This window comes from Niveibacterium sp. COAC-50 (genome assembly GCF_013184235.1).
GTDB lineage: Bacteria > Pseudomonadota > Gammaproteobacteria > Burkholderiales > Rhodocyclaceae > Niveibacterium > Niveibacterium microcysteis.
In genome coordinates this window covers 56886-112875 of record NZ_JABCJM010000006.1, presented here as the reverse complement: position 1 = coordinate 112875, position 55990 = coordinate 56886, and the positions used below count along the sequence as shown (strand labels likewise).

Annotated in this window: 52 protein-coding genes (2 of these 52 only partly in view); 22 read left to right on the top strand and 30 right to left on the bottom strand. The window is 65.0% G+C overall.

Translation table 11 applies throughout. From position 1 onward, the window contains the following. Positions 1-207: the final stretch of a tetratricopeptide repeat protein gene (locus HH302_RS18925; protein WP_172203970.1), read on the top strand. 1653 nt of this gene lie to the left of the window's left edge; 207 of the gene's 1860 nt are visible here — the last part of the coding sequence; its start codon lies beyond the left edge, outside the window; it ends in the stop codon at positions 205-207. A 184-nt stretch (positions 208-391) separates the two neighbouring features. Here HH302_RS18925 and HH302_RS18920 read toward each other — a convergent pair whose 3' ends face one another. From HH302_RS18920 to HH302_RS18910, 3 genes are all read right to left on the bottom strand, one after another. Next, positions 392-763: a hypothetical protein gene (locus tag HH302_RS18920; RefSeq protein ID WP_172203968.1), complete on the bottom strand. Its 372-nt coding sequence runs from the start codon at positions 761-763 to the stop codon at positions 392-394. Between the two features lie 192 nt (positions 764-955). Continuing rightward, entirely contained in the window at positions 956-1561 is a 606-nt protein-coding gene (locus tag HH302_RS18915) for a hypothetical protein (RefSeq protein WP_172203966.1), read from the bottom strand. 88 nt (positions 1562-1649) lie between these two features. Further along, complete coding sequence (locus HH302_RS18910) at positions 1650-1991, bottom strand: hypothetical protein (protein WP_172203964.1); 342 nt, start codon at positions 1989-1991, stop codon at positions 1650-1652. Positions 1992-2157: 166 nt separating this feature from the next. Between HH302_RS18910 and gltS the strand changes: the two genes are divergently transcribed. Together gltS and HH302_RS18900 are read left to right on the top strand one after the other, a co-directional pair. After that, a complete protein-coding gene (gltS, locus tag HH302_RS18905; protein ID WP_172203962.1) occupies positions 2158-3363 on the top strand; it encodes a sodium/glutamate symporter in 1206 nt (401 codons plus the stop codon). 116 nt (positions 3364-3479) lie between these two features. After that, positions 3480-3803 carry a hypothetical protein gene (locus tag HH302_RS18900; RefSeq protein WP_172203960.1) on the top strand — a complete coding sequence of 108 codons (324 nt, stop codon included), beginning with the start codon at positions 3480-3482 and terminating at the stop codon, positions 3801-3803. Positions 3804-3818: 15 nt separating this feature from the next. On the opposite strand, the gene HH302_RS18895 is transcribed toward HH302_RS18900, so the two are convergent. From HH302_RS18895 to HH302_RS18885, 3 genes are all read right to left on the bottom strand, one after another. After that, positions 3819-6881 (bottom strand): CHAT domain-containing protein, encoded by a 3063-nt coding sequence (locus tag HH302_RS18895; protein ID WP_172203958.1) that lies wholly within the window; start codon positions 6879-6881, stop codon positions 3819-3821. A gap of 61 nt (positions 6882-6942) precedes the next feature. Then, the gene (locus HH302_RS18890) at positions 6943-7371 is read right to left on the bottom strand and encodes a hypothetical protein (RefSeq protein WP_172203956.1); all 429 of its coding nucleotides are present in this window, start codon (positions 7369-7371) and stop codon (positions 6943-6945) included. 54 nt (positions 7372-7425) lie between these two features. Then, positions 7426-7839: a hypothetical protein gene (locus HH302_RS18885; RefSeq protein ID WP_172203954.1), complete on the bottom strand. Its 414-nt coding sequence runs from the start codon at positions 7837-7839 to the stop codon at positions 7426-7428. A 223-nt stretch (positions 7840-8062) separates the two neighbouring features. Between HH302_RS18885 and HH302_RS18880 the strand changes: the two genes are divergently transcribed. Continuing rightward, a complete protein-coding gene (locus HH302_RS18880) occupies positions 8063-8584 on the top strand; it encodes a YbjN domain-containing protein (protein WP_172203952.1) in 522 nt (173 codons plus the stop codon). 3 nt (positions 8585-8587) lie between these two features. On the opposite strand, the gene HH302_RS18875 is transcribed toward HH302_RS18880, so the two are convergent. Genes HH302_RS18875 through HH302_RS18865 form a run of 3 tightly spaced genes read right to left on the bottom strand, consistent with a single transcriptional unit; the run spans position 8588 to position 10971 of the window. Beyond that, positions 8588-9730 (bottom strand): alpha/beta hydrolase, encoded by a 1143-nt coding sequence (locus HH302_RS18875; RefSeq protein WP_172203950.1) that lies wholly within the window; start codon positions 9728-9730, stop codon positions 8588-8590. Positions 9731-9772: 42 nt separating this feature from the next. Beyond that, on the bottom strand, positions 9773-10516 hold the full coding sequence (locus HH302_RS18870; RefSeq protein ID WP_172203948.1) for a hypothetical protein: 744 nt from the start codon (positions 10514-10516) through the stop codon (positions 9773-9775). Continuing rightward, positions 10513-10971, bottom strand: a complete 459-nt coding sequence (locus HH302_RS18865) for a hypothetical protein (RefSeq protein ID WP_172203946.1) — start codon at positions 10969-10971, stop codon at positions 10513-10515. The genes HH302_RS18870 and HH302_RS18865 overlap by 4 nt, the downstream gene beginning before the upstream one ends. A gap of 139 nt (positions 10972-11110) precedes the next feature. On the opposite strand from HH302_RS18865, the gene dnaE reads away from it, so the two are divergent. From dnaE to HH302_RS18825, 8 genes are all read left to right on the top strand, one after another. Then, positions 11111-14617, top strand: a complete 3507-nt coding sequence (gene dnaE / locus HH302_RS18860) for a DNA polymerase III subunit alpha (protein ID WP_172203944.1) — start codon at positions 11111-11113, stop codon at positions 14615-14617. 350 nt (positions 14618-14967) lie between these two features. Then, entirely contained in the window at positions 14968-16203 is a 1236-nt protein-coding gene (locus HH302_RS18855; protein WP_172203942.1) for an efflux RND transporter periplasmic adaptor subunit, read from the top strand. Positions 16204-16215: 12 nt separating this feature from the next. After that, a complete protein-coding gene (locus tag HH302_RS18850; protein WP_172203940.1) occupies positions 16216-19359 on the top strand; it encodes an efflux RND transporter permease subunit in 3144 nt (1047 codons plus the stop codon). Beyond that, complete coding sequence (locus HH302_RS18845; protein WP_172203938.1) at positions 19352-20776, top strand: efflux transporter outer membrane subunit; 1425 nt, start codon at positions 19352-19354, stop codon at positions 20774-20776. The genes HH302_RS18850 and HH302_RS18845 overlap by 8 nt, the downstream gene beginning before the upstream one ends. A 103-nt stretch (positions 20777-20879) precedes the next feature. After that, positions 20880-21542, top strand: coding sequence for a hypothetical protein (locus HH302_RS18840; protein ID WP_172203936.1), 663 nt, complete (start codon positions 20880-20882; stop codon positions 21540-21542). Between the two features lie 61 nt (positions 21543-21603). Next, positions 21604-22080, top strand: a complete 477-nt coding sequence (locus tag HH302_RS18835) for a WbuC family cupin fold metalloprotein (protein WP_371814734.1) — start codon at positions 21604-21606, stop codon at positions 22078-22080. Positions 22081-22083: 3 nt separating this feature from the next. Beyond that, complete coding sequence (locus HH302_RS18830; RefSeq protein ID WP_172203934.1) at positions 22084-22548, top strand: tRNA (cytidine(34)-2'-O)-methyltransferase; 465 nt, start codon at positions 22084-22086, stop codon at positions 22546-22548. 65 nt (positions 22549-22613) lie between these two features. Next, complete coding sequence (locus HH302_RS18825) at positions 22614-23681, top strand: calcium:proton antiporter (protein ID WP_172203932.1); 1068 nt, start codon at positions 22614-22616, stop codon at positions 23679-23681. A gap of 6 nt (positions 23682-23687) precedes the next feature. Here the strand turns inward: HH302_RS18825 and chrA are convergent, their stop codons facing one another. The 4 genes from chrA to ptsP form a co-directional block, all read right to left on the bottom strand. Then, positions 23688-25034 (bottom strand): chromate efflux transporter, encoded by a 1347-nt coding sequence (gene chrA / locus HH302_RS18820; protein ID WP_172203930.1) that lies wholly within the window; start codon positions 25032-25034, stop codon positions 23688-23690. Between the two features lie 125 nt (positions 25035-25159). Continuing rightward, a complete protein-coding gene (locus HH302_RS18815; protein ID WP_172203928.1) occupies positions 25160-26899 on the bottom strand; it encodes a PTS fructose-like transporter subunit IIB in 1740 nt (579 codons plus the stop codon). A gap of 45 nt (positions 26900-26944) precedes the next feature. Continuing rightward, positions 26945-27925 carry a 1-phosphofructokinase gene (gene pfkB / locus HH302_RS18810; protein WP_172203926.1) on the bottom strand — a complete coding sequence of 327 codons (981 nt, stop codon included), beginning with the start codon at positions 27923-27925 and terminating at the stop codon, positions 26945-26947. Beyond that, the gene (gene ptsP / locus HH302_RS18805; RefSeq protein ID WP_172203924.1) at positions 27922-30405 is read right to left on the bottom strand and encodes a phosphoenolpyruvate--protein phosphotransferase; all 2484 of its coding nucleotides are present in this window, start codon (positions 30403-30405) and stop codon (positions 27922-27924) included. The genes pfkB and ptsP overlap by 4 nt, the downstream gene beginning before the upstream one ends. A gap of 236 nt (positions 30406-30641) precedes the next feature. On the opposite strand from ptsP, the gene HH302_RS18800 reads away from it, so the two are divergent. Further along, a complete protein-coding gene (locus HH302_RS18800) occupies positions 30642-31640 on the top strand; it encodes a LacI family DNA-binding transcriptional regulator (protein WP_172203922.1) in 999 nt (332 codons plus the stop codon). Between the two features lie 9 nt (positions 31641-31649). On the opposite strand, the gene HH302_RS18795 is transcribed toward HH302_RS18800, so the two are convergent. The 5 genes from HH302_RS18795 to HH302_RS18775 all read right to left on the bottom strand — a co-directional run bounded on the left by HH302_RS18795 (position 31650) and on the right by HH302_RS18775 (position 34385). Further along, entirely contained in the window at positions 31650-32636 is a 987-nt protein-coding gene (locus HH302_RS18795; protein ID WP_172203920.1) for an NAD(P)H-dependent glycerol-3-phosphate dehydrogenase, read from the bottom strand. Positions 32637-32712: 76 nt separating this feature from the next. Further along, the gene (locus tag HH302_RS18790) at positions 32713-33153 is read right to left on the bottom strand and encodes an SH3 domain-containing protein (RefSeq protein WP_172203918.1); all 441 of its coding nucleotides are present in this window, start codon (positions 33151-33153) and stop codon (positions 32713-32715) included. A gap of 6 nt (positions 33154-33159) precedes the next feature. Continuing rightward, positions 33160-33618: a protein-export chaperone SecB gene (gene secB / locus HH302_RS18785; RefSeq protein ID WP_172203916.1), complete on the bottom strand. Its 459-nt coding sequence runs from the start codon at positions 33616-33618 to the stop codon at positions 33160-33162. Between the two features lie 81 nt (positions 33619-33699). After that, positions 33700-33966, bottom strand: coding sequence for a glutaredoxin 3 (grxC, locus tag HH302_RS18780; RefSeq protein ID WP_172203914.1), 267 nt, complete (start codon positions 33964-33966; stop codon positions 33700-33702). An 8-nt stretch (positions 33967-33974) separates the two neighbouring features. Next, entirely contained in the window at positions 33975-34385 is a 411-nt protein-coding gene (locus HH302_RS18775; protein WP_172203912.1) for a rhodanese-like domain-containing protein, read from the bottom strand. 156 nt (positions 34386-34541) lie between these two features. Here HH302_RS18775 and gpmA point away from each other — a divergent pair, with 156 nt between their 5' ends. From gpmA to HH302_RS18750, 5 genes are all read left to right on the top strand, one after another. After that, positions 34542-35288 carry a 2,3-diphosphoglycerate-dependent phosphoglycerate mutase gene (gene gpmA / locus HH302_RS18770; protein WP_172203910.1) on the top strand — a complete coding sequence of 249 codons (747 nt, stop codon included), beginning with the start codon at positions 34542-34544 and terminating at the stop codon, positions 35286-35288. Positions 35289-35337: 49 nt separating this feature from the next. Then, positions 35338-36615: a murein hydrolase activator EnvC gene (locus tag HH302_RS18765; protein WP_172203908.1), complete on the top strand. Its 1278-nt coding sequence runs from the start codon at positions 35338-35340 to the stop codon at positions 36613-36615. Between the two features lie 55 nt (positions 36616-36670). Continuing rightward, positions 36671-38071 carry a S41 family peptidase gene (locus HH302_RS18760; RefSeq protein WP_172204157.1) on the top strand — a complete coding sequence of 467 codons (1401 nt, stop codon included), beginning with the start codon at positions 36671-36673 and terminating at the stop codon, positions 38069-38071. Between the two features lie 85 nt (positions 38072-38156). After that, positions 38157-38618 carry a hypothetical protein gene (locus HH302_RS18755; protein ID WP_246479815.1) on the top strand — a complete coding sequence of 154 codons (462 nt, stop codon included), beginning with the start codon at positions 38157-38159 and terminating at the stop codon, positions 38616-38618. Between the two features lie 72 nt (positions 38619-38690). Further along, positions 38691-39443: a molybdopterin-synthase adenylyltransferase MoeB gene (locus tag HH302_RS18750; protein ID WP_172203906.1), complete on the top strand. Its 753-nt coding sequence runs from the start codon at positions 38691-38693 to the stop codon at positions 39441-39443. A gap of 25 nt (positions 39444-39468) precedes the next feature. Here HH302_RS18750 and HH302_RS18745 read toward each other — a convergent pair whose 3' ends face one another. The 5 genes from HH302_RS18745 to HH302_RS18725 form a co-directional block, all read right to left on the bottom strand. Continuing rightward, positions 39469-39816 (bottom strand): hypothetical protein, encoded by a 348-nt coding sequence (locus HH302_RS18745; RefSeq protein WP_172203904.1) that lies wholly within the window; start codon positions 39814-39816, stop codon positions 39469-39471. Positions 39817-39920: 104 nt separating this feature from the next. Then, positions 39921-41018, bottom strand: a complete 1098-nt coding sequence (gene ribD, locus HH302_RS18740; protein WP_371814733.1) for a bifunctional diaminohydroxyphosphoribosylaminopyrimidine deaminase/5-amino-6-(5-phosphoribosylamino)uracil reductase RibD — start codon at positions 41016-41018, stop codon at positions 39921-39923. Beyond that, the gene (gene nrdR / locus HH302_RS18735) at positions 41015-41491 is read right to left on the bottom strand and encodes a transcriptional regulator NrdR (protein WP_172203902.1); all 477 of its coding nucleotides are present in this window, start codon (positions 41489-41491) and stop codon (positions 41015-41017) included. Before nrdR ends, ribD begins: the two co-directional genes overlap by 4 nt. A gap of 90 nt (positions 41492-41581) precedes the next feature. After that, complete coding sequence (gene glyA, locus HH302_RS18730; protein WP_172203899.1) at positions 41582-42832, bottom strand: serine hydroxymethyltransferase; 1251 nt, start codon at positions 42830-42832, stop codon at positions 41582-41584. Between the two features lie 98 nt (positions 42833-42930). Then, positions 42931-43563 (bottom strand): histidine phosphatase family protein, encoded by a 633-nt coding sequence (locus HH302_RS18725; RefSeq protein ID WP_172203897.1) that lies wholly within the window; start codon positions 43561-43563, stop codon positions 42931-42933. Positions 43564-43692: 129 nt separating this feature from the next. Between HH302_RS18725 and HH302_RS18720 the strand changes: the two genes are divergently transcribed. Then, entirely contained in the window at positions 43693-44295 is a 603-nt protein-coding gene (locus HH302_RS18720; RefSeq protein WP_172203895.1) for a TRAP transporter small permease subunit, read from the top strand. Then, a complete protein-coding gene (locus HH302_RS18715) occupies positions 44295-45977 on the top strand; it encodes a TRAP transporter large permease subunit (RefSeq protein ID WP_172203893.1) in 1683 nt (560 codons plus the stop codon). The genes HH302_RS18720 and HH302_RS18715 overlap by 1 nt, the downstream gene beginning before the upstream one ends. A gap of 43 nt (positions 45978-46020) precedes the next feature. On the opposite strand, the gene HH302_RS18710 is transcribed toward HH302_RS18715, so the two are convergent. From HH302_RS18710 to pmbA, 4 genes are all read right to left on the bottom strand, one after another. Next, positions 46021-46989, bottom strand: a complete 969-nt coding sequence (locus HH302_RS18710; protein ID WP_172203891.1) for a TerC family protein — start codon at positions 46987-46989, stop codon at positions 46021-46023. Positions 46990-47282: 293 nt separating this feature from the next. Beyond that, positions 47283-48080, bottom strand: coding sequence for a type I methionyl aminopeptidase (gene map, locus HH302_RS18705; RefSeq protein ID WP_172203889.1), 798 nt, complete (start codon positions 48078-48080; stop codon positions 47283-47285). Positions 48081-48392: 312 nt separating this feature from the next. Then, the gene (locus HH302_RS18700; protein WP_172203887.1) at positions 48393-49493 is read right to left on the bottom strand and encodes a TRAP transporter substrate-binding protein; all 1101 of its coding nucleotides are present in this window, start codon (positions 49491-49493) and stop codon (positions 48393-48395) included. A gap of 181 nt (positions 49494-49674) precedes the next feature. Further along, the gene (gene pmbA, locus HH302_RS18695) at positions 49675-51018 is read right to left on the bottom strand and encodes a metalloprotease PmbA (protein ID WP_172203885.1); all 1344 of its coding nucleotides are present in this window, start codon (positions 51016-51018) and stop codon (positions 49675-49677) included. Positions 51019-51087: 69 nt separating this feature from the next. Here pmbA and yjgA point away from each other — a divergent pair, with 69 nt between their 5' ends. Together yjgA and mog are read left to right on the top strand one after the other, a co-directional pair. Then, a complete protein-coding gene (gene yjgA, locus HH302_RS18690; RefSeq protein ID WP_172203883.1) occupies positions 51088-51663 on the top strand; it encodes a ribosome biogenesis factor YjgA in 576 nt (191 codons plus the stop codon). Beyond that, positions 51660-52259 (top strand): molybdopterin adenylyltransferase, encoded by a 600-nt coding sequence (gene mog / locus HH302_RS18685; RefSeq protein ID WP_172203881.1) that lies wholly within the window; start codon positions 51660-51662, stop codon positions 52257-52259. The genes yjgA and mog overlap by 4 nt, the downstream gene beginning before the upstream one ends. Here the strand turns inward: mog and HH302_RS18680 are convergent. The 3 genes from HH302_RS18680 to HH302_RS18670 form a co-directional block, all read right to left on the bottom strand. Further along, the gene (locus HH302_RS18680; RefSeq protein ID WP_172203878.1) at positions 52256-54157 is read right to left on the bottom strand and encodes an ATP-binding protein; all 1902 of its coding nucleotides are present in this window, start codon (positions 54155-54157) and stop codon (positions 52256-52258) included. The two genes, mog and HH302_RS18680, sit on opposite strands and share 4 nt — an antisense overlap. Further along, positions 54154-54669, bottom strand: coding sequence for a YfiR family protein (locus HH302_RS18675; protein ID WP_172203876.1), 516 nt, complete (start codon positions 54667-54669; stop codon positions 54154-54156). The genes HH302_RS18680 and HH302_RS18675 overlap by 4 nt, the downstream gene beginning before the upstream one ends. 74 nt (positions 54670-54743) lie before the next feature. Next, positions 54744-55990 carry the 3' portion of a TonB-dependent siderophore receptor gene (locus HH302_RS18670; protein WP_172203874.1) on the bottom strand. The gene runs 943 nt beyond the window's last position, so only the last 1247 of its 2190 coding nucleotides appear in the window; the start codon falls outside the window, past its right edge; its stop codon occupies positions 54744-54746.

Sequence of the window (55990 nt, the reverse complement as noted above, 5' to 3'; positions counted from 1 at the left end):
ACGCTCGCACCATCAGTCGGACGCGGCGGCCTCAAGGTGCTCATGCTCTTGGTGAGCCTTATCGGCGCCTGGGGCGTCTGGCGCAGCACCGCAGACCTGGAGTGGGATGAAGCCAAACGCGCCTTCCTCGCCGTGCTCGCGCTGATCCCCGGCATCGGTTTCATTGTCTGCATTGCAGTGCTGCTGCGCGTGGTGAGGGGAGAGTAGCCCGGTAGGTCGGGTCCGCCGCAGGCGTAGCCGCGCGGAGAAAACCGCTGCAGATTCGTGACCCGTTAAATTGCGGGTTACGCCTCTGGCTAACCCGCACTACGCTGGCCGAGCAGGCGAGCAATTAGGCTTCATTGCATTCAAGCCAAGCGACGGGCTGCGGTGCTTTCAGCCAAACGGGCCTTCAGTCAGCGAGGTGCTTGAGGGACCAAGCCATCGCCGCTTCGCGTGTTTCGAAGATCTCAAAGGGCATCACACCAGCGTAGATGCCTCGCCATATCGGCGCCGAGATGGCGGCACCCTTCACATCGGGTGCGATGACATAGGCGGTGCAGATGCGGCCTTGTGCAGCAAATGCATGAACACCCTGACGAATCGCCTCCAGCGCATCGAGGGGACAGATCGCTTCACCGCGGATCTCGATGATCGCCGCCCACGCCCCTTGGGCCGCGAGTTCGCAAGCTATTTTCGTTGCGCGTTCGCGGTAGTGTTCGATCAGTTCGAGATTCCAGGGGCCGTCGATCTCGGAATACAGAATCTGGTCGTGGCGATGCATGGCGATGGATCCATGTATTCGAAAGCCCTTCATACGGTCGATCTTCCTCTCATTGGGTTGCCGGTTTCAGGCCCATTCTGCTGCCGTGGCGGGGCGTGTCAATGCGCGCAGGCAATTGCGTGCGTAACACGCCATCGGCATCCAATCGCACGGCGCCGCTGGCGCAGTCGGCGGTGCAAGGCGGTTTGCGCCTCAGTGCTCGGCACGAGGGTGATCCGCCGGCACCAGATGCGCCAGCACGAAAGCCACTGAGGTCGGCAGCGCCGAGTACCAGCGGAAGGTCGGTGCGAACCAGGGGTGGTTTTCCGGCAGCATGAAATGCCGAAGGGTCTCGCGCGTCATCACTGCGGCAAATGCTGTGTGGCCGCGAACCGGATCAGAGATGCAACGCAGGCGCCCGGAGCGGTGCAGCGCTTCCAGGTCGAGGCGGCCGATGCAGATTGGCGCCAGCGCGTAGTGCATGCCGTGCACGTCCAGCGCGAGCAGCCTTACCTCGAGCTCGCCAGCGGCGTGAAAGTCGCTGCGGTCGCCGGCGATGCGTCGGGCGAACTCGCGCTTCATGGCAATTGCGTCGTCCACGGCGCGCAGCGATGGTCCGCCTTTCCAAAGGCGCGTGATGCTGCTGCGCGGCGCAAGGCGGGTGCGAAGCTGTGTGAGGCTGGCGTCGTCCCAAGACAGGTATCGCCAAGCGGCCGCGAGATCCCGCGCGACGAGCGTCTGCCTGCACGCGATGGCTGCGCCAAGCACGGCGGCGATCAGCAGGGCCAGCAGACCCAGGGTCAGCGCTAAGTTAGGCATCGGGCTGGTGGAGGCTTAAAGGCGCCACTATATCGCCCGCGCTCGGCTGGCGATGGCGTTGCACGGTGGCGCCGAGGGTGCGTAACCGTCAGCGAATCGCCCAGGCGCCGCCACGCGGCAGCATGCCCGGCACCACCGCGCGCACCAGCGGCGGCAACGGGTCGACCAGGGCGGCGAAGGCGCTGCGCCACTCGTCGTCGCCGACATCGACCGCGGGTGTCGTCGGCGCCGCAATCGCGAGATTGGCGACCAGCACATCCACCGGGCCCGCGGCGGCGACGACTTCACTTGCGGCATCGCGTGCCGCGAGCGCCGGTTCGCTGGCGACAACGATGGCGCCCTGCGCGGTGAGCGCATCACACAACGCCGGCCCCATGAAGTCGCCAGCCTGGGTGACGAGAATGCGCTTGCCTTCGAGCATACGGGACATGGTTTGGCCTCCCTGTCAGTCGTGGGCACTTTAGCGCAGGCTCGTGGCGCAGGGCGGCCGTGCCTGCGACGCATACCGCTTGCGAAGCAGGCTATCCAGCGGCGGCGTGCAGCCGTTACGATCACGCCGCTTCTATGACCACCACACCGCCCGGCGAGGATCACGCATGGTGCAGCTCGATATCTACGGAACCCTGGTCGCGGCCTCGCTGGTCTTGCTCACCGGCCGCCTGTTGGTGGGCAGGATCGCCGTACTCAAGACCTACACGATTCCCGAGCCGGTGGCGGGCGGCCTGCTGGTGGCGCTGGCATTGCTCGCGGCACACGCCACCACCGGTTTCCAGATGCGATTCGATACAGGGCTTCAGGCGCCGATGATGCTGACCTTCTTTGCCTGCATCGGGCTCAACGCCGATCTGGCGAGCCTGCGCCACGGCGGCCGCCGGCTCTTGATGCTGCTCGGTGTGGTGCTCGGCTTGCTGGCGCTGCAGAACCTGCTCGGGATGGGGCTGGCAAAGGTGCTGGGGCTCGATCCGCTGATCGGGCTGCTGGCAGGGTCGATCACCCTTTCGGGCGGTCACGGCACCGGGGCGGCATGGGGCGCGGTGTTTGCCGAACGCTACGGCTTGGCTTCGATGACCGAACTGGCGATGGCCTGCGCCACCTTCGGGCTGGTGCTGGGCGGTTTGCTGGGCGGGCCGGTTGCGCGCTACCTGACTGCGGGTCTTCGCTTGCCCGGCCAGCGCGGGGCGGGGGACGCTTCGCCGACCGCGTTCGAAGCGCCGGATACGGTACGTTTGATCACCGCGCCGGCGATGATCGAAACGCTGGCCCTGATCGCCTGCTGCCTGATGGGCGGGCATGCGATTGCCGGCGCGCTCAAGGGCACGGCGTTCGAGTTGCCGGTGTTCGTGTGCACCCTGTTTGTCGGCGTGATCCTGCGCAACGGCCTGGCGGCACTCGGGCTCTACCAGGTCTTCGAGCGCGCGGTGTCGGTGCTGGGCAACGTTGCGCTGGCGCTGTTCCTGGCCATGGCGCTGATGTCGCTGCGCCTGTGGGAGCTCTCTGCGCTGGCCTTGCCGATGCTGGTGATCCTGCTCAGCCAGGCGGCGCTGATGGCGGCCTACGCGATCTTCGTCACCTTCCGGATCATGGGGCGCAATTACGACGCGGCCGTGGTCGCGGCAGGGCATTGCGGCTTCGGCCTGGGCGCGACCCCGACCGCGATTGCCAACATGCAGGCGGTGACCGATCGCTTCGGCCCTTCGCAGGTGGCGTTTCTGATCGTGCCAATGGTGGGCGCCTTCTTCATCGACATCGCCAACGCGCTGGTGATCAAGGGCTTTCTGCTGGTCGTGGATCTGATCCGCTGACACGCCTTGGGCGCCGGCCGCGTCGCCCTAGGGCAGCGCGGACGCGTGCCAACCTGACATCGCCGGCGGCGCTGCGTCCAAGCGGTATTCCAACACCAGCAAGGAATGCCGCGCCCATGTGCCACCCGCCCGTTCGCATCATTTCCGCCATCCTGCTGCTTGCGGCGAGTGCCGCGCAGGCTGACAACTTCGATTACTGCTACGACGCCAAGCGCGGGCTCGACGAGGCGTGTTATGCCCGCAAGGAATACGAGACCCGCCGCTACCGCGCCGAGGCCGATCGGCTGGAACGGCGCGAGGCCCGGCGTCGCGCGTACGACTACACACCGCCGGCCTGCAACAGCTGGTACTGGGATCCGGTGACGTGGCAGAACCGCTGTGCCTGGGTGCCGGTACCGATTCCACCGCGGCCGGTGTATGTGTTGCCGGGTATGCCCTGAGCGGTGTGTGCTGGGTCAGCGCGTGCCGGCGAGCGCCAGGGGCACGCCGTACTGCACGAAGGCGGCCCAGATGCGCGGGTCGCGATTGCGCTCGCCGTGCGTGCCGGCAGCGAATTCTCGCTTGGTCACGTTGAGCGCGGCGACGAGGTCCAGCCCCTCACGCGCGTGCTTCATGAACGTGGGCATGAACAGCGCGGCGCCGGCGTCATCTACCGGCCATAGCGACATCACGGTGTTGGTGTTGCCGGCCAGCATGAAGGCGTAGGGCAGGCCCATCACGCCCTCGCCGGACTGTCTACGGCCGAGCCCGGTGTCGCAGGCTGAGAGCAGCACCAGATCGGACTTCAGCCGCAGCGTGGTGATGTCACTGTCGAGCAGGTAGGCCTGCTGCATGCCTTGCTGGGTGGATAGCACCAGTGCGCTGCGCTGGTTGTCGGCAAAGCCGTGCGTGGCGAAGTGCAGCACGCGGAAGTCGCGGATCTCGCCCTTTGCATCCATGCCGAGGAAGCGCTTGCGCGAGGCATCGCTGCCGCGCAATGTTCGCGATGTGCTGAACAGCGGCGCCAGGGCGTCGGCTTCGCGCCGCGTGCCCGGCAGTGGATTCCAGCGCAGCGCGGCCATCCAGGCCGGCAGGGCGCCTTCATCGCCCACCGGGCGCGCGTAGTCGGGGTCGGCAACCGACAGTAGCGCCGGCTGGGTGGCGCGCGATTGCGCCGCGCGGCGGCTCAGTTCTGCGTGCACCGCAAGCGATTGCACATAGGCGACGTCGATCATCTCGAGCACCTGTCGATCGCCAGCCCACAGGGTTTCGAAGGGCAGGAAGGCGAGCGGGCCGTCGGGGCTGATCGTCAGGCGTTTCGCGCCCCCCCATTCGGCCTGCATCGGCGCCAGCAACAGCGCATACAGCGCTTGCCCGATCTCCTTCAACGACTGTGCGCGCACGCCGCCGGCCGGCGCCGTCGTTTGCGCGACGTAGCTGCCGTCTGCCATGCGCCAGACCGGCATGCCCTTCAAACGCAGGCCGTCGCCTGCATCGGGCAGCGCGTCGGCCCGGCGTGCGCCGCGGCTGGTGGCGTTGCCCGCCATCAGCAGTTCGCGGTACAGCGCCACGGTGGCTTCCTGCGTTGCGCTCAGCGGCACAAAGCGGCTTTGCAGGCTGTGCGTTTGCGGGCTGTACTGTGTGTCCGCCTTGGCGAAAGCGAGGCTTGCGACATACCCGCCTGGGACCTGCAGCCAGCTCAGGTAGGCCTCGTCCGCGCCGAGCGAGTCGGTTTCTGTTTTGAGAAACGGATTCTGCGTGGAGGCGTCCAGCGTGTTGAGGGCGCCGATACCGAGCGAGCCGAGCCAGGCCTTCTCCTTGTCGTTGCCGTAGAGCTTGCGTGTCGCGAGCGTTTCGAGGCGCCGCACGTCGGCCAGCGACACCAGTTGCTCGCACCACGGCGCGGCCAGCCGCAGCACGGTGTAACGCCAGTCTGCCTCCAGCGGCCGGCCAAGCGAGGCCATCGTGTTGCGGCACAGCTGCGCCTGCTCAAGCTGCGCAGCGTAGTCGGCATCGGCCTGTGCATCGTGTACGCCGCTGAGCTGGCGCGAGAGACTCTCCAGCCGCAGGCGGCGCAGCAGCGTCTGTGCGCGCAGGCCTTCCACGTGTGAGATCGGCAACGCGATGCCCAGCTCGGTCGATACTCGGGCGACGGTACGGTGCAGGGCGTCGAAGCGGTTGTAGTTGGCCTGTGTGGTGACGGAGGCTTGGCGGTCGGCGCCAGCGGCGATCAGCAAGCGCTGCTGCAGGGCACTGAGCAGCGTGAAGCCCTGCGATTTGAGCGTCGGGGTGCGGATCAATGTCATCGCGGTGGCCCAGGCCATCTGCAGATCGGGCTCCAGCATCGTGTGTTCCGGCTGGTCGAAGCGCTGCTGCTGCGCTTGGCCAACGGCGGCGATACCGCCCGCATCCTTGCCGGTGAGCGCAAGCAGCTGCCGCAGTTGTCCAAGGCGATGGCGCAAGCACTGGCCGGAGGCGTCGCAGCCTCCGATGCCGAGCGTGAGCGTCTGGCGCAGCGCGGCGAGCGCGGCATCGTCCGGCGCGGGGGCTTGCAGACTGTCACTCGCGAATTCGAACAGCGCTTGCGTGTAGGGGCAGTTGTCGGCGATCAGCGCGCGCAGCCGTTTGTTCGTGTCGGCGGCGTTGCCGCCCTCCGCATGCAGGCGGGCGATATCGATGCGCAGCAGTTCGCTGCGGGCCGGGCAACTGTTCTGCGCTGGCTGCGCGGCGATCATTGCGTCCCATGCACGGCCAGCGTCGCCATCATTCAAACGCCACGACAAGCGCGCCATGTAGCTCGCGGCGACCAGCGGGAAGGGCGCGTCGGGCGTCTTCATGGTCGCGACGATCGCGCTGAGCCAGCCGTCGCGGGCGCCGTCCAGCGCCGAGGTGGCTTCGAAGTAGCGCGCCGACATCCAGGCGGGCAGTTCGGGCAGATCCACTAGGGTGGATGCCGAGGGCTTCTCGCCGCGGCTTTGCAGCCAGCCGAGATACTGGGTGCGTTGGCCCTGATAGCGGTTGTAGTAGTGCGCGAAGGGCGCATCGCGCCCGAGCTGGGCCCACAGTGCCGCAGCATGGTGCGCGCGCTGCGACAGTCCGCAGACTGCAAAGCTGCTATCGGGCGGACTTTGCATGCACAGATCGGAGATCGCGCTCTGCGTTGCCGCGCCGACCAGCGAATAGGCGGCGTCACCGGCTTCGCGCAGCGCGCGGTCCATCGCCTTGATCTGAGCGGCGAGCAGCGGGCCGCAGGCGTCGCGCTGGGCGGCGCAGGCGATTTCAAAGGCGTGCACCCGCTCGCTCCAGTAGTGCGGTACGAGCTCGTTCTTGCTGTTGGCTTCGAGCCAGCGCATCGAATGTGCATCCGGCAGCACGGTTTCGTAATCGGTCAGCGCGTCGCGCAGCAACCGCGGCAAATCGCCCTGGGCCTGCGTGGCCGACGCGAGCGGAATGTGCGGCAAGGCGTCACTTGCGAGCACCGCTTGGGCCAGCGTGAGCGCGCCGACACATAGCGCATGGAGCAGGGGGCGTGACTTCATCGTGTTGGGCCGGTGCGTGACGACGCGAGTATGCCCGCAGCCCGCCGCTTGCGGCAGGGCGTCAGTGGCGAGGGCACAGCTTGGCGCGCCAGCGGCGAAGCACTGCGCGTGCGCCGGTCAGCTTTTGCCAGTCGAACAGGTCGCGGCGCGCGTGGAGCGCCGCCGCCGAGGCGGGATCGATCCATGCGAGTTGGAGCGTGAATGGCGCGGAGAACTGGATCGCCTGGCCGAACTTCTCGATCGTGCGATGGGCGTGGCACTGGTAGGTGGCGCTGCGCCGGCCGCTTGCGATGAAGTGCAGGAGTTCGCCGCCGATATGCGCCTCGGCGCGGGTGTCGAGGGCGGCGATCGCGACGCGGACCTCCAGTTGTGCAGGTTCGCGCAGCAGGCCTTCGGTGACGCAGGTGGCGTTCTGCGTCAGCCGGAACGCGATACGGCCGGTGGCGAGTGCGGCTCGCCAGTCGTCGGGTTGGAAGCGGGGTGTCGGCATCGGGTGTCCATCGCTCAGTGGGCTTGGCGATGGGACGATGGCCGGCGCCGGATGTCAGGCGGTGTCGGACGCCCGCGCGCGGGCTTTCTCGGCGGCAGCGAGGATCAGGCGCACGAGCACGAAGGCGTTGGCCAGCATGCCGAAACTGGTGACCGCGAGCTGCGTCGCACTTCGCATACGCCCGCCGCCGAGCCCGAGGCCGCCCAGTGTGAGATGGCCGAAGACCAGCATCCAGGCCGCACACAGCAGCATGATCAGCCAGCCGCGAGCGTTCGGATTGGCCAGCGTGCCGGGAGCGAGGAAGAGGCCGATCTGTGTGGCCAGCGCGAAGGCGATGACGAGCGCGATTTGCGTGGCGCCAATCGGATGCGCCTCGACGGCGGTGCCGAACTGGAGCAGTGCAAAGGCAATTGCCGCGGCCAGGATAAGCCCACTCAAGCAGGCGAAGGCGGTGAACGGGCGGAACATGGCGTTCATTGGGGGCAGGGGTATGACGCTCAGATTCTGCCCGAGCGCGAGGCCAGATCGCCGGATGTGGGGCAGGCGGCCAGCGCGATTCTGCCTGGCAAGCGTGAAATCCGTCCTCGTGGGCCGCTTGTCGTGCGACGGGCGGCCCTGATCTTTTCGCGGGAAAATGCGTCCAACCCGTTATGGACCGCTGCGGCGGTCATTGCGAATGGGAGGCGGCAGAATGTTCAAACTCTTCGACGTGCTCAAGCGCGGCCTTGGTGGCGCGGCGGCTGGGCCAACGCCGGCCGCCCCGGTGCCCGCTGTGTCCTTGCCCGCTGCCCCGTGGAACACCGAGAGCGACTTCATCCATGAAGATCAGTTCGAGCTCGGCACGCTGATCGCGCTGTTCCGCCGCGTGATGCTGAGCTTCGAGATCGATGCCGACTCGCTTGTGGTGGAAACCGAATCCGCGCATGTGCGGGTGATGATCGACACCGATCGCAAGATTCTCGTGATGCGCACGCTGTACCGCTTCCGCGATTCCAGCGACTACGAGGCGCGCCTGCGCCTTGCCAATCGCCTGAACGCCTCGCTGATCCTGGTGCGCTTTTCGGTGGTGGACGACGACATGCTCTACGCCGATTACTGCCTGCTCTATCAGCGCGGGCTGCCCGCCTTTCACATCGTCAACAGCCTGCGCCGCTTCGCGCTGGTTGCTCGCAACGGCCTGCGCGAGTGCGACAGTGAAGACTTGATCGCCTGATCGCTACTGCGCCGGCGCCGGGTGCACCACCGGCTTGAAGCGGAAGAACCGCCCCACCTCGCTGCGCCGAGGCTCCAGCCAGGTGCGTTGTTCCGCCGGGCCCTTGTCGGCGATCACTTCCACCAGGTCCGCAACAACCGAGTCGCCATCGGCGTAGTAGGAATGGCCCAGCAGGTCGGTCGCGACGTCGCTGGCGTCGATCGAATCCATGCCGGGCATCAGCACCAGCGGGTCGGCCGCGCCCAGCCGCGCAGCCTGGTGCACCGCCTTCGACGCTTTCAGCGCAATGTCGTTGGACGAGGCGTAGAGCGTGAGGCGGTTGTCCGGCTGCACAAGCGCGGGCGCGATCTGCGTGCGGAAGACCTCGGCATCGATGTCCGGCGCCATCAGCATGATCTGGCGGAAGCGGCTGCGCAGTTCGGGCTTTTCGGTGAACAGCTCGGCCAGGGCGCCCGCGGTGGCGCGGGTGCCCATGCTGTGGGCCAGCACATAGATGGTCTCGGCGTCGAGGCGCTCGGCCAGGTCGCGGAAGAAGTCGCGCATCAGCGGCTGGCTCTTCGCCACCGAGCGCTCGTCCTCGCCATAGCCGAGCAGCGAATTCTGCGAGGGCCAGCTGTAGAACAGCGGTACGCCCTGGAAGCCAATGTCGTAGCTGATCTGCGCGGTACGGCGGGCGGCGTCTTCAAAGCCGGTGTTGTAGCCGTGCACGAACACCAGCGCGTGGCGTGAGCCGGCTTCGTCGATCTCGCTTGCGATCTCGTCGAGGAAGCGCTTGCGGTCCATCGGTTTCACCGACAGCAGCACGACGTGCTTTTCCGGGTCCTGGCGGAATTCCAGCAGCCAGGGGTTGGGGCCTTCCAGCTCGCCCATGCGATGGTCGCGCGGGATACTGACTTCGGCGCTACCGTAGCTGACCGTGTCCGAGTAGGTGGTGCCGAAGGCCTGCGCCGGCGTGCTGCCATCGCCCGCAGCCCGGTTGGTGCCGAAGTGCACCTGCACCCGCTTGTAGTTGGGTTCCTTGCCGCGCATCACCTGCGTGTCGTCGGGTGTTGGCGGCTGGACCTGGGTGGTTTCACAAGCTGCCAGCAAGGTCAGGCCGGCCAGGGCAAGGGTCTGGAGCAGGGTGCGGGCGTAGGTCTGCGGCATCGGGCTTCAGTGTGTGTCGAGATCAATCGGAGGCGGCGGCGCTCAGCCGCCCGCCACGTCTTTCAAGCCGGTTGCGATCGAGGCGAGTGTGGTGCCGGCAGCCATCGCGGCGGCCATCAGCTTTTGCAGCGCTTCGACCTGGCCGTGCAGGCGTTCCGGATTCAGGTTGCCGCTGCTGATCACCCCCGCGGCCTTGATCAGCATCGCATGCTGGCGCAGCTCACTGCGTTTGAGGGTGCCGCGCTGGCGGCCGATGATCATGCCGGTCGCGAAGCTCATCGTGATGCTGGTGGCGTACTGTAGGAATTCCTGCCATTCGCGCCAGTTGGCCGGCAGCACCGGTGTGTGGTCGATCAGCGCGATCACCGCGCTCATCAGCAGCACTGCGAGCAGCGCCATCGCAGCCGCACCGGCCAAAACCGGGCCGAAGCGGCGCTTGCTGTCACGCAGCGCGAAGTAGCCGAACGGCAGCGGGATGAACAGCGACGCTACGCGTAGCCAGAGCGTGGGCAGGTCGAGCCACACCGTAATCGTGAAATGGGCGACCAGCAGGAGCACCAGCGGCGTGATCCAGGGCCACCAGCCGCCGGTTTCGCTCGCGACCGCGTCGTCCGGTGCGTCTGCTGTGGGCGCCAGCGCATCAAGGCGCAGCTGCTGTTCGGCCACTGCAGCCTCCAGCGCGCCAATGCGTTCGAGCAATGGCTTGAAGAGGTAGAGGTCGCGGGTGCAGTGCGGGCAGGCGAGCGCAGCAGCGTCGATTTCGCTGACGCAGTAGGGGCACTTCATTTCGCGATATCCAGCTTCAGCAGGGTTTCGGTTTCGCGGCCTTCGTTGTCCGACACGCGCAGCCGGATCGGGTGCAGGCCGGGCGGCATGCGTACATCGGCGAGTTCGATGCCTTCGGCGCTCAGGCCGGCGCGTGCGCGCGGCAGCAGATCCACCGGCGGCGTGCTGAGGTAGGTCATCTCCACCGTCTTCGGATCGATCTTTGCGCCGCCGCGGGCTTTGAACGCAATCTTCAGGTTCAGCGGTGTCGACAGCGCCTTTGCATCCGGTGCGGGCGAGACTTGCGTAACGCTCGGGCCACGCGTGATGCCGCGCATCGTCGGGATCTCGGCAGGCGGGCGGGCCGCTTCTTCGGGCGTGATCAGATCGAGCGCGCGGGCCTCTGCGGCGGCGACAAAGGCGGCGGTCAGGACGAGGCAGCGCAGGGCGTGGCGGCGTGTCGGGGCGGTCGTCATGTCGGGTTCCTGTTCTTTTCGGCCGGGGCTGGCGCTTGGACGAAGCCGAGAATGTAACGTAAGGGTGGTGCGCGCGGCAGCGCTACACGCATGGCGGGAATGTGAAGGATTGATTCGCCGGCACAGGTAAAATCGCGGGATGACTTCTGCCGCACCCGCCCCGCACCAGCCCGCCTTTGTTCACCTGCGCATGCATACCGAGTTCTCGATCGAGGACGGTATCGTGCGCATCGACGACGCCATCAAGGCCGCCGCGGCCGATGGCATGCCCGCGCTGGGTATTTCAGACCTTGCCAATCTCTTCGGCATGGTCAAGCACTACAAGGGCTGTCGCAGCGCCGGCATCAAGCCGGTGGCGGCGGTGGATGCGTGGATCACCAACGACGCGGATCGCGAAAAGCCCTTCCGCGTGATGCTGATCTGCAAGCACCGCGCCGGCTACGGCCAGTTGTGCGAACTGGTGACCAAGGCTTTTCTCGATAACCAGCACCGCGGCCGCGCCGAGATGCGCAAGGAATGGTTCGAGAACGGCGCGGCGTCGGGCCTGATTTGCCTCTCCGGGGCAATGCTGGGTGATGTGGGGGCAGCGATTGCCGCCGGCAACATCGAGTCTGCCCGCCGCCTGCTGGGCGACTGGTCGCGGCTGTTCCCGGACAGCTTCTACGTAGAGGTGCAGCGCGCCGGCCACCCGGGCACCGAGAGCTACATCCGGCAGGCGGTCGCGCTGGCCGCCGAGCTGGACTTGCCGGTGGTTGCAACGCACCCGATCCAGTTCCTCAAGCGGGAAGACTTCAAGGCGCACGAGGCGCGCGTGTGCATCGCGCAAGGCTATGTGCTGGCCGATACCCGCCGTCCGAAGAACTTCACCGAGGAACAGTATTTCAAGACACAGGCCGAGATGGCCGAGCTCTTCGCGGACATGCCCGAGGCGCTTGAAAACTCGGTCGAGATTGCGCGCCGCTGTTCGCTGACGATCACGCTGGGCAAGAACTTCCTGCCGCAATTCCCGACGCCCGAGGGCATGACGCTCGACGACTTCCTCGTCGCGGAAGCCAAGAAGGGCCTCGAAGACCGTCTGCGCGAGCTCTACCCGAACGAAGAGGACCGCGAACGCGAGCGCCCGCGCTACGAGGCGCGGCTCAAGTTCGAGACCGACACCATCATCCAGATGGGTTTCCCCGGTTACTTCCTGATCGTTGCGGACTTCATCCAGTGGGGCAAGAACAACGGCGTGCCGGTGGGGCCGGGGCGGGGTTCCGGTGCCGGCTCGCTGGTCGCGTATTCGCTGAAGATCACCGACATCGACCCGACGGCGTACGCGCTGCTGTTCGAGCGCTTCCTCAACCCCGAGCGGGTGTCGATGCCCGACTTCGACATCGACTTCTGCCAGGACAACCGCTACCGCGTGATCGAGTATGTGCGCGAGCGCTACGGCAAGGATGCCGTGAGCCAGATCGCCACCTTCGGCACGATGGCGTCGAAGGCGGTGGTACGCGACGTCGGTCGCGTGCTCGATCTGCCGTATGGCTTGTGCGACCGGCTGTCGAAGGCGATTCCGGTGGTGCAGAACAAGCCGGTGTCGCTCGAAGAAGCGCTGGAGCAGGAACCCTCGATCCGCGAGATGATGGACGACCCGGGCGACGGCGAATCCATCCGCGAGCTGTGGGAACTTGCACTGCCGCTCGAAGGCATGACGCGCGGTGTGGGCATGCACGCCGGGGGCGTGCTGATCGCGCCGGGCAAGCTCACCGACTTCTGCCCGCTCTACATCGCCGACGGTGAAGACGCCACGCCGGTGTCGCAGTACGACAAGGACGACGTCGAGCAGGTCGGCCTGGTGAAGTTCGACTTCCTCGGCCTGCGAAACCTCACCATCATCAAGCTCGCGCTCGAATACGTCGAGCGCCTGACGGGCGAGAAGATCGACCTGATGTCGCTGGGTTTCACCGACCCGGCGGCCTACCAGATCCTGAAAGACGCGAACACTACCGCGATCTTCCAGGTGGAATCGGACGGCATGAAGAAGCTTCTGAAGAAGCTCGGGCCGGACCGTTTCGAAGACATCATCGCTGTGCTCGCGCTCTATCGCCCGGGCCCGCTGGGCTCCGGCATGGTGGACGACTTCATCCTGCGGAAAAAAGGCCAGCAGGCGATCGACTACTACCACCCGGCCCTTGAAGGCTGTCTGTCGCCGACCTACGGCGTGATCGTGTATCAGGAACAGGTGATGCAGATCTCGCAGATCATCGGGGGATACACCCTCGGTGGTGCGGACATGCTGCGCCGGGCAATGGGCAAGAAGAAGCCCGAGGAAATGGCCAAGCACCGCGAGACTATCGCGGAGGGCGCGAAGAAACAGGGCTACGACCCGGAGCTGGCCGAGCGCCTGTTCGACCTGATGACCAAGTTCGCGGAGTACGGCTTCAACAAGTCGCACACCGCCGCGTATGCAGTCGTCACCTACCACACGGCATGGCTCAAGGCCCACCACTGCGCGGCCTTCATGGCCGCCACCATGTCGGCGGATATGGACAACACCGACACGGTGAAGATCTTCTTCGAAGACACCGTGGCCAACGGCATCAAGGTGCTGCCGCCCGACGTGAATGCCTCGAACTACCGCTTCGAGCCGACCGACGCGAAGACGATTCGCTACGGTCTGGGGGGCGTGAAGGGCGTCGGTGAGCCGGCGGTGAACGCAATCCTCGCGGCACGCAAAGAAGGCGGCCCGTTCAAGGATCTGTTCGACTTCTGCAAGCGGGTGGACCGCCGTGCAGTGAATCGTCGCGTGGTCGAAGCGCTGATCCGTGCTGGCGCTTTCGATACCCTGGATACCCACCGTGCGCGCCTGATCGCGTCGGTCGGCATCGCCATGGAAGCCGCCGAGCAGGCGGCTGCGAACGCGGCCCAGGTGGGGCTGTTCGATGCGCCGGAGCATGCCGAATCGCAGGCGATCCAGTATGTCGAGGCGCGCCCCTGGAAGGAGCGCGAACAGTTGATGGAGGAGAAGACCGCGATCGGCTTCTTCCTTTCCGGCCACCCCTACAACGCCTTCAAGGCTGAAGTTGCGCGCTTCATCCGCAAACCGCTGGCGCGGCTGGAGCCGCAGAAGGAGCCGCAGGTCTTTGCCGGTGTGGTGTCCGGCCAGCGCATCAAGATCGGCAACCGCGGCAAGATGTGCTTCGTTCAGCTTGATGACGGCACCGCGCAGCTTGAAGTGTCAGTGTTTGCCGAAGTGCTGGAGGCCAACAAGGGCCGCATCGTGCAGGACGAAGTGCTGATCGTCGAAGCCAAGGTCAGCCACGACGACTTCACCGGCGGCCTGCGCATCATCGCTGACAAGCTGATGACGCTGGGGGAGGCGCGCGCGCGCTTCGCCCGCACGCTGAAGCTGTCGATCAACGGCGAGGTGGCGGCGAGCGGCGGCCCGCGCGCCGCGGCTGAGCGGCTCGAAACCCTGCTGGCCCAGTACCGCGCGCAGGGCGAGGGCGTGACCGGTTGCCCGATTCGCCTGCGCTACCGCAACACGGCGGCGGAGGCCGATCTGCCCTTTGGCCAGGGCTGGCGGGTGCGGCTTGAGGAGCCGCTGCTCGAAAATCTGCGCGACTGGCTGAGCCCGGAAGCGGTCGAGATCATCTACAACTAGACGCGCCAATTCGACCACCTCGGCCGCCGCGGCTTTGGCGCCGCACAGCCGCCGCGCCTCGCGCCCCGCAGGCATGAACCCGCTCAACCGCTTGCCAGCCTGTTCTCTGGCGACGAAAACCACTTTTCTGCAGTGGATTTGACGCAAGCGCGCCTGTCGAGGTTGCGCGGCGGGTTTGACCTGGATTAGCGTTTCAACCTGCGACGCCCGAGGGGGCTTTTCATGCCCCGGGGCAAGCCAATCCAGTCCGGCTGCGCACTGCGGCAGCCCAGCATGACCCATCCGTCTGATCCGGATTCGGGCTTCGAAGCAATGGGGGCTCGTTCCGTTTGCGTGAATGAGGACCTTCCATGTCACCGCAGTCTGTTCGCTCCGCTGGTGCATCGCTTCGCACCCTCCGCTCCCCGCTGACCTCCACGCTGATGTGCGCGCTGCTTCTGGCGCTCGCGGGATGCGGAAAGGGTAACCAGGCACCACAGGCCGGCTCGGCGCCTGAGGTCACAGTGCAGCCGGTGGTGGTGCAGGATGTGCCGATCGTGCCCGAGTTCGTCGGCCAGACGGAAAGCTCACGACAGGTAGAGATTCGCGCGCGGGTGAGCGGCTTCCTTGAGAAGCGGCTATATCGCGAAGGGGCAATGGTGAAGGAGGGGCAGCCGCTCTTCCAGCTTGACCGCAAGCCCTTCGAGGCGCAGTTGCAGGTGGCGAAAGCCCAGCTGGCGCAGGAAGAGGCGCGTTTGGTGACGGCGGAGGCCAACCGCAAACGCATCGAACCGCTGGCCGAGAAGAACGCGGTGAGCCAGAAGGACCGCGACGACGCGATCGGCAACTACCGCGCCGCGGCGGCCGGCGTCGAGGCCGCCAAGGCAGCCGTGATCACGGCGGAGTTGAATCTTTCCTATACCGGCATTCACTCGCCGGTGTCCGGGCTGGCGAGCTTCGCCAAAGTCGCGGAGGGCACTTACCTCGATCCGCAAAACAGCCTGCTGACGTATGTCGCGGCCCTGTCGCCGATGCGGGTGAACTTCAGCATCTCCGAGAATCAGCAGTTGAGTTTCGGTGACATGGTGAAGAAGGGGGTGGTGCGGGCGCCGAAAGAGGGGGACTTCCGCGTTGAAGTGGTGTTGGCCGACGGCTCGCGCTTCGAGGAAACCGGCCGGCTCACCTTTACCGATGCGTCCTTCAGTCAGGAGACGGGTACCTTCCTGGCGCGTGCCGAGTTGCCGAATACGAAGGGCACGCTGCGCCCCGGGCAGTTCGTCAGGGTGCGCCTCCACGGCGCCTATCGCCTCAACGGCATCGTTGTGCCGCAGCGCGCGGTGTTGCAGACGGCGCAGGGCAACCTTGCTTTCGTGGTCGATGCGGCGGGCAAGGCGCAGGTGCGACCGCTGCAGCTGGCGTCCATGCAGGGTGACAACTGGGTCGTCTCCGCCGGCCTCAAGGCGGGCGACAACCTGGTGGTGGACGGCGGCATGAAGCTTCGGCCGGATGTGCCGGTGAAGGTCGTAAAAACGCTTGAACCCTTCAAGGCGGACGTCGACCCGGTGCTGATGCCGCAAACCGAGCAATCTGCGGCGGCTGCGAAGTAAGGGAGCGCGAAAATGATCTCCCACCTCTGTATCCGGCGGCCGATTCTCGCCTCGGTGCTCTCGATCGTCGTGACGATCGCGGGCCTCGCGGCGATGTTCGCATTGCCGATCGCGCAGTATCCCGACATCTCGCCGGTTCAGGTCACGATATCCACCGCCTACCCGGGCGCCGATGCCAAGACGATCGAGGATTCCGTGGCTGCGCCGCTGGAAGCGCAGATCAATGGCGTCGACAACATGATGTACATGCAGTCGACCAGCTCGGCCGCAGGTCAGTATTCACTGACGGTGTACTTCAAGGTCGGCACCGATCCGGACATCGCGCAGGTGCAGGTGCAGAACCGCATCAGCCTCGCGATGACCCAACTGCCGGACATCGTGCAGAAGGCGGGTGTTAGCGTCGCGAAGCGCTCCAACAGCTTCCTGATGCTGCTGGGCCTGTATTCGCCCGATGGGCGCTTCGACGACAAGACGATTGCGAACTACGCGAACGTGTATGTGCTCGACGCGATCAAGCGTGTTCCGGGCGCCAACCAGGCCTCCATCATGGGCGTGCCGGACCTGGCGATGCGCATCTGGCTCAAGCCGGACCGCATGGCGGCGCTGGGCATCACGCCGACAGACATCCAGCGTGCCGTTTCGGCCCAGAACCAGCAGTTCGGTATCGGCCGCGTCGGTGCTTCACCGACGGATCGGCCGGTCGAGCTGACCTTCCCGGTTGTCGCGGGTGGGCGTTTCTCGGATCCGTCTGAATTCGAACGGATCATTTTGCGCACCGACGCCAAAGGTGCCGCGATCGTGCGGCTCGGGGACGTCGGGCGTGCCGAGGTCGGGCAAAAGGACTACCTCGTCCGCGCAACGATGAACGGCAAGCCGACGACGCTGATTGCCGTCTATCAGCAAGCCGGGTCGAACGCGCTACAGGTCGCAAAGGATGTGCGCGCGATGATGGCGGAGATGAAGAAGACCTTCCCCGAGGGGATGGACTATCTCGTCTCGCTCGATACCACTACCTTCGTGCAGGATTCGATCAACGAAGTGGTGCATACGCTCTTTGAGGCAGTGGTGCTGGTCGTGCTGGTGGTTTACCTGTTCCTGCAGAACCTCCGTGCGACGGTGATTCCGACCGTCGCGGTGGTGGTGTCACTGGTGGGTACCTTCATCGGCATGACGCTGCTGGGGTTCTCGATCAACATGCTGACGCTGTTCGGCCTGGTACTCGCGATCGGTATCGTGGTGGACGATGCGATCGTGGTGATCGAGAACGTCGAGCGCAACATGCACGAGTTCAAGCTTTCGCCGCGTGACGCGGCGTTCAAGGCGATGGACGAAGTGACCGGGCCGGTGATCGCGATCGTGCTGGTGCTCTCCGCCGTATTCATTCCGGTCGCCTTCATCAGCGGCACCACGGGCCTCCTGTACAAGCAGTTCGCCATCACCATCGTGATCTCGGTGGCGCTCTCCGGCTTCGTGGCGCTGACACTCACGCCAGCGATGGCGGCCCTGATGCTGAAGCCCCAACACGGCGAGCCGAACCGCTTCTTCCGCTGGTTCAACCGCGTGTTCGACCGGATGACGACGAGCTACGCGGCAGGGGTGCAGTTGACCATCAAGCGCGTCGCCGTGGCGATGCTGGTGTTTGCCGTGATGGTCGCGGCCATCCTTGGCCTCTTCAAGCACATTCCAGGCTCCTTCGTGCCGATGGAAGACCAGGGCTACGTGCTGGCCGCCACGATCTTGCCGGACGCGGCGAGTCTGGATCGCACGCAGAAGACGACCGAGCGGGTTGCGCAGGACTTCGCCAAGTTGCCCTCGGTGCGCAACACGTCTTCCATCCCCGGTTTCAGCATGATCGACAACCAGATGAAGTCGAGCGCCGGCATCGTGTTCGTCGAGATGAAGCCCTTCGAGGAGCGTGGCGGCGGCCTGCGGGCGTCGGCCAAAGCGGCGGTGTTCCAGGCGCGTAAGGCGAGTGCCACGATTCAGGATGGGGTGGTGGTGCCGCTGATGCCGCCGCCGATTCCGGGGTTGGGCAGTTCAGGCGGCTTCGAGTTCTGGATCCAGAGCAAGGGCGGCGCGAACTACGCCGAAGTTGACCGGGTGACCAAGGCGTTTGTGGCAGAGGCGAAGAAGCGGCCCGAGCTGGCCGACATGACCACGCTGGTGAACGCGGCATCGCGCCAGTTGAAGGTGGAGGTCGACCGCAACCGTGCCGAGACGCTCGGTGTGCCGGTGCAGGATGTGTACGCCGCGATGCAGACGCTGTTTGGCTCGCTGTACGTGAGTCAGTACAACGCCTTCTCGCGCGTCTTCCAGGTGATCTTGCAAGCCGAACCGAAGTACCGCGAATCGCCTGACGACCTGCAGAACATCTATGTTCGCCAGTCTGGCGGAAAGATGCTGCCCTTGTCCGCTGTCACCACGACGCACTTCACCACCGGCGCCGAGCTGATCAGCCGTTTCAACGGTTTCTCGGCGGCCAAGGTCACCGGCAACGCGGCTGCCGGCTACAGCTCGGGGCAGGCGATCCAGGCGATGGAGGAAGTGGCGGCGGAGACGCTGCCAGAAGGGTTCTCGTTCGCATGGTCCGGCCTCGCTTACGAGGAGAAACAGGCAGGCGGTACCACTGCTGTCGTGTTCGCCTTCGGCATCATCATGGTGTTCCTGATCCTGGCGGCGCAGTACGAGTCCTGGGGCCTGCCGTTCTCGGTGATTACCGCGGTGCCCTTCGGCATCTTCGGTGCGCTGGTGGCCATCTTCCTGCGTGGTCTGGAGAACGACATCTACTTCCAGGTCGGTCTCGTTACGCTGGTCGGCCTGGCCGCGAAGAACGCAATCCTGATCGTCGAGTTCGCGGTGCTGAAACGTCAGGAAGGGCTGCCGATCGTCGAGGCTGCGGTTGAAGCGGCGCGATTGCGGCTGAGACCGATCGTGATGACGTCGATGGCCTTCATCGCAGGCGCCGTACCGTTGGCGATCGCGACCGGGGCGGGCGCGAACTCGCGGCACTCGATTGGTACCGGGCTGATCGGCGGCATGATCGGCGCGACCACGCTGGCGCTGTTCTTCGTACCCCTGTTCTTCGTGATGGTGCAGACGTTAGGCGAGAAGCTGGGCGGGAAGAAGGCCGCTAGCGGGGAGGCGCATCATGAGTAAGAAGCTTCAGCGCTCTGTGTTGAGCCTCACCCTTGCGTCGATGCTGGGCGGCTGCGCGCTGTTCCATAGCGAGACGAAGCCAGCACTTCAGCCGTACGAACGGTGGCGCAGCGAAAATCCCGCGCCGTCCGCATCCGACGTGGATGCCGAACTGGCGCACGATTTCTGGACCGCGTTTGACGATCCGACGCTCAACCAGTTGATGGATCTGGCGTTTGTGGCCAATCCGGATGTGCGCATTGCCGCAGCCAACGTTGAAAACTATCGTGCCCGCGTGACGGCTACCGGGGCTGACCGCTTTCCGCAATTGGGGCTTGGTGCGCAGGCCGCGCGCGGCAAGGGAGGCGACTTCCCGCCCAAACCTGCCAACGCCTTCTCGGTGGGCCTCAACCTGACTTGGGAAATCGACTTGTGGGGCAGGCTTGCGCGCGCGACCGACGCCGCTCGGGCCGACCTGCTGGCCCAGCGCGAAGTGCAGCGCGGCGTATGGTTGTCGCTCGCGTCTTCCGTTGCCCAAGGCTACTTCACGCTGCGCCAGCTCGATAGCCAGCTGGAGATTTCGCGCAGCACGCTGGCTTTGCGCAAGACCAGTCTCGATCTGTTTCAGCTGCGTTTTGACGGCGGCGTGATCTCAGAAGTCGAGCTCGCACAGGTGCGTTCGGAATACGAACAGGCGGTCTCAGCCGTACCGCAGATCGAGGCTGCGATCGGAAAAGCGGAAAACGCCTTGTCGGTGCTGTTGGGGCGCAACCCGGGGCCGATCGAGCGCGGCAAGGCACTTGCCGATCTGCGCGATCCGGATGTGCCTGCTGGGCTGCCTTCACAACTGCTGACTCGCCGGCCCGACATCCGCTCCGCCGAAGCGCAGCTTGCGGCGGCAGATGCCCGCGTCGATGCGGCGCGCCTCGCATGGTTCCCGAGCATCAGCCTGACCGGGCTCTTTGGTGTGGCGAGCGGCGATCTTTCTGCGCTCTTCAATGATGGCAACCAGGTCTGGAGCGGTGTCGCAGGACTGACTCAGCCCATCTTCGACGCCGGGCGAATCGGCGCCAGTGTCGACAGCGCCCGTGCCACGCGCGAAGCCTTGGTCGCTCAGTACCAGAAGACGGTGCAGAACGCTTTCCGCGAAGTTGATGATGCGTTGGTGTCGCGCGTGAAGCTGCGCGAACAGCTCGCAGCCTCGACACGCCAGGTTGAAGCGCTCACGCGGTATGCCGAGCTCGCGAAGCTTCGCTACGAGAATGGCTACACCAGCTATCTCGAAGTGATCGACGCCGATCGTGCGTTGTTCTCGGCTGATCTGAACCGCATCGCAACACAGAGCGCGGTGCTGGGAGCGTCGCTGGAACTCTATCGCGCGCTCGGTGGGGCGTGGATGGACAAGCGGATCGAAGCGCAGGCCAAACCTGCGGGGTAAGACCTGCTGACGTTGTGCATCTGCGACGCAAAGTTTTGTAAGGCTTTGCGTCCGCGGGTTGCGCGCGGATAATCGCGCCACATCGATTTGGAGGGATTTCCGCATGAGAGCACTTCGCATTGCCGTAGCCGTTGCCGCCGTTGCCGCTGCCAGCCAGGCACACGCCGTGGGTGTTGGCGTACGCGCGGGCACAACCGGTATTGGTGCCGACGTTGGCTTCAGCGTTGCACCGACGCTGCTCGCACGGGTTGGTTACTCCTACCTGAACTACAGCAACACCGTCGAAGTGACCGACGTCAAATACGACGGCAAGCTCAAGCTGTCGAACGGAAGCTTGCTGCTCGACTGGAGCCCGCTGGGCCCGTTCCGCATCACCGGCGGCCTGATCCTCAACGACAACAAAGTCGACGTCACCGGCACGCCGACGGGCAGCACCTACACGATCAACGGCAATACCTACCCGGCCGCCGCAGTCGGCACGCTGAATGGCACCGTCAAGGTGGGCAACAAGGCGGCGCCTTACCTGGGCATTGGCTACGGCAACGTCGCCACCGCAGGCGTGAACTTCTACTTCGACCTCGGTGTGGTATTCCAGGGGACGCCGAAGGCGGAGCTGACCGCCAACTGCGGCAGCGCAATCGTCGGCACGCCGGCCTGTTCGCAACTGCAGAGTGACGTTGCGGCTGAGCAGGCCAAGCTTGCTGATGACCTGAAGAAGTTCCAGTACTACCCAGTTGCCAACATCGGCATCACGATTGGTTTCTGATCGCCTCGTTGCGGTCTTGGCGGGCGCCTGCGGGCGCCCGTCGTCGTTTCAGGAGTTGCATGTGACCCGCTCGCTTTTGCTTGACTCGTCGCTGTTGGCGCCGGCGCTGGATGCGGCGAAGGATGCGCCACGCCGACGCAAGAACCTCAACCTGCATACCTCGACCGACGCTCCGGCGCAGCGTTTCTTCAACGCGATGGAGCCGGACAGCTATGTGCGTCCGCACCGGCATCTGGACGCCGGCAAAGAGGAGACTTTGCTGGTGGTTCGCGGCAGCGTCGGCGTATTTGAATTCGATGACGACGGTGCGGTGATCCGCGCTGCGCGCTTGTCAGCTGGCAGCGATGCCTTCGGTCTTCATGTGCCGCTTGGCGTCTGGCATTCGCTCGTCGCACTTGAGTCGGGTACGGTGTTCCTCGAGGTGAAGGGCGGGCCGTATGTGCCTTTTTCGCCCGAAGACTTTGCGTCCTGGGCACCCGCCGAGGGCGACGCCGCGGCGGCGGACTTCATCGCTGCGCTGCGCCGCAAGCTGGACTGAACCATGCTGGACATCGTGCTCGTTCACCCCGAGATCCCGCCCAACACCGGCAACGCGATCCGGCTGAGTGCCAACGTTGGCGCCCGGCTGCATCTGGTGGAGCCGCTGGGTTTCGATCTCTCTGACAAGCAGCTCAAGCGTGCCGGCCTCGACTACCACGACCTCGCACATGTCACGGTACATCCGGACTGGGCTGCCTGCCGTGCGGCACTCGCCGGCAAGCGGTTCTTCGCGCTGACTTCGCGCGGCACAGTGCGCTACGACACCGTGCGCTATACGCCGGACGATGTGCTGGTGTTCGGCTGTGAAACAGCCGGATTGCCGCAAGCGATTCGCGATGAATTCGATGCGGAACATTGCCTGCGTGTGCCGATGTTGCCGGGCAATCGCAGCATCAACTTGTCCAACACCGTCGCGCTGGTCGCTTACGAAGCGTGGCGGCAGCACGGCTTCGCGGCAGGCATCTGAGCGCACTGTCGCGCCAGCGGGCAGAATGACGGGCTGGTCGTCTGGGATTGGAAAGGACTGCTCGTATGCGTCATTGGCCTTTGCTGGTGCCCGTGGTGGCGATAGCCCTGCTTGGCGCGGCGCTCAATTTGCCGCTCGGTACGGCGCTGACGATTGCCTGCGTGGTGGCCTTGATGGCCGTTGTCATTGCGGCCGTCCATCACGCGGAGGTCGTTGCGCATCGGGTCGGCGAGCCCTTCGGCACGCTGGTGCTGGCGCTCGCGATCACGGTGATCGAGGTGGCGCTGATCGTCTCGATGATGCTTGCCGGCGGACCTGAAAAGGCGGCGCTCGCACGTGATTCGGTGTACGCCACGGTGATGATCATCTGCACTGGCGTAATCGGCGCCTGCCTCGCCGCTGGCGCCTTGCGCCACCGCGAACAGTCTTTTCGCACCGAAGGTGCCGGCCCCGCACTGGCTGCCCTGGTGACGATGGCCGCGATGGTGCTGGTGTTGCCGATCTTCACCACCTCGGCGCCTATTGCCCAGTACTCGACCTCGCAATTGGTGTTCATCGCGGCCGCGTCACTGGTGCTCTGGGCGGTCTTTGTCTTTGTGCAGACGGTGCGGCATCGCGACTACTTCTTGCCGCCGGACGATGCTCACGATGCCGACACGCACGCTTCGCCGCCGAGCAAGGCAGCGGCGCTCGCCAGCTTTGGCTTGCTGCTGGTGTCTCTGGTGGCGGTGGTCGGGCTCGCGAAGGTGCTTTCGCCGCAGATCGAGGCGGCGGTGGCTGCGGCTGGTGCGCCACAGTCGGTGATCGGTATTGCGATCGCGATGCTGGTGCTGTTGCCGGAAACCACAGCAGCATTGCGCGCCGCCATGGCGAACCGGCTGCAGACGAGCATGAACCTCGCGCTTGGCTCGGCTTTGGCCAGCATTGGCCTGACGATTCCGGTGGTCGTGCTGGCGGCAGTCTGGTTCGATCTGCCGCTGGTATTGGGGCTGGATCCGAAGGATTTGGTGTTGCTTGCGCTCGCGTGCCTCGTCAGCACGATCACGCTTGGCACCGGCCGCACGAACCTGATGCAGGGCGCGGTGCACCTGGTGATCTTTGCGGCCTTCCTGTTCCTCTCGCTGGTGCCTTGAGCCGGCTCAGCCGGCGAGCAGCCTGACCAGCAGGCCGGCAAGCGCGCAGGCGCCGATCACATGGATCACATTGCGTTTGAAGCGGAACAGCGCGATCGCAGCCGCTACCGCAATGGCCGCTGATATCGCATCGAAGCGGCCCGAGAACCCGGCCGGCCACAGCACGTGGTAGCCGAAGAACAGCGCAAGGTTGAGGATCACGCCGACCACCGCTGCCGTGATGGCGGTGAGTGGCGCGGTGAACTTCAGGTCGTTGTGCGTCGCTTCGACCAGCGGCCCGCCCGCGAGGATGAACAGGAAGGACGGCAGGAAGGTGAACCAGGTCACCAGTGTGGCCGCCACCGCGCCGGCGAGAAACAGGCTGTCGGGGCCGAACACCGCCTTCACATAGCCGCCGACAAAACCGACGAAGGCCACCACCATGATCAGCGGCCCGGGCGTTGTTTCACCCAGCGCGAGCCCGTCAATCATCTGCGTCGGCGTCAGCCAGCCGTAGTGGGTGACGGCACCCTGGTAGACGTACGGCAGCACCGCGTAGGCGCCGCCGAAGGTCAACAGCGCGGCCTTGGTGAAGAACCAGCCCATCTGCGTCAGATCGTGGCGCCAGCCAAAGTGCAGCGTCAGCAGGCCCATCGGGATCAGCCACAGCGCGGCGCCAACGATCGCGATGCTCATCAGCCTGCCCCAGCGGAAGCGCGCATGCGCCGGCGTTGGCGTGTCGTCGTCGATCAGCGCCAAGCCGTACGATTTCTGCGCGCTGCCGTGTCCGCCACCAGTCTTGAACGTTTCAGGCGCCACGCGGCCGCCGAAGTACCCGATCAGAGCCGCGGCCGCGACGATGGCTGGGAAGGGCAGGTTCAGCGCGAAGATCGCGACGAAGGACGCGGCCGCGATGCCCCACAGGATGCGGTTCTTCAGTGCCCTCGACCCGATGCGATGGGCCGCCTGCACCACGATTGCGGTAACCGCCGGTTTGATGCCGTAGAACAGCCCGGCGACCAGCGGCACATTGCCGAAGGCGATGTAGACCCACGACAGCGCGATCAGGATCAGCAGCGAGGGCAGCACGAACAGCGCGCCCGCCACGATGCCGCCCCAGGTGCGGTGCATCAGCCAGCCGATGTAAGTCGCCAGTTGCTGCGCCTCGGGGCCGGGCAGCACCATGCAGTAGTTCAGTGCATGCAGGAAGCGGCGCTCGGAGATCCAGCGGCGGCGCTCGACCAGTTCCGCATGCATGATCGCAATCTGCCCGGCGGGGCCGCCGAAGCTGATGAATCCGAGTTTCAGCCAGAACAGGAAGGCTTCGCGGAAGCTGACCGCTGGCGGCGCGGCGGAGGGTGAGGCTTGCGTCATGTCGGGGGCTCACGGATTGTCCAGGCTCGACGTGGCCCGGATCGTATGCGCGAGATTGTCGCCCGCAGAACGGAAAACGCCCACCGGTTTTAGCCGGCGGGCGTTGGCTTGCGTGAAGTGCTGCGTCAGGCGGTGGCTTCCACCGGCTTCTTCAGCGCATACAGCGCCACGGCGGTGACCGCAGTGCCCGCGACCAGCGCAAGGATGTAGCCGCCGAGGTTGCCCACCGCATTCGGGATCGGCAGCACGAACACGCCACCGTGCGGCACGCGCAGCGTGCAGCCCAGCACCATCGACAACGCGCCGGCGGTGGCCGAGCCGGCCATCAGTGCCGGGATCACGCGCAGCGGGTCTTTCGCCGCGAAGGGGATCGCGCCTTCGGTGATGAACGAAATGCCCAGCACTGCGGTGGCCTTGCCGGCTTCGCGTTCGTCTTCCGAGAAGCGGTTCTTGAACAGCATCGTCGCGAGCGCGATGCCCAGCGGCGGCGTCATGCCGGCGGCCATCACCGCGGCCATCGGTGCGAACACATCGCTACCGAGCAGGCCGGTGGCGAAGGCGTAGGCGGCCTTGTTGATCGGGCCGCCCATGTCGAAGGCCATCATCGAACCCAGCAGCAGGCCGAGGAACACCGCGCTGGAACCCTGCAGGCCCTTGAGCCATGCGGTGATCGCTCCGAGCACTGCAGCGACCGGCTCGCCGACCACGTAGTACATCAGCAGGCCGACGATGGTGGTGCCGAGCAGCGGCAGGATCAACACCGGCTTGAGGCCGTCGAGATTGCGGCCGAGCTGGATCTTGTCGTTGAGGAATTTCACCGTGTAGCCGGCAAGGAAGCCCGCGGCGATACCGCCGAGGAAGCCTGAGCCGATCGACGCGGCGATCATGCCGCCGATCATGCCGGGCGCGAGGCCGGGGCGATCCGCGATCGAGTGTGCGATGTAGCCGGCGAGGATCGGCACCATCAGCGCAAAGCCACTCTTCGCGCCGATCGTGAACAGCGTCCAGCCCAGCGTGCCCTTGTGTGCGTCGTCATACACATAGATGCCGCCCAGCGCGAAGCCGAGTGCGATCAGCAGGCCGCCCGCGACGACGAAGGGGATCATGAAGGACACGCCGGTCATCAAGTGCTTGTAGGCACCGGTGCGCGCGGCCGATTGCTGGGCCTTCACATCCTTCACCTTGTCGGCCATGTCAGCGGCGGCGCCCACGCGTGCTTCGGTCAGCGCAGTGCGGATCAGGGCCGCGCCGTCGTTGATGGCGGCCTTGGTGTTGGTCTCGTAGATGCGCTTGCCGGCAAAGCGGCTCTTGTCCACCTTGGTGTCGGCCGCGATCACGACGATCTCGGCATTCGCGATTTCATCGGCCGTCAGCGCGTTCTGCGCGCCGACCGAGCCTTGGGTCTCGACCTTGATCGTGCGGCCGACCGCCTTGGCGCCGCCTTCCAGGCCTTCTGCGGCCATGAAGGTGTGTGCGATGCCGGTGGGGCAGGAGGTGATCGCCACGATCTGCGGCATCGCCGGGTTGCGTGCAGCGGCGGCGGGCTGCGCTGCCGGCGAAGCGGCGCCTGCCAGGGCCTGGCGGATTACGCTGTCTGCGTCACGGATCGCCGGTGCGGTGGGGCCTTCGACGATCCGCTTGGCGCCGAAGCGGGCTTTGTCGACCTGTGTATCGGCGGCGATGATGACCAGATCGGCTGCTGCGATGTCGGCATCGCTCAGTGCGTTGCGGGTACCAACCGAACCCTGCGTTTCGACGCGGATCGTGTGGCCCAGCCGCGCAGCAGCTTGCTCAAGCGCTTCGGCGGCCATGAATGTGTGCGCGATGCCGGTGGGGCAGGCGGTCACGGCGACTATGCGTGCCATGGTGGATCTCCTCTTTTGGTGTGCTGTGTGGTGTGCGTGTCGGAGTCAGGCGACTACGGTGGTGCGTATGCGTTCGGCGAGTGCGCGTACCTCATCCGGTGCCGGCAGATGCGGCCCGAGCCTGGTGAGCTTGGCTGCCGAAAAAGCGGTTGCGAGCTGCGCGGCGGCCTTGAGGCTTGCGCGTTCCAGCGTTGCGGCCACGATGCCGGCCACCATCGCGTCACCGGCACCGACGGTGCTGACGGGCTCGATCTCCGCGGGGTGTGCCAGCAGCGCTTCTTCGCGATTCAGGAACAGCGCGCCATCGCCGCCCATCGAGACGACCAGGGTGCGGAGTGCCGGCGTGTCGTGCAGCAGCGTGCGGCCTGCTGCGACGACTGCGTCGACGTCCGGCAGCGCATGGCCGACCAGTTCGGCGAGTTCGTCGCGGTTCGGTTTTGCGATATCCGGCCCGGCCGCGATCGCTGCGGCCAGTGCCGCACCGCTGGCATCGAGCAGGCTACGCCCGCCGCGCTGGCGTACCGCTTCGATCAGGCGGGCATAGATTTCGGCCGGCCAACCTGGAGGCAGGCTGCCTGCGAGCACAACCCAGCCAGCCTGCGGTAGCAGGGCATCCAGGCAAGCCTCGAAGTGAGCCGTCGCCTGTGCGATGGCATCAGCGGAAAGGCTGGGGCCGGGCATGTTCACGTCGGTGGTCTCGCCGGTTGCGCGGTCTACCAGTTTGGTGTTGATGCGGGTCAGGCCGTCGAGGTAGTGGAAGCGGTTGTCGATCTGCTTTGCGGCAAACAGTGCCTCGAACTGCGCGGCGTTGTCACGCCCGAGCAGGCCACTGACTGCTGTCGGCACGCCATAGTCGGCGAGGCAGGACGCGACGTTGATGCCCTTGCCGCCCACGTCGGCCTGCATGCTCAGCGCGCGGTTGACCTCGCCAAGCTTGAGCTCACTCACCGCGATCGTGTGATCCAGCGCCGGGTTCAGCGTGAGCGTCAGCACCACGGGGCTGCGGGATGTAGCGATCGAGTTCATAGCGCGCGCACCGCTTCAGGGGTGCTGGCCGCGACCGCGCGTTCGGCCAGTGTCTGCATGGCGGCGAGCGACTCGCTGCGTAGTGCGGCCTTCACCGACGCGACGTCCTGCGCGCTCATCGACAGTTCATCGACGCCGAGGCCGGTGAGGATGCGGGCGCCCAAGGGGTCCCCCGCAAGGCCGCCGCACACGCCCACCCATGTGCCGGATGCCTTTGCGGCCCGTACGGTACTGGCGATCAACGTCAGCACCGCGGGGTGCAGGCTATCGGCCTGAGCGGCCAGATCCGGGTGCTGGCGGTCGATCGCCAGCGTGTATTGCGTCAGGTCGTTTGTGCCGATCGAGAAGAAGTCGACCAGCGGCGCGAAGCGGTCGGCCATCACCGCGACGGCGGGCACTTCCACCATGATGCCGATCGGCACCACCGGGCCATCCACCTGCGCACGGGCACGGGCGCAATGGGTGCGAAGGGCTTCGATCTCGACGGTGTGCGTGACCATCGGGAACATGATCTTGATCGGGCCGTGTTTGGCTGCGCGATACAACGCGCGCAACTGGGTGTAGAGCAGGTCCTGGCGGGTCAGCAGCAGGCGCGCGCCACGCACGCCGAGGAAGGGGTTTTCTTCCGCCGGCAGGTTCAGGTAGGGCACCTGCTTGTCGCCGCCGATGTCCAGCGTGCGGATGATCAGCGGCCGGCCGGCCATCACCTCGGTCATCTCGCGGTAGATGCGGTATTGCTCGTCCTCGTCCGGCGCGGTGTCGCGCTCCAGGAATAGAAACTCGGTGCGCATCAGGCCCACGCCCTCTGCGCCAGCCTCGATCGCCGCGGCGGCCTGCTTGGCGTTGGCGACGTTGGCTGCGATTTCGACGCGGTGGCCGTCGGTTGTTTCGGCGGGCTGGTGGCGGCTTTCGCGCAGGGCGGCACGGGCGGCGGCCTGTGCGGCGATAACCGCTTCGGCGCGGTCGAGGTCGGCGCCCGCCACATCAAGGTACACCGCGCCGACGCTGCCATCGATCACCGCCTTGCTGCCCTCGGGAGCCGCGAGGAGCGCGCTGCCGGCGGCGACGATGGCCGGCAGGCCCAGCGTGCGGGCGAGGATGGCGGTGTGCGAAGTCGGCCCGCCGCCACTGATCGCAAGGCCGACGATGAAGCGCATGTCGAGCTGCAGCGTGTCGGACGGCGTCAGGTCTTCGGCGACCAGGATGCTCGGTGCGTTCAGCACCATGCGCTGGCGTGTCACGCCGAGCAGGGTGCCCAGCACCCGCTCGCTGACGTCGCGCAGATCGGTGGCGCGGGCGGCGAGCAGCGGATCGGCGAGGCTCTGCAATTTCTCTACGCGCGCCTTGATCACATGCTGCCAGGACCATGCCGGGCCGTGACCGTGCAGGATCTGCACCATGGCATCGCGCAGCAGTTCGGCGTCGCTTAGCAGTTCGCGATGCGCGCTGAAGATGGCTGCCTCATTGGCGCCAAGGCGGCTGCGGGTTTCCGCTTCGAGCACGCTGAGCGCATCGCGCACCTTCAGCACCGCGGCTTCCAGCGCTTCGCCGTCGGCGATGACGTCACCCGGGGTGTCCTGGATGTCGAAGCGCTGCGCGGCGTGATGCACCAGCTGGCCGATTGCGAGGCCGGGGCTCGCGCCAAGGCCGTAGAGCGTTTGTGAGGCGTGCTCGGGCAGCCAGTCTGGCGCCTGGCGGCGCGCTGCCATCGCGTTGCGGCGTGCGCGCTCGGCATCGGCCTGTTCCTCGGACGACAGCGTACGCATCACTTCCAGCATGGCGTCGACCGCGCGGCGTGCGTCGTTGCCGCGTGCGGCAACATTGAGTGTGTCGCCGCGCGTGGCGCCGAGCGAGAGCAGGCCGGTGAGCGCTTTTGCGTCAGCGAACTCCAGCCCTTTGACGATGCGGATCTCGCTGCTGAAACGCTTGGCAACCTCGGTCCAGCGTGTCGCCGGGCGGGCGTGCAAGCCATTCGGATAGTCCAGCGCCCAGCTCGCCTCGGCGTCGGCCGGCCAAGGCAGCGCGACCGGGGCGGGGAAGGGCGGTGCCGCGGGGACGTCGGCCAGCGCGCTCACGATCAGCTCCGGGTCATCCGTTTCGACCAGCATCTCGATGCTCTCGGGACGCTGCATCAGGCGGGTCAGGCGCCGAAGCAGGGCAATGTGTTCGTCGGACTGTGCCGCGATCGCGACGATCAGCCGCGCGGGCTCGCCGTCTTTCCAGCTCACGCCGTTCCGGATCTGCACCACGGCCACACCGGTACGGCGGATCAGGTGACGGTCGTCGACCATGCCGTGCGGTATCGCGACCGTTGCTCCCAGCAGCGTATTCGCGACTTCTTCGCGCTTGAGCAGGCTGTCTACATAGCCCGGCTCGATGTAGCCGGCCTCAACCAGAAGTTGCCCCGCAAGGCGGATCGCAGCCGTCTTGTCGGTGGCCTGAGCGTTCAGCAAAACGCACTTGCTTGTAATCGTTTCCATCGCCTACTCCGAGCGTGCATGCCAAGATTGGATGTTCTCTTTGTAATCGATTACATTTGATGTGTCAAAGATTTTTATTTATCCCCCGCTTGTTCGGGCTTCAAAGCCTTTGCTGGATGGAGGGTGGGTCCGTGAATAAAAGCGTTCCAGCAAGAAAATTGCTGCTCAGAACGCACACCTCCCGGGTTTTGGGGCAGAATGAATGCGTAATCGATTACATTGCGGCGGGGTAGGGCATGGCTCGGATCATTGATGTGGCGAAACACGCGGGGGTGTCTGTGGCCTCCGTCTCCCGCGTGCTGTCCGGCTTGCCTGGCGTCAGCGAAGACACCCGGGCGCGCGTCCAGGCCGCCGCGAAGGCACTGAACTACCGGCCTGACCTGGCGGCGCGGCGACTGCGCTCGCGCCGTACGGACACCATCGGGCTGATCGTGTCGGATATCCGTAACCCCTTCTTTACCGAGGTCAGCCGCGCGGTGGAGGACATGGCCTACGAACACGGCCAGCGCGTTATCCTGTGCAATGCCGATGAGGACCCGGAGAAGGAGGCCTTCTATCTGGAGCTGATGCACAACGAGAACGTCAGCGGCGTGATCCTGTCGCCGACGCTGCAACTGCTCTCGCAGTTCCGCGCGAGCGACTACACCTTCCCGGTGGTGCTTGTTGACCGTTGCGAACGTAGCACCGAGGCCGATGCCGTGGTGCTCGACAACGTCGACGCGGCCTACCGCCTGACTGAACACCTGATCGAGCGCGGCCACCGCCGCATCGCCTTTCTGTATGGCGCGGGCAGTGCGACGGGTCAGCAGCGGAACGAGGGCTACTCGCTGGCGATGGCGCGCGCCGGATTGGCTGCGCAAGCCTCCGCCTTGCGGCCGGTGGTGGCCGATGCGCGCGATGCCGCGCTTGAGCTCCTCGCCGGTCGGCAGCCGCCCGAGGCGCTCATGGCAAGCAACGGCCTGCTATTGCTCGGGGTTGCAGAAGCGGTGCGGGAGCTGGGCCTGCCGTGCCCGGAACGTATCGCCGTGGCAGGCTTCGATGACCTGCCTTGGGTCCGCTTGGTGGATCCGGGCTTTACTGTGATTGCACAGCCCACCTACGACATCGGGCATGCCGCGATCGAATTGCTGTTGCAGCGCATAGCGCAGCCATCGCAGGCGGTTCGCCGCGTGGTGCTGCGCGGTGAGCTGATCGTCCGTGGTTCTACGGCGCAGCGCGTCACCGCGCCGGCCTGAGCGCCAGCTTCAGCCTTCGATCTTGGGGTCGCGCGCGAGCAGGCGCTCGACCGCTTCGCGTGGCGGCAACCCCTCGTGCAGCACCGCGTCGACTGCCGCGGTGATCGGCATGTCCACGCCGAGCCTGCGCGCCAGCGCGGCCACTTCACGCGCAGTCGGCACCCCTTCGGCGACATGGCCCAGGCTGTCGAGGATCTCGTCGAGCTTGCGGCCTTCGGCCAGGGCGAGGCCGACGCGGCGGTTGCGCGACAGATCGCCGGTACATGTGAGGATGAGGTCGCCTACGCCAGCGAGGCCGCTGAAGGTTTCACGACGCCCGCCAAGTGCGAGGCCGAGGCGCGTGATCTCGGCCAGGCCGCGCGTGATCAGCGCGGCGCGGGCGTTGAGCCCGAAGCCCATGCCGTCGCAGATGCCGGTTGCAATCGCCAGCACATTCTTCACCGCACCGGACACCTCGGCGCCGACCACGTCGTCCGCCGCGTAGATGCGCAGCCGGTTGTGATGCAGCTGTGCCGCCCAATGCGTTGCAAAAGCGAGCGAATTGCCGGCAAGCGTGACGGCGCCAGGAAGCCCGGCCGCAACTTCCTGCGCAAAACTCGGGCCGGTCAGCACTGCAACCGGGTGTGCGGCACCAAGCTCGTCCGCCGCAATATCGTGTGGCAGCTTGCCGGTGCCGGCCTCCAGCCCCTTGCAGGCCCAGATTACCGGGAGCGACGGCGCCAGTTCGGCGACCGAGCGAAGGCAGAAACGCAGGCCGGCCGTGGGTGTGACAACCAGCACCAGGTCCGCGCCGGAGAAGGCTTCGGCGTGCGAGTCGACAACGTCGACCGATGCTGGCAGTTTCACGCCGGGTAGCAACGGATTTTCGCGCGAGCTGCGCAACTGCGCCTGAAGGTCGGTCTCCCGCCCCCACAGTGCGATCGAATGGCGCGCGGAAAAGCTGAGGGCCAGTGCAGTCCCCCAAGCGCCCGAACCCAGGATGGCGATGCGGCTCATGGTGCTTTCACTCTAGGCTGGTTGGCGGGAAAGTGCGTGGCAGGCAGCGCGCTGGCGCTGCCGCACGCTGGGGGCATCAGTCGCCCCAGACATCCTGGGCGCGGGCGAAGCCGCTTGCGCCGTCGCGATGTTTGACGCGGACCCAGCCGGAACTCAGCTTCTCGCCGAACTCAAGGATGACATCCTTCTCGGCGCGGAAAGCCACCGGGCTGGCGGCGTCGGCCTGCTGGTAGATGTCGGCGGTGGCCGCGGTGACGATCACGGTGCGGGCATTGGCGAGCGATTTACGCTCGATCCAAGCGATGCCACCCGATGCGTCACGGACCTTGGCCCACTGATCCAGCCCGACGATCAGTTCGACCGGCGTACCGCGCTGGATCACGAAGAGCTTTTTGCCTTGCTTCGAGGGTGCGTCGTAGAGCACCGCCACCTCGTTCACGGCACGGAATTCAAGCGCCGCCGCGGCGCCCGGAAAGGCGATCGCGGCGGCGGACAGCCAGGCTGCAAGTGCGCGCATGCGTGATTACTGGATCACCACGTCGCTGCCAGCGGCTTGCTGCTGTTCCTGGCGGGCCTGGTACAGCGCTTCGAAGTTCACCGGGGCCAGCAGGATCGGCTGGAAGCCGGCGCGGGTGATCGCGTCGGAGACGGCTTCACGGGCGTACGGGAAGAGGATGTTGGCGCAGCCGATCATCGTCACCGGCTGAACATCGGCTTCGGCGAAGTTGCGGATCTGGAACACGCCGCACTGGGCGACTTCAACCAGGAACACGGTCTTCTCGCCCGAGGTGGCCTTGACGGTGACGTTCACCACGACGTTGTAGTAGCCGTCGTCAACCTTGTTGGCGGCGGTGTTCAGCTCGACGGCGATCTGCGGCGCTTCGCGCTCGAGGAAGATCTGCGGCGCGTTCGGCACCTCGATCGAGAGATCCTTGACGTAGAGTTTTTCGATCGAGAAGACCGGTTGTGCTTGTTCGCTCATTTTTTACTGCCTGGTGTGGTGATGTTGAATGGGGCGCAGGCGAGGAGCCTGCAAACGAAACTGGATTATGCCCGACCGCGTTCAGGCGTCCGGGCCGGCAAGCAGCGGATCAAGCTCGCCGGCATGATCCAGTGCATACAAGTCGTCGCAGCCGCCAATGTGGCGTTCGCCGATGAAGATCTGCGGCACGGTACGCCGGCCAGTGATCTCCATCATGTGGTCGCGCTGGGCGGGATCAAGGTCGATGCGGATCTTTTCGATCTCGCTCACGCCCTTGCGCCGCAACAGCTGCTCGGCGCGCACGCAGAACGGGCACACAGCGGTGGCGTACATCACGACTTTTGCCATGGTGTGCCTCAGCCCTTGACGACCGGGTGGTTGTCCTTGCGCCACAGGGCGATGCCGCCAGAAAGGTTGTAGGCCTTCTCGATGCCTGCTGCCTTCAGTGTGCCCAGCGCGCTGTTGGAACGGGCGCCGCTCTGGCAGACCAAGATGATCGGCTTATTCTTGAACTTCGCCAGTTCGCCGGCGCGCTTTGCCAGTTCGCCGAGCGGAATGTTTCGCGCATTCGGCAGGTGGCCGCTGGCGAACTCGTCCGCCTCGCGCACATCCACGACGATTGCATTCTCACGGTTGATCAGAAGTGTGGCCTCGACCGGCGTGACGCCGCTGGCGCCCCCGCGGCCACGCATGAATTCGGCAATCAGCATGGCGCCAGAGACGACAGTGATCACGACAAGGAAGACGTTTTGCTTGATGAACTCCATGATCCAACTCAGAAAGCGGCCTAAAAGCGGGAAGTGCGGTGGCCGAATCCGATAAAATACCACCATCTCGCGCAGGACGCCTTTGACGGGCTTCCGTTCCAGACCGGGCGCGGTTGATGTGTCCCCCTAGCAAAAACACGTGTTTCAGGAGTCTGTATGTACAAGATCGTTCTGATGCGCCATGGTGAGTCCACCTGGAACCTCGAAAACCGCTTCACCGGCTGGACCGACGTGGACCTGACCCCGAAGGGCGTCGAGGAAGCCAAGACCGCCGGCAAGCTGCTGAAGGAAAAGGGCTACTCGTTTGATCTGGCCTTCACTTCGGTGCTCAAGCGCGCGAACAAGACGCTCAATACCGTGCTGGAAGAAATCGACCAGCTGTGGCTGCCGGTGGTGCACTCGTGGCGCCTGAATGAGCGTCACTACGGCGCGCTGCAAGGCCTCGACAAGGGCGAGACCGCGGCCAAGTTCGGTGACGAGCAAGTCAAGATCTGGCGCCGTTCGTACGACGTACCGCCGCCCGCGCTGGAAGAAGGCGACGCACGCCTGAACACCAATGACCCGCGCTACCACGACCTGCCGGCCGCCGAGTTCCCGCGCACCGAGTGCCTGAAGGATACGGTTGCCCGTTTCGTGCCCTACTGGCTCGAAACCATCGCGCCGGAAGTGAAGGCTGGCAAGCGCGTGATCATCGCCGCCCACGGCAACAGCCTGCGTGCGCTGATCAAGTACCTCGACAACATGTCGGAAGCCGAGATCCTCGAGCTGAACATCCCGACGGCCCAGCCGCTGGTGTATGAGCTCGACGCCGACCTCAAGCCGATCAAGCACTACTACCTCGCTGATCCGGACGTGATCGCCGCTGCTGCTGCGGCTGTTGCGAACCAGGGCAAGGCCAAGTAAGACCGGCTGGTTCGTGATTCGATCCTTACCGATCGGGGCGAGGGGCGCTTTGGCGCTCCTCGCCCTTTTGTTTGCGACCGCCGGCAGTGCGGCGACGCGCAACACCGCAGAGATCGACGCCCGCAAGGCCGATCTCGATGAACTCCACCAGCGGATTCGTGGGCTGCAGGAGGAAATCGCCTCATCCGAAGCGTCGCGGAGCGAGGCCGCAGATGAGCTTTCCGGCGCCGAGAAGGCGATTTCCGCCGCGCGTCGTCGCCTGCGCGAGATCGCAGCCGAGCGGGCCGCGACCGAAGCCGAGATTGCGCAGCGCGAAGCCGAGCGCGACGCCGTCGCGGCAAAGCTGGAGGCCCAGCGCAAGGCGCTCGGTGACACACTCTTTCGTTACTACGTGTTCGGCCGCCGTGCCGGCACGCGCGCCCTGCTGAGTGCGGATGATCCGAACCAGATCGCGCGCGATGCGTACTACCTTGAGCGTCTCGCCGAGGCGCGCCAGCGTGAGATCGAAGCGGCCCGCCAAACACTCGCCGAGCACGAACGCCTGATCGAGGAAGTCCGTCAGCGGCGCGAGCAAATCGCGGCACTCGAGCGCGAGCAGGCCGCGGAGACCGCCGAACTGCAACGTGAGCAGAAGCAGCGCGCCGAAGTGCTCGCGCGGATCCAGGACAAGATCAAGGCGCAGCGGCGCGAGGTCAGCTCACTCAAACAGGATGAGAAGCGGCTCGGCAAGCTGCTCGATGGCCTTTCGCGCCTGCCGCCACCGCGTAAGCCGGTGAAGCCCAAACTGGCCGCAAAACCGGCACCCGAAGTTGCCGGAAAATCGTCGGCCGAGCGCCCGCCGACGACAGGTGCCAAGACGCCAGAAGCGCCAGCAAGCGAACCGGTAACCGGCAAGGCCGAGGAAGCTGCCGACGATAGCGTGCCGTCGATCGCCTTCGGCGAATTGAAGGGCAAACTCAAATGGCCGGTGCGCGGTGAACTTGTCGGCCGCTTTGGTGCTCCAAGGGCGGAAGGCGGCGCGCAATGGAAGGGCGTCTTCATCCGCGTTGCGAGCGGCGACGTCCGCGCAGTTGCCGCTGGTCGGGTCGTGTACGCCGACTGGCTGCGCGGCTTCGGCAACTTGGTCATCATCGACCACGGCGATGGTTATATGACTGTCTACGGCAACAACGAGGCGCTCTACAAACCGGCTGGCACCTCGGTGCGCGCCGGCGACCCGATCGCGAGCATTGGCGCAAGCGGGGGCAGCGAGGAATCGGGTTTATACTTTGAAATCAGGCATCACGGTCAGGCGCAGGATCCCGCGAAATGGGTCGGATCGCGTTGAAGAACCAGTGAGCCGGACCGATACAACAGAGAACCAGATGGCACAGGAAACAAAGATGCGCGGCAAGTTGCAGCAGGCGGGGTTGGTGATGGTTGGCTTGTGCGCGGGTGTTGCGCTGAGCCTCAACTATTCCGCCAGCGCCAACAAAGAAGCCGCTGCGCCGCTGCCGGTGGAAGAGCTGCGCGCCTTCGCCGAGGTGTTCAACGCCATCAAACAGGGCTACGTCGAGCCGGTCGAGGACAAGAAGCTGATCACCAACGCGATCAGCGGCATGCTCTCCGGCCTAGACCCGCATTCGACCTATCTCGACCCGGAGGCCTACAAGGATCTGCAGGTTGGCACGCAGGGCGAGTTTGGCGGGTTGGGCATCGAAGTCGGCATGGAAGACGGCTTCGTCAAGGTCATCTCGCCGATCGAAGATACGCCGGCCTTCCGCGCCGGGGTGCGCCCGGGTGATCTGATCATCAAGCTCGACGACACTGCGGTGAAGGGCATGACCCTGAACGACGCGGTAAAGAAGATGCGCGGCAAGCCGAAGACCTCGATCAAGCTGACGATCGCTCGCAAGGGTGAGAACAAGCCGATTGAGCTGACGCTGATGCGCGAAGTGATTCAGGTGCAAAGCGTGAAGGCGCGGATGGTCGAGCCGGGCATTGCCTACCTGCGCGTTGCACAGTTCCAGGAAAACACCGCGCCGGCGATCGCCAAGGAGCTGACCAAGCTCGACAAGCAGGGCATCAAGGCGATCGTGCTGGATCTGCGCAACGATCCGGGCGGCTTGCTGCATGCCGCCGTCGGTGTATCGGGTGCCTTCCTGCCGGCGCAGACGCTGGTGGTGTCGACCGACGGCCGTACCGACGATTCGCGTCACAAGTTCTACGTTGCACCGCAAGACTACCTGCGTGGCAGCAAGGATGACTTCCTGAAGACGGTGCCGGCCGCCGCGAAGAACGCGCCGATGGTGGTGCTCGTGAACGGTGCGAGTGCGTCAGCGTCTGAAATCGTTGCTGGCGCGCTGCAGGATCACAAGCGCGCCGTGGTGGTCGGGACGCAGACCTTCGGCAAGGGCTCGGTGCAGAGCATTCTGCCGCTGGCCGGCAACACCGCGATCAAACTGACGACGGCGCGTTACTACACGCCTAGCGGCCGCTCGATCCAGGCCAAGGGCATCGCGCCGGATATCGTGGTCGATGACACGCCGAATGGCTCGTTCCAGCGTTTGCGCGAAGCGGACCTGGAGCGTCATCTGGAAACCCCGGCCGCGGCGCCTGAAGCCGCGCCAGCGAAGGCCGAGCCAAGCGCCAAGGCGAAGCCGGCGGGCAAGGGCAAGGAGAAGGACGGTGAGGAGCAGGATGCGCCGCTCGCACCGTTTGAAATCGGTGGCAAGAACGACCATCAACTGGCGCAAGCGCTCAACGTGCTGAAGGGCATGCAGATCGTCCAGAAGACACGCTGAAACCGCCTGCCACGTCGCGCCGGACGCGGTTCGGTGCGACGTTGCGTGGGGGAGCGCGGCGCCGGCAAACGAGGGAGGATTGGCCATGTTGGAACGCGACAAGGCTTACCGGCTCGCCGGCAGGAAACACAGGGCGCACAGCCTCAACTGCGACGCCGAGGTGCTGCGCAAGCGCCGCGAAGTGCGTTTTCATGTCGAGCCCGCGGGGCAGTCAGAACAGGCCCTGCTGCGGCTGACTTCGGTGCCGGGGCTGGTGGTGGAACGCGGCCTGCGGCCCGAATCGCTGTGGATCACGTACTCACTGGCCGACCATTCCCTGGAAGAGGTTGAGGGGCTTCTGGTGAGCATGGGCTTTCACCTCGACCCGTCGTTCTACACGCGCATCCACAATGCCGTGATCCACTACTGTGAAGACACGCAGCTGCGGAACCTCCGCTCGCCCGAGCGGTTGATCAAGAAATCAAACGAGGTCTATGTGAAAGCCTGGGAGCATCACCCGCATGGCGATCACGACGACACGCCGGCCGAACTGCGCGAGTACAAATAGCCCGGCCGCGGTGCAGCTAGACCCGACGGCGCGGAAACACTCCGCGCCGTTTTTGTATCTGGAATTGGGCCCATGAACGACGAACAACTGCTGCGTTACTCTCGCCACATTCTGTTGCCTGAAATCGATATTGCCGGGCAGGCGGCGATTTGCGCTGCGCGCGTGCTGGTGGTCGGGGCTGGCGGCCTCGGTTCGCCGGCTGCGCTTTACCTGGCATCGGCCGGCGTCGGTACGCTAGTGCTGGCGGATGGCGACGAGGTTGATCTGACCAACTTGCAGCGGCAGATCCTGCATACCCAGGCGACGGTGGGTCAGCCGAAGGTCGTGTCCGGCGAGCGCGCGTTGCGGGCGTTGAACCCCGAGATCGAGATCGTTGCCTTGCAGGCACGGCTTGAGGGCGCTGCGCTCGACGAGGAAGTCGAGAAGGCGGATGTGGTGCTCGATTGCTGCGACAACTTCGCCACCCGCCATGCAGTGAATCGGGCCTGTGTGCGCTTCCGCAAACCGCTGGTGTCGGGCGCTGCGATCCGATTCGACGGCCAGATCAGCGTCTTCGACCTCCGCCGGGACGGCGCACCGTGCTACCACTGCCTGTTTCCGGAAGGCGAATCATTGGAGGAGTTGCGCTGCGCGGTGACCGGCGTGTTCGCGCCGCTCACCGGTATTGTCGGCGCTACACAAGCGGCGGAAGCGCTCAAGTTGCTTGCTGGTTGCGGCGAGTCGCTGGCGGGCCGTTTGCTGTTGCTTGATGCGCTCGCAATGCGCTGGCGTGAGGTGCGCTGTCCGCGCGACGCAACATGCGCTGTTTGTGGTGCTGCGAGCTGACAGGGACCCGGCGGGCGCCGTCGGTTTATTTGTCTCGCGCTCGCGTCACATGCCACGCGAAGCAGGCGGCGAGCTTGGCTGGCAAGCCAGGTAGATCCTTTTGCAACCAAGCAATGATCTCCGGCCCTTCATCGAAGGTGGCGGCGCCCGCCCAGTCGGCCAGGTAGGCCGGTCGCCTGTCCGGACGGCGGTCGTAAAAGAGGAAGGCCTCGTCAGAGATGGTCGTGTTGACGTAGACGATGTGCCATCGCCCGACTCGGAATTGTTGGAAGATGTCGGCAGGTGCGAGTGAGATCGTCGTGCCCAGCGGCGCGGCGAGTTGCGCATTGAGATGAGCTTCGACCGCGGGGCGGTAGGTTTGCCGTTGTGCCATGGTCAGGCTGCGGTCTACGCCGGAGCAGGGCGATGCGTTTGCCGCGACCGATATGACCGACAGCCCGACGAAGGCGGCGCTTGCAAGCAATGGCCGAAGTGGCTTCACGGACGCAGCGTCAGCCGCAGATCGTCACCAAGCTTGCGGACATCCGCCCAGCGCATTCGAGCAACATCGCCCATTGCGCCGATCGACGGTAGGTCGGCGAGTGCGCGGGCGTCGTGCCCCATCAGACACGGCGCCAGGTAGAGCAGGATTTCGTCCGCCAGGCCGGCAGCGATGACGGCACCTGACAGGCGCGCGCCGGCCTCGACCATCAGCTCATTAACGCCGCGCTGAGCGAGTTCTGCGAACAATGCCGGAAGGTCCACCCGGCCCGCGACATCGATCGGACATGTGAGCAAGGTGGCGCCGGCTGCGCGCAGTGCATCCGCCTTTGGTCCCTGCGGGTTTGCTGTGGCGATCCAGACCTCGCTGCCATTGAACAGCGCGGCCGTTGGCGGGGTGTCGAGTCGCGCGTCCACAACCACGCGTTTGGGCTGGCGCGTGGCCGCGATATGCCGCACGTTCAGTTGCGGGTTGTCCGCGAGCACCGTGCCGATACCGGTCAGCACCGCGCAGGCGCTCGCCCGCCAGTGATGTACATCGCGCCGTGCGGCCTCGCCGGTGATCCATTGGCTCTGGCCATTCGCGAGTGCGGTACGGCCGTCGGCCGATGCAGCGATCTTCACGCGTACCCAAGGGCGACCGCGTGTCATGCGCGACACGAATCCGGCGTTGAGTTCGCGCGCGTCACCAGCGAGCAGGCCGCTGGCGGTGGCGATGCCGGCTTCGTTGAGCCGACGCAACCCCTTGCCGCTCACCAGTGGATTCGGATCTTCCATCGCCGAGACGACGCGGCCGAGTCCGGCGCGCACCAGCGCGTCCGCACAAGGCGGGGTGCGACCGAAGTGGCTGCAGGGTTCGAGTGTGACGTAGGCGGTGGCGCCGCGGACGTCTTCGCCGCGTGCGGCGGCGTCGTTCAGCGCCTGGATCTCGGCATGATTCTGGCCGGCCGGTTGCGTCCAGCCTTCACCGACGATGCGGCCGTCGCGCACGATCACGCAGCCGACGCGGGGGTTGGGCGAGGTGATGTAGCGGCCGCGCTCTGCAAGTTGCAGCGCGCGTGCCATGTAGCGATGGTCGTCGCTGCTGAAGCTCACTCGGCGGCCTTGGCGCGGCGCGCGCGGGTACTGACTTCGCGGATCACCTCGGAAAACTCTTCCGCGTCTTCGAAGTTCCGATACACCGATGCGAAGCGGATGTAGGCAACCTTGTCGAGCTTCTTCAGTTCGCGCATCACCAGTTCACCGAGCTTCTCACTCGGGATCTCGCGTTCGCCCAGCGACAGCAGTTTCTCCTCGATGCGGCTGATCGCGGAATCGACGCTCTCGGCCGTGACCGGGCGCTTGCGCAGCGCGAGCTTCATGCTGGCACGCAGTTTTTCGTGGTCGTACTCGGTGCGGCTGCCATTGCGCTTGACCACCTGCGGCATGCGCAATTCGATCCGTTCGTAGGTCGTGAAGCGCTTGTCGCAATGCAGGCAGCGACGGCGGCGGCGGACGATGTCGCCTTCCTCGTTCTCACGGGTGTCGGTGACCTGCGTGGACGGGGTGCTGCAGAAGGGACATTTCATGGCTGGCTGGGCGCTCGTAACAGGTTCTGGATGTGAAACGGGCGCCGCAATGCGGCGCCCGTCGAGTCTAGCGGTGTCGAGGCGTGCTCGTCACGCGCCGTAGACCGGGAACTTCTTGCACAGCGCGGACACTTCTTCGCGCACGCGGGCCAGCACCGCTTCGTCGGCCGGCGCATCCAGCACATCGGCGATCAGGTGTGCCACGCGCTCGGCTTCGATTTCGGTGAAGCCGCGGGTGGTCATCGCCGGCGAGCCGATGCGGATGCCGCTGGTGACGAAGGGCTTCTCCGGGTCCTTCGGGATCGCGTTCTTGTTCACCGTGATGTGGGCACGGCCCAGCGCGGCTTCAGCGTCCTTGCCGGTGATGTTCTTGGCTCGCAGATCGACGAGGAAAACATGGCTCTCGGTACGGCCGGAGATGATGCGCAGGCCGCGTTGTTCCGACAGCACGCGCGCCATCACGCGGGCGTTGTTGATGACTTGTTCCTGGTAGTGCTTGAACTCGGGCGTCAGCGCTTCCTTGAAGGCAACGGCCTTCGCGGCAATCACGTGCTCGAGCGGGCCACCCTGCAGGCCCGGGAAGATGGCGGAGTTGATCGCCTTCTCGTGCTCGGCCTTCATCAGGATCACGCCACCGCGCGGGCCGCGCAGCGTCTTGTGCGTGGTCGAGGTGACGACGTCGGCGTGCGGCACCGGGTTCGGATAGCAACCGGCGGCGATCAGGCCGGCGTAGTGCGCCATGTCGACCCAGAAAATCGCGCCGACTTCCTTCGCGATCTTGGCGAAGCGTTCGAAGTCGATACGCAGCGAGTAGGCCGAGGCGCCGGCCACGATGATGCGCGGCTTGTGCTCACGCGCCAGCGCTTCCATCGCCTCGTAGTCGATCTCTTCTTTCGCGTCGAGGCCGTAGGCGACGACGTTGAACCACTTGCCGGACATGTTCAGCGGCATGCCGTGCGTCAGGTGGCCGCCTTCTGCGAGGCTCATGCCCATGATCGTGTCGCCCGGCTTGGCGAAGGCCATCAGCACGGCCTGGTTGGCCTGCGAACCGGAGTTCGGCTGAACGTTGGCGGCATCGGCACCGAAGACCTTCTTCAGGCGATCGATCGCCAGTTGCTCGACCACGTCGACATGCTCGCAGCCGCCGTAGTAGCGCTTGCCGGGGTAACCCTCAGCGTACTTGTTGGTGAGCTGGGAGCCCTGGGCTTCCATCACCGCAGCACTGACGTAGTTTTCGGAGGCGATCAGCTCGATGTGATCTTCCTGGCGGCGGTTTTCCGCTTCGATCGCGGCCCAGAGTTCCGGATCGACTTTGGCAAGGGTCTGCTGCTTTGAGAACATGGCGATGTTGGTCTGGCAGTGGGGTAAAACGCGAATTTTAGCACGCGACAGGTGCTTGTTTCCTCAGGTTTTTTGCAGCGCGGCAAGGCGCTGGCGCCTCATGGCAGTTCGTCCAGCGCACGATCGAGGTGGCTGCGTTCGTCCCACACCAGAATCCGCCAGTCACCGTCTTCACGCATCAGCCAATTTACGGTGGCGTTGCTGATCGGGAAGTCGCGCCGCTTTTCGAGCGGCAGATCGGCCGCCACGCGATGGGCCATGTCGAGCACGCCGCCATGCGTGGCAACTAGCACGCTGCCGCCAGGGTGTGCGTCGGCGATCCGGTTGAGTGCGTCACGCACGCGTGCGAGGAATACGTTCAGGCTCTCGCCGCCACCCGGGAAGTCGGCGTCCGGCACGCGCGTCTCGAAGTGTGTGTAAGCCTCGGGAAAGCGTGCCCGGGCTTCATCGTAGGTCAGCGCCTGGAAGTCGCCGTAGTGGCGTTCACGCAACAGCGGATCGAGTCGAACCGGCAGATGCAGGCGGTGCGCGACCGCTTCGGCGGTTTGCCGGGCACGCCCGAGGTCGCTCGAGTAGATCGCATCGAACTGTTCGTCGGCGAGGCTCTGCGCGAGCAGGCGGGCTTGCTCGAGTCCCGTGTGGTTGAGCGGGATGTCGGTGTGGCCCTGAATGCGGCGAGCGACGTTCCAGTCGGTTTCGCCGTGGCGGATCAGGCAGAGGCGTGCGGTCATGCGGAGGTGGTGTCCATCGGGAAGCGAAGCGCGATTTTATGTCTTGCGCCCGCCGATGCCATACTTGCGCCACAACGATAAACGGGCCCCACCAAGAGGGCCCGCCACCACCAGTGAGGAGACAAAACCTTGGGTATTCTGCTGCGGCTATCCCGCCTCATCGATCTGCTCAACGAGCGGATTGCGCGTGCCGCGTTCTGGCTGATCCTGATCATGACCCTGATCAGCGCCGGCAACGCGGTGGTACGCAAGCTCTTCAACATGAGCTCCAACTCGCTGCTGGAAATCCAGTGGTACCTGTTTTCCGGCGTGTTCCTGCTGTGCGCTGCGTTTGCCTTGCAGAAGAATGCTCACGTCCGCATCGATGTGATCTACGGCAAGTTCTCCAAGCGCACACAGATGTGGATCGACATCTTCGGCACTGTGTTCTTCCTGTTCCCGATGGCCTTCATCATCCTCAAGCTGTCGTGGCCGGTGTTCATGACCAGCCTGCAGAGCGGTGAGACTTCGGCCAACGCAGGCGGCCTGAAGCTGTGGCCCGCGCGCCTGATCCTGCCGGTGGGCGTGTTCCTGCTGATCCTGCAGGGCTTCTCGGAGATCTTCAAACGGCTCGCCTTCCTTACCGGTCATGGCCCTGATCCGAGTGAAGGGATTGTCGGGCCTTCCGAAGAGGAAGAGCTGGCCGAGGAGATCCGCAAGATGCGTGGTCTGGCGGAAGGGGAGGGCAAGTAATGGACTTCCTCATCCACAACATCGCGCCGATCATCTTCCTGTCGATGGTCGTGATGCTGCTGGTCGGCTACCCCGTGGCCTTCGCGCTGGCGGCGACCGGCGTCGTGTTCGGGCTGGTCGGCATCGAACTCGGGTTGCTGCAGCCGTCGCTGTTCCAGGCCTTGCCGGACCGGATCTGGGGGGTGATGAGCAACGACACGCTGCTCGCGATCCCGTTCTTCACCTTCATGGGGCTGATTCTTGAACGCAGCGGCATGGCGGAGGATCTGCTCGAAACCATCGGCCAGCTGTTTGGCCCGGTGCGGGGTGGTCTCGCTTTTGCAGTGATCTTTGTCGGCGCGATGCTGGCGGCAACCACCGGCGTGGTGGCGGCGTCAGTGATCTCGATGGGCCTTATTTCACTGCCGATCATGCTGCGCTACGGCTACGACAAGCGGCTTGCGTCCGGCGTGATCGCCGCATCCGGCACGCTGGCTCAGATCATTCCGCCTTCGCTGGTGCTGATCATCATGGCCGACCAGCTGGGGCGCTCGGTGGGCGATATGTACAAGGGCGCCTTCATCCCCGGCTTCGTGCTCACCGGCCTGTATGTGGGTTACATCGTCCTGGTCACGATGGTGCGCCCTTCATGGGCACCAGCGCTGCCCGCCGAAGCCCGCACCATTCGCGAGCCGGACGGCAAGAGCGGGCTGCGTTCGCTGGCTGTGCTGGTGGCGCTGGCGGTTGCGGCTGCCGTGGCGTTCGAGCACTGGTACTACGCCAACAAGCCGGACGCGCCGACCGACGAGAAGATCGTCATGGTGATGGCGTCCGGGGTGATCTTCGCGTTTCTGCTTGCCGTGATCAACAAGCTGTTGCGGATCGGCCTGCTGTCACGCATGGCCGAGCAAGTGACCTTCGTGCTGATCCCGCCGCTGCTGCTGATCTTCCTGGTGCTGGGCACGATCTTCCTCGGCATTGCAACGCCGACCGAAGGCGGCGCGATGGGGGCCACCGGCGCGCTGATCATGGCGGTGATGCGTAAGCGCCTGGACAGCAAGCTCCTGAGGCAGGCGATGGAATCCACCGCCAAGCTGACGGCCTTCGTGGTCTTCATCCTCGTTGGCGCGCGGGTGTTCAGCCTGACCTTCTATGGCGTGGATGGCCACAAGTGGGTCGAGCATCTGCTGCTGGATCTGCCGGGCGGCCAGGTTGGTTTCCTGATCGTCGTGAACATCCTGGTGTTCCTGCTCGCGTTCTTCCTCGACTTCTTCGAGCTCTCGTTCATCGTCGTGCCGCTGCTTGGGCCGGTGGCCGAGAAGCTGGGCATTGATCTGATTTGGTTCGGCATTCTGCTGGGTGTGAACATGCAGACCTCGTTCATGCACCCGCCGTTCGGCTTTGCGCTGTTCTACCTGCGCTCGGTGGCGCCTGCGAGTGTGCGGACGACCGATATCTACTGGGGGGCGGTGCCCTTTGTGGTGATCCAGGTCATCATGGTCGCCCTGGTGATCGTGTTCCCCGGCATGGTGACGATGGGCCTGGACAAGAAGGTCGACGTCGATGTCGACAAGGTGCAGATCGACGTGCCGCTGGAACAGATGGATGCGCCGGAACTGACGCCGCCGCCCGCGGAAGGATCGGCGCCGGACATTTCCCCGCCCGATATCCCGCCGCCCGAGCCGGATGCGACAAACAAGTAGGCGAAATGAAAAGGCCCGCGAGATTCGCGGGCCTTTTTTCTGATTAGTGCTGGGTTAGCTTTGCGGCGCTGCGGCGGGTCGCCATCAGGCTGAGCACCACGCCGGTTGTGATGATCGCTGCAACGACGCCGAGCGAGATGCCGATCGGCACCTTGTACCACTCCACGATCATCATCTTCGTGCCGATGAACAGCAGCACCAGCGCCAGCGCATGCTTCAGATACACGAAGCGGTCCGCCATGTCGGCGAGCAGGAAGTACATCGCGCGCAGGCCGAGGATCGCGAAGATGTTCGAGGTCAGCACGATGAACGGGTCCGTGGTGATTGCGAAGATCGCCGGGATCGAATCGACCGCGAAGATCACGTCCGAAATTTCGACCAGCACCAGCACGACGAACATCGGGGTGAACCAGCGGACGCCGTCACGGATCAGCGTGAAGGATTCATCCTCGATCCGGTCGGTGATCCGCAGATGGCCGCGCATCCAGCGCAACACCGGGTTCTTCGACAGGTCCGCCTCGCCTTCCGACACGATCAGCATCTTGATGCCGGTAACGATCAGGAAAGCGCCGAAGAGGTAGAGGATCCAATGGAACTTGGCGATCAGTACTGCACCGGCGAAGATCATCACGGTACGCAGCACGATTGCGCCGACCACGCCGTAGAGCAGCACACGCCGCTGGTATTCAACCGGCACGGCGAAGTAGCTGAAGATCATCAGCCACACGAAGACGTTATCGACGGCGAGCGATTTTTCGATCAGGTAACCGGTGACGAATTCGGTCGCGCGCAGGTTCGCCACTTCGCGGCCAACCGTGGCGTCCAGCCAGAACCAGAGCGCCGCCGCAAAACCCATTGCCACGCTGACCCAGAAGACTGACCAGCCGGCCGCCTCCTTGAAGCCCACCTTGTGCGCCTTACGGCCGCCGAGCAGAAAGAGGTCCATCAGGATGAACGTGAGTACGAGCACGAAGAAGCCCGCCCACATCCACCAGGTACCGATTGTTGCCATCTGAAGCTCCTGAGAAAACGTCGAAATGAAAACGGCCTGTCCGTCGCCGGTCAGGCCGTTCATTTCAGGACGGACCTTTGCCGGTAACGGCAAAGGTCTTGCTCGCAACCGCGCGTCGGCACGTGCTGCCCGGATGCCCGGCAACCCTGCCACGGGCTGCGTCATGACGAACATCCGATCGGGAGCTACTCCCCTTTGTTAGCTACTCAGTCAGTAGCATTTTGCAAAAGTTCCGAACCAGCGAGAAATTTCTTTTGCGATGCGCTCCCGCGCGGCACGGCGATTCAGCGCATTCAGCCGATTGCGGGGTAGTCGCCCTGACCGTCGGGCCAGGGCGTGAGAATCTCGAATCCGGTCTCGGTCACCGCCACCATGTGTTCCCACTGTGCGGACAGCGAACGATCCTTGGTCACTACGGTCCAGCCGTCCGCGAGCAGGACGGAGGTGGCCTTGCCCGCATTGATCATCGGCTCGATGGTGAACAGCATGCCCGGCTCCAGAACCAGGCCTTCGCCGCGTCGGCCATAGTGGCGGACCTCGGGTGCATCGTGATAGATCTGCCCGATACCGTGGCCGCAGTAGTCGCGCACAACGCTGTGCCCGGCCTGCGCGGCGACGGTCTGAATCGCATGCCCCACATCGCCGAGCGTCGCGCCCGGTTTCACCGCTTCGATGCCAGCGCACATCGCATCGAAGGCGTTGCGCACCAATCGCCGGGCTTGCTTGCTCGGTTCGCCGACGAAGTACATGCGGCTGGTGTCGCCGAACCAACCGTCCTTGTTCACGGCTACATCGATGTTGAGGATGTCGCCGTCAGCCAGAGGGCGATCGTTCGGTATCCCGTGGCAGATCACATGATTCACCGACGCGCAGATCGTTTTGGGGAAACCGCCGTAACCCACATTCGCCGCAATCGCGCCGAGCGGGCCGGTGATGTAGTCGTGACAGATGCGATCGAGTTCGTCGGTGGTGACGCCTGGCCGCACATGCGGGGCGATCATCGCCAGCACGGCGGCTGCGAGTTCGCCTGCCTTGCGCGCCTGGGCGAGTTCGGCGGGGGTATGAATCTTCACGGCGCGTGAGCGAGCCAAGTACGTGTTCTCCAGTAGGTGGCGCGATGCGCGCCGAGGGGGCGTTGGTGCAGCGTGTGCCGGTGTCGGCCGCAAGGATAGCGCGAGCGGGCCCGGCTGCCAGTCGGATTGACGCGACCGCGGAGGATCCCGGCGGCGGGGCCGATGCAGCGTTGCAATTCGGGTTCGGCGCGGAGCGCACAGCCAATTGCCAAACGTCTATGGTCGGCCCTGGTTGCCGGTGCGATGAGCCTCCAATACTCGGTAGCCTCACCTAAGAGGAAAAGAAAACCCCGCCGTGGCGGGGTTTCTTCGTTGCCGGGCTGAACGCGGCTACTTCTTCGCGCCGCTTCGTTGCTGCTGCAGGAAGTTGTCGTAGCGACTCTCTGCGACGCCGAACCAGAGGATCTGATCGTCGCGGAATTTCTTCCAAGCGTCGTAGATCTTCTTGAATTTCGGGTTGCTGGCCGCGGTTTCCTCATACAGCTCGAAGGCCGCCTTGTAGGACGCGGCCATGATTTCCGCGCTGAAGGGCCGCAACTGTGTGCCGGTCGCGACGAGCTTTTTCAACGCGAGCGGGTTCTTCGCGTCGTACTCGGCCTGCATGTCCGCGTGTGCGTAGAGGCAGGCGTCTTCAAGAATCGTCTTGTATTCCTTCGGCAGCGACTCCCACTGCTTCTGGTTCACATAGACCGACAGCTGCGGGCCGCCTTCCCACCAACCCGGGTAGTAGTAGAACTTGGCGACCTTGTTGAAGCCGAGCTTCTCGTCGTCGTAGGGGCCAACCCACTCGGCGGCGTCGATGGTGCCTTTTTCGAGGGCGGGGTAGATGTCGCCGCCCGGAATCTGTTGCGGTACGGCGCCCAACTTGGCGATTACCTTGCCGGCGAAGCCACCGATGCGCATCTTGAGGCCTTCGAAATCCTTGACCGTCTTGATTTCCTTGCGGTACCAGCCGCCCATCTGCACCCCGGTGTTGCCGCATGGGATGTTGTAGATGTTGTAGTCCTTGAAGAACTCGCGCAGCAACTGCAAGCCGCCGCCTTGCATCATCCAGGCCGTCTGCTGGCGGCTGTTGAGGCCGAATGGCAGTGCCGTGTCGAAGGCGAAGGTCGGATCCTTGCCGACGAAGTAGTACGACGCCGAATGGCCGATTTCCACCGTGCCATCCTTGACCGCGTCGAGCACGCCGGGGCCGGGAACCAGCTCGCCCGCCGCGAATACCTGGATCTGGAACTTACCGCCGGTGGCTTCCGCGACGCGCTTGGCCATCGTCTCGGCGGCACCGTAGATCGTGTCCAGGCTCTTGGGGAAGCTTGATGCCAGCCGCCACTTGATGGTGGGCAACTCGGCGGCCATCGCCGGGCCGGCGACGGCGGCGGCACCTGCGGCAAGGCCGGCGCCAGCGTTCTTCAAAAATGAGCGACGTTCCACGTTGTCTCCTCTCCTGTTATGGGGTTGTTCGTGTGGGAACGTCGCGACTATACGAGAGCTATTGCGCAAAGGTGAAGTGTGGTTTTGGCGCAGCGCGGGCGCCGCGAGAGCCTTGTCCTGTAAGGCTCTCGTAAGAAATTCGGCAACCCCTCGCGGGGCATGGGGTTGCCAGTGCGCTCGCTCAGTCGCCGGCAACCGTCATGTTGCCAATCAGCACCGATCCGCATTGTTTCGAGCCACGCACAAGCATGTCGTTACCGCAGGCGACGATGTCGCGGAACATGTCGCGCAGGTTGCCGGCAATCGTGATCTCGTGCACCGGGTAGGCGATTTCGCCGTTCTCAACCCAGTAGCCGGCCGCCCCGCGGGAGTAGTCGCCGGTTACGGTATTCACGCCATGGCCCAGCAGTTCAGTGACAAACAACCCACGCCCCATTTTCTTGAGCAAGCCGGTCAGGCCGAGCTTGCCGGGCTGCAGGATCAGGTTGTGGCAGCCGCCGGCGTTACCGGTGGACTTCAGGCCCAGCTTGCGTGCCGAGTAGCTGCCGAGGAACCAGCCGTTGAGCGTGCCGCGCGTGACGACTTCGCGGCGCGCGGTCGCGACACCCTCGTCGTCGAACCAGCTGCTGGCCAGGCCGCCGGGAATGAACGGGTCTTCGAGCAGCGTTACCGCATCCGAGAACACCTGGGTGCCGAGGGTGTCGAGCAGGAATGAGCTGCGCCGGTAGAGGCTGCCGCCGCTCGCTGCGCTGACAAAATGCCCCAGCAGGCCGGCGGCCAGCGGGGCTTCGAACAGCACCGGCACCTCGCAGGTGTTCAACTTGCGGGCGTTCAAGCGAGACAGAGCGCGGCGCGCCACATAGTCGCCGATCGCTTCCGGGGCCGGCAGATCGAGCGCGTTGCGCCGGGTGACGTACCAGTCATCGCGCTGCATGCCATCGCCTTCGCCCGCGATCATTGAGCAGCCAAGACCATGACGTGTGGTCGCATAGCCCTCGCAGAAGCCCAGGCTGTTTGCCGATACAAACTGGGTCTGCTGCGTCGATACGCTCGCCCCTTCGGAATTCGTGACGAGTTCGCTGACCGAAAAACCCGAGGCCTCGCAGCGCCGGGCGAGTTCGATCGAAGCATCCACGTCGGTCGCCCAAGGGTGGAAGAGATCCAGCTCGCGCGGCTCACGTGCCAGCTGATCCGGGTCGGGCAAACCCGCCGCCGGGTCGCTGGCGGTGAAGCGGGCGATCGATACCGCCGCGGCCACGGTATCGCGCAGCGCCTGCGGAGCGAAATCGGTTGTGCTTGCGTGACCGCGCTGTTGCCCCAGGTACACGGTGACCGAGATGCCCTTGTCGCGGTGGTACTCCAGCGTGTCGACTTCCCCCTGGCGCACGCTGACCGAATGCCCCCAACCCTCCGAAACATCGACGTCGCAGGCCGATGCGCCTTGGCCCTTGGCACTTTTCAGCACATCGGCGGCAATCTCGCGCAGTGCATCCTGGGTGAAGCTGAATCCATTTGAAGTGGCCATGCCGGGGCATCCGTCGGGTCGAAAGCTATAATTTTACGTTCATGTGGCCAAATCGCCTTCGGAAACTCCATGCACCGCAATCCACAACACCAGAATGACGACGACTCGGACGAGTACGACGGCCCCAGCAAATCGCAACGCAAGCGCGACATGCACAAGCTGCAGGACATGGGGGCTGAGCTCGTAGCGCTGTCGCCCGCGCGCCTCGCCAAGGTGCCTTTGCCCGAGCGCCTGCACGACGCGATCCTCGAATACGCCCGTGTCGGCAAGCACGAAGCCAAACGGCGCCAGCTGCAGTACATCGGCAAGTTGATGCGTGAGGTCGACCCTGCGCCGATTCGCGAGGCGCTGGATGCCTTCGCCGGCGTGTCGCGCGCCGAGATCGCCCGCCAGCACAAGCTCGAACGCCTGCGCGAACGCTTGCTGGAAGACGAAGGCACGCTCGGCGATATCGCCGCGGCCTACCCGGACGCCGATCTGCAGCATCTGCGTAACCTGCGCCGCAACGCCATCAAGGAACGCGAAGCGGCCAAGCCGCCGCGCGCTTATCGCGAGATCTTCCGCATCCTGCGCGACTTCGAGTACGCCGACGACGGCGAAGCGCAGAGCGCAGGCGAAGAGGGCGGCGAGGACGACGAGGCATGAGCGATACGCTGCGCATCGGCCTGGTTTCGATCAGCGATCGCGCCTCGTCCGGGGTCTATGAAGACAAGGGCCTGCCAGCGCTGACGGAATGGTTCGGCGCCGCGCTGCGGAGTCCGTGGCAGTCGGAAACGCGGCTGATTCCCGATGAGCAGGCTGTCATCGAAGCCACGCTGATCGAGCTGTGCGACCTTGCCGGCTGCCATCTGGTCCTGACGACCGGTGGCACCGGCCCGGCGCCGCGTGATGTCACACCCGAGGCCACGCTTGCGGTTGCGCACAAGGTGATGCCCGGTTTTGGCGAGCAGATGCGGCAGATCGGTCTTGCCTTCGTGCCAACCGCGATCCTTTCTCGCCAGGTCGGTGTAATCCGCGGTCAGAGCCTGATCCTGAACCTTCCGGGCCAACCCAAGGCGATCCGCGAAACCCTTGAGGGTGCTCGTAACCCCGACGGCAGTATCCGCGTACCCGGCATCTTCGCCGCCGTGCCGTACTGCATCGATCTGATCGGCGGTCCGTACATCGAAACCGACGAAGCGGTCGTGAAGGCGTTCCGCCCCAAATCGGCCCAGCGTAACCCCATTCAATCGGCAAGCTAGTTTGGCGCCTTGACCCGTCGCGGAGCGACGAGCGGGAAGCTGAGGCGGAAGCGGGCGCCAGCGCCTTCGGTACTGAAGGCTTCGATCTTGCCGCCGAGGATGCCGCCGGCAAGGTTGTGCACGATGTACAGCCCGAGTCCGCTGCCGCCTTCGCCCAGGCGGGTGGTGAAGAAGGGGTTGAAGATCTGGGCCAGGTGCTGCGACGCAATGCCGCAGCCGTTGTCGCTGAGTTCCAGCACGACCGCGTCGCCGTCCCGGTGCGCTTCGAGCTCGATCAGGCCACCCGGGTGGTTCGCCAGCCCGTGTATCAGCGCGTTCTGGATCAGGTTCGTGAGGATCTGTTCGATCGCGCCGGGGAAGCTGTCGCATTCGAGGTTGGCTTCGACGCGGCTTTCGATCCGGTGCTGCGAGTGTTTGAACAACGGGCCGAGTGCGTGCAGCGTGTTGTCGATCAGCTCGTCGAGCTGGAAGCTGCGGCGCCGCATGCTGGTCTGGTCCACCGCCACCTGCTTGAAGTCGTTGATCAGGCTGCCAGCGCGCAGGCTGTTGTTTTCGATCAGCGACATGCCGATCGCCAGATCGTCGAGGAAGCGCTGGAAGCCGCTGCGCGAGACGCGGTTGTCCGCAACCTGCGCGGAGAAGCTGCGCGCGAGATCCGCCATGCTTGAGGACGCGGTGACGACCATGCCGATCGGTGTGTTGAGTTCATGTGCAATGCCGGCGACGAGGCTGCCGAGCGCGGCAAGCTTCTCGCTCTGAACGAGCTGTTCCATCGCCTGCTTGAGTTCCGTGGTGCGTTGCGCGACGCGGCTTTCAAGTGACTCGTTGAGTTCGGTTAGTCGCGCCAGCGCGTCGGCCAGCGATGCCTGTGTTTCGCGTTGGTCGGTGATGTCGGTGGAGATCGCGGAGACGGCGTAGATCTCACCCGCGGTGTTGCGCAGCGCAAAGCGTTCGGTCAGCCAGGTGCGATCACCGAACTCTTCTTCATGCCGTTGAGCGCTGCCGGCGAGCACCGTCGCGTGATCCAGTTCTTCCCGTAGTCGTGCGAGCTGAGGTGGGAACAGCGTGTCGTCGCGTTGCCCCAGGATGCGCTCGGCCGGCTGCCCGACCTGGCGGGCGAACTGTTCGTTCACCAGCAAGTAGCGGCCGTCGCCGCCCTTCATCGTGATGGTGGCGGGGGCGTGGTCGATCAGGGCCTGCAGCAGTTGAGCGCTCTCGCGTAAGGCGACCGCACGTTCTTCGATTGCCGCCAGCATCCGGTTGACCGCCGTGCCCAGTTCGCTGATCTCGTCGTTGCCGTGAACCCGGATGCGCTGGGCGTAGTCGCGCGCCTCGGTCACATGCGCAGCGAGTGCCGCGAGTTCGTTCACCGGCTGGATCACCCGGGCGCGCAGCGTCAGCACCATCACCAGCACCAGCAGGGCCTCCACCGCGATGCTGCTCGACAGCATCAACCCGTAACGTGGCAGCCGCTCGGCCAGTGATGGCAGGCGCTCCTGCAGCAGCAGGTGACCGATGGTCTGGCTTTGTACCCGTATCGGTTCGACATGGCGGATCGCCCCTGGAATTTGCACGACACCTTCGAGCGGCGGGCAGGGGCTACGGCTACCGACCCGGTATGTCGCCACGATGCGCCCGCGCTCGCCATAGAGGCACGCGAGGGTCACACTCGGGTTGGTGCGCAGCGTTTGAAGGTTCTCGTCGGCGGCACGGGCATCGTCAAACGAGATCGCGGCCGCGCTGTTGAGCGCAAGGATTTCGGCGCGCCCGCGCAGGTCCTGCAGGATGCGGTCGCGATAGGTGCTTTGCTCGTAGGCCAGCAATAGCGCCAGATGCAGCACCACGCCCAGCAGCAGCACGCCAACGCTCAGTCGGATCAGGCGCCGTTCGAGCTTCATTGACCGCCCCCTTCAACATGGGCGGCCAGCGCCAACAGCCGGGAGCTGAATTGCAGCTTGGCACGCACGGCACTGTCGAGGTTTACCTCGAAGCGCAGGGTGTTGCCCTGGGGGATCAGATTGATCACGCCGCCTTTCTGAAGAAAGCCACCCTGTTCGCTCACCGTGAGAATCGCGCGGTCGCGCGCTGCGTTGAGCCAATTGCGTGTCTGTGTGCTGTCACGGCCCAGGAACAGCACGGTGCAACCTTCCACTTCCGCGGGTTCGAGCAGGCGCCGCACCGGCAGCCCACTCTTGCCCTGATTGCGCTCCAGCCAGTCCGCCACCTCGTCGGCACCGACGAGGCACAGCATATGCCCCGCGGTGGACGGCCAGACAATGTAGCGGGTGAAATTGATCAGATAGGCCGCCTTGACCTGCGCATCGAGCGGCGCCGAATGGGCGACGACGCCCTGCACTGAAAGTGCCGTGGCGAGGACGCCGATGCGGATCAGGCGAGCGCAGCGTGACATCGGGCTAGCGGTGGGCGTGGTTGCGCACGCGTGCAGTCGGATGCAGGGGATGGAGGATGTAGCGCGAGTCCGGTTCAGAAGGCATGACGGTAGGTCAGCGCGACGGCTGGCGCCTCGGCGCGGTAGTTGCTCACATCGATCAGGTACATGCGCTTGTTGTATTTCGAATCGATCCAGCCGAGCACGTTGTAGGCGTTGAACGCCAGCGTATCGCGCCCGAACACCCGGCAGGACGCGCCGAGGTCCAGGAATACCGCCTCCTGGAAGCTGTCGGTATAGCCGGGGTCGGACACTGCGGTGCTGGAATACGGGCCCGGAATGATCCTGCTGTTGATGTCGTTGGTGGCCTGAGTGGTGTCCTGCGAGCCGGGGTAGCCCCAGAACACCCTCAGCGCGCCGCTGACACGCCAATCCTCGTTCGCCTGCCAGACGGCGGCGAGCTTGGTCATGTGGTTGCTCCAGTTGCTCAGGTCGTTGCCATAGCCGAGATTGGCGACCGAGATCTTCTGGCGCGCGCCGGGCTCGACTTCGAAGTGATCGAGCTTGGTATAGGCGTGCGAGAAGCTCAGGCGCAGCGCGTCGGTCTTGTACTCGAGTTCAAGTTCCACCCCGCCATAGGTGAAGTTCGCGACTGGCGTGGGCGCCAGGGTGGTGGAATTGAAGCCGATCACCTCGACGTCGTTGTAGTACGCCGAGAGATCAAGCCGCAGCGCACGTGAGAACGCATGCTGGTAGATCAATTCCACCCCTTGCAACTGCTCTGGCGTCGAGAGCTGGCCGGCCAGATGCTGTTTGCGCAGCTCTTCGGCGTTGTTCTTGCGCACCGAGCGGCTGAGGACCGATTTGAAGGTGTCGGTTTCGGTTGGCGCGTACACCAGCGACCATCGCGGCGACCACATCCACTCGGTGTAGTCGTCCTTGTCGGCGCGCAGGCCGAGGAAGTTGGTCAGGGTGTCCGATACCTGCCACTGATGTTCGGCAAACACGCCGTAGGCGGCCGAACCCCATTCAGACATCAGGCCGAGTGACGAGGAGTAGGGCGGCGCGTCCGGATAGCCGGGGCTGGCCAGCCCGTAGCGGGAATAGGTGTATTCGGCGCCGGCAGCCAGCGACTGCGTTTCGCTCGCCTGACCGCTGAGCGTGGCGCGCAGCAGGTACTGCTCTTCGCGGTGGCTTTCGACCTGGTTCCAGGGTGCGGCGACGTTGGCGAACACACGCTGGTAGTCGAACGTGTCGTAGCCGCCTTTGAGCTCAAGTGACATCGCCGGGCTCAGCGTCCAGCGTTGCGACATGTCCAGCGTGAGCTGCTGGTAGCCGACGC

What these genes read in the sequence shown, in the direction of transcription:
- HH302_RS18920 (WP_172203968.1), bottom strand. Translation starts at nt 763, where the DNA reads ATGCATCGCCACGACCAGATTCTGTATTCCGAGATCGACGGCCCCTGG.
- HH302_RS18915 (WP_172203966.1), bottom strand. Translation starts at nt 1,561, where the DNA reads ATGCCTAACTTAGCGCTGACCCTGGGTCTGCTGGCCCTGCTGATCGCC.
- HH302_RS18910 (WP_172203964.1), bottom strand. Translation starts at nt 1,991, where the DNA reads ATGTCCCGTATGCTCGAAGGCAAGCGCATTCTCGTCACCCAGGCTGGC.
- gltS (WP_172203962.1), top strand. Translation starts at nt 2,158, where the DNA reads ATGGTGCAGCTCGATATCTACGGAACCCTGGTCGCGGCCTCGCTGGTC.
- HH302_RS18900 (WP_172203960.1), top strand. Translation starts at nt 3,480, where the DNA reads ATGTGCCACCCGCCCGTTCGCATCATTTCCGCCATCCTGCTGCTTGCG.
- HH302_RS18895 (WP_172203958.1), bottom strand. Translation starts at nt 6,881, where the DNA reads ATGAAGTCACGCCCCCTGCTCCATGCGCTATGTGTCGGCGCGCTCACG.
- HH302_RS18890 (WP_172203956.1), bottom strand. Translation starts at nt 7,371, where the DNA reads ATGCCGACACCCCGCTTCCAACCCGACGACTGGCGAGCCGCACTCGCC.
- HH302_RS18885 (WP_172203954.1), bottom strand. Translation starts at nt 7,839, where the DNA reads ATGTTCCGCCCGTTCACCGCCTTCGCCTGCTTGAGTGGGCTTATCCTG.
- HH302_RS18880 (WP_172203952.1), top strand. Translation starts at nt 8,063, where the DNA reads ATGTTCAAACTCTTCGACGTGCTCAAGCGCGGCCTTGGTGGCGCGGCG.
- HH302_RS18875 (WP_172203950.1), bottom strand. Translation starts at nt 9,730, where the DNA reads ATGCCGCAGACCTACGCCCGCACCCTGCTCCAGACCCTTGCCCTGGCC.
- HH302_RS18870 (WP_172203948.1), bottom strand. Translation starts at nt 10,516, where the DNA reads ATGAAGTGCCCCTACTGCGTCAGCGAAATCGACGCTGCTGCGCTCGCC.
- HH302_RS18865 (WP_172203946.1), bottom strand. Translation starts at nt 10,971, where the DNA reads ATGACGACCGCCCCGACACGCCGCCACGCCCTGCGCTGCCTCGTCCTG.
- dnaE (WP_172203944.1), top strand. Translation starts at nt 11,111, where the DNA reads ATGACTTCTGCCGCACCCGCCCCGCACCAGCCCGCCTTTGTTCACCTG.
- HH302_RS18855 (WP_172203942.1), top strand. Translation starts at nt 14,968, where the DNA reads ATGTCACCGCAGTCTGTTCGCTCCGCTGGTGCATCGCTTCGCACCCTC.
- HH302_RS18850 (WP_172203940.1), top strand. Translation starts at nt 16,216, where the DNA reads ATGATCTCCCACCTCTGTATCCGGCGGCCGATTCTCGCCTCGGTGCTC.
- HH302_RS18845 (WP_172203938.1), top strand. Translation starts at nt 19,352, where the DNA reads ATGAGTAAGAAGCTTCAGCGCTCTGTGTTGAGCCTCACCCTTGCGTCG.
- HH302_RS18840 (WP_172203936.1), top strand. Translation starts at nt 20,880, where the DNA reads ATGAGAGCACTTCGCATTGCCGTAGCCGTTGCCGCCGTTGCCGCTGCC.
- HH302_RS18830 (WP_172203934.1), top strand. Translation starts at nt 22,084, where the DNA reads ATGCTGGACATCGTGCTCGTTCACCCCGAGATCCCGCCCAACACCGGC.
- HH302_RS18825 (WP_172203932.1), top strand. Translation starts at nt 22,614, where the DNA reads ATGCGTCATTGGCCTTTGCTGGTGCCCGTGGTGGCGATAGCCCTGCTT.
- chrA (WP_172203930.1), bottom strand. Translation starts at nt 25,034, where the DNA reads ATGACGCAAGCCTCACCCTCCGCCGCGCCGCCAGCGGTCAGCTTCCGC.
- HH302_RS18815 (WP_172203928.1), bottom strand. Translation starts at nt 26,899, where the DNA reads ATGGCACGCATAGTCGCCGTGACCGCCTGCCCCACCGGCATCGCGCAC.
- pfkB (WP_172203926.1), bottom strand. Translation starts at nt 27,925, where the DNA reads ATGAACTCGATCGCTACATCCCGCAGCCCCGTGGTGCTGACGCTCACG.
- ptsP (WP_172203924.1), bottom strand. Translation starts at nt 30,405, where the DNA reads ATGGAAACGATTACAAGCAAGTGCGTTTTGCTGAACGCTCAGGCCACC.
- HH302_RS18800 (WP_172203922.1), top strand. Translation starts at nt 30,642, where the DNA reads ATGGCTCGGATCATTGATGTGGCGAAACACGCGGGGGTGTCTGTGGCC.
- HH302_RS18795 (WP_172203920.1), bottom strand. Translation starts at nt 32,636, where the DNA reads ATGAGCCGCATCGCCATCCTGGGTTCGGGCGCTTGGGGGACTGCACTG.
- HH302_RS18790 (WP_172203918.1), bottom strand. Translation starts at nt 33,153, where the DNA reads ATGCGCGCACTTGCAGCCTGGCTGTCCGCCGCCGCGATCGCCTTTCCG.
- secB (WP_172203916.1), bottom strand. Translation starts at nt 33,618, where the DNA reads ATGAGCGAACAAGCACAACCGGTCTTCTCGATCGAAAAACTCTACGTC.
- grxC (WP_172203914.1), bottom strand. Translation starts at nt 33,966, where the DNA reads ATGGCAAAAGTCGTGATGTACGCCACCGCTGTGTGCCCGTTCTGCGTG.
- HH302_RS18775 (WP_172203912.1), bottom strand. Translation starts at nt 34,385, where the DNA reads ATGGAGTTCATCAAGCAAAACGTCTTCCTTGTCGTGATCACTGTCGTC.
- gpmA (WP_172203910.1), top strand. Translation starts at nt 34,542, where the DNA reads ATGTACAAGATCGTTCTGATGCGCCATGGTGAGTCCACCTGGAACCTC.
- HH302_RS18760 (WP_172204157.1), top strand. Translation starts at nt 36,671, where the DNA reads ATGCGCGGCAAGTTGCAGCAGGCGGGGTTGGTGATGGTTGGCTTGTGC.
- HH302_RS18755 (WP_246479815.1), top strand. Translation starts at nt 38,157, where the DNA reads ATGTTGGAACGCGACAAGGCTTACCGGCTCGCCGGCAGGAAACACAGG.
- HH302_RS18750 (WP_172203906.1), top strand. Translation starts at nt 38,691, where the DNA reads ATGAACGACGAACAACTGCTGCGTTACTCTCGCCACATTCTGTTGCCT.
- HH302_RS18745 (WP_172203904.1), bottom strand. Translation starts at nt 39,816, where the DNA reads ATGGCACAACGGCAAACCTACCGCCCCGCGGTCGAAGCTCATCTCAAT.
- nrdR (WP_172203902.1), bottom strand. Translation starts at nt 41,491, where the DNA reads ATGAAATGTCCCTTCTGCAGCACCCCGTCCACGCAGGTCACCGACACC.
- glyA (WP_172203899.1), bottom strand. Translation starts at nt 42,832, where the DNA reads ATGTTCTCAAAGCAGCAGACCCTTGCCAAAGTCGATCCGGAACTCTGG.
- HH302_RS18725 (WP_172203897.1), bottom strand. Translation starts at nt 43,563, where the DNA reads ATGACCGCACGCCTCTGCCTGATCCGCCACGGCGAAACCGACTGGAAC.
- HH302_RS18715 (WP_172203893.1), top strand. Translation starts at nt 44,295, where the DNA reads ATGGACTTCCTCATCCACAACATCGCGCCGATCATCTTCCTGTCGATG.
- HH302_RS18710 (WP_172203891.1), bottom strand. Translation starts at nt 46,989, where the DNA reads ATGGCAACAATCGGTACCTGGTGGATGTGGGCGGGCTTCTTCGTGCTC.
- pmbA (WP_172203885.1), bottom strand. Translation starts at nt 51,018, where the DNA reads ATGGCCACTTCAAATGGATTCAGCTTCACCCAGGATGCACTGCGCGAG.
- yjgA (WP_172203883.1), top strand. Translation starts at nt 51,088, where the DNA reads ATGCACCGCAATCCACAACACCAGAATGACGACGACTCGGACGAGTAC.
- mog (WP_172203881.1), top strand. Translation starts at nt 51,660, where the DNA reads ATGAGCGATACGCTGCGCATCGGCCTGGTTTCGATCAGCGATCGCGCC.
- HH302_RS18680 (WP_172203878.1), bottom strand. Translation starts at nt 54,157, where the DNA reads ATGAAGCTCGAACGGCGCCTGATCCGACTGAGCGTTGGCGTGCTGCTG.
- HH302_RS18675 (WP_172203876.1), bottom strand. Translation starts at nt 54,669, where the DNA reads ATGTCACGCTGCGCTCGCCTGATCCGCATCGGCGTCCTCGCCACGGCA.